Below are 56,718 nucleotides of genomic sequence, written 5' to 3' on the forward strand. Positions count from 1 at the left end.
GAGAATGTAATGCATTTGCATGACGATTTCCAGACCAGAGTATCGATATTCCGCTCGAAGCGCTTTAAGCTCTTGAAAGGATATGAACCAAAGGACCCCTGTGTTGAGTGTTCCCCGATGGAGCGACGACTTGGATTGCGATACGATGGCGCTTTCAACAACCGCAGAATTTTAATTTATTATTGAGCCATGTGCGCTTGCAACCGCCTTGCGCAGGTCTCCAATGGCATCGTTCGAGACCGCCGGAAGCTCCTGGCCTTCAAGTTCCCTAGGCATCTTCCAGCCCGGCTCGACGCCCTCCATGTTCGGCAGTTCATGCGCAATACCCTTGTGGCAGTCGATACAGGTCGCCTTGCCCGTCAAAAGATACCTCGAGTGGATATCTGCGGCGCGTTGTGTCTGCTTGGTGAAGTCCATGGCCACGGCGGAATGGCAATTGCGGCATTCCAGGCTGTCATTCGCCTTCAGGCGCGCCCATTCGTGTTTGGCAAGCTCCAGCCGCTTGTCGAGGAATTTTTCGCGGGTGTTGATCGTGCCGAAAATCTTCCCCCAGACTTCCTTCGAGGCCTGCATCTTGCGGGCGATCTTGTCGGTCCACTGGTGCGGTACATGGCAATCCGGGCAGGAAGCGCGCACGCCGGAGCGGTTGGTGAAGTGCACCGTATTGGTCAGCTCCTGATATACGTTGTCCTTCATTTCGTGACAGGAGGTGCAGAACTTTTCCGTATTGGTCAACTCCAGCGCTGTGTTGAACGCGCCCCAGAACATCACGCCGCCGACGAAGCCGCCGAGTGTCAGGAAGGCGAGGCTGAGTGTTGCCGCCGGCGTCGTCAGAATGGTCCAGACCCAGAGGATGATTGCCTTGATGCGCGCCATCATCACTCGCTTCCCGCGCCGGTGACGCCGAGTTCGCTCATGTCCTTGAACGTACTGCCGACAAGTGGTTTCTTGTCCGCCTGCGGCACATGGCAGGCGGTGCAGAAGTAGCGACGCGGCGAGACGTCGGCGAGCATCTGCCCCTCACGTGTCATGTAGTGGGTGACGCTGATCATCGGCGCACCGGCATCCTGCGAGAACTCTCGCTTGTGACAGGAGAGGCACCGGTTGGCATTGACCGACAGCTGGTAGCCGTCGATCGAATGCGGAATGATTGGCGGCTGCTCGGGATAGGCGCGCATGCGCCTGATATCGTCGACGATCCACTTTGGCAGCGGATCGGCCGGCACTTCCTGCATCTTGTCTCCGTCAGGGCCGGAGAGCTGCGGCACCATCTGCGCCATGGCGCTGGTGGCAATCACGGCAGCGCTGAGCGCGGCCAGCACCCATCCTCTGGGGAGGGTTATGCGACGGGTACGATCTTGACTGCGCATTTCTTGTAATCCGTCTGTTTCGAGATGGGATCGGTGGCGTCGAGCGTGACCTTGTTGATGAGCTGGCTGGCGTCAAACCACGGCACGAAGATCACGCCTGACGGCATACGGTTTCGCCCGCGCGTCTCGACGCGCGAACGGATCTCGCCGCGCCGCGAGATGATGCGGATTTCCGAGCCCTGGTTGAGGCCGCGCTTGCGCGCATCGTCGGCATTCATGAAGCAGCGCGCGCCGGGAAATGCCTTGAAGAGTTCGGGCACGCGCATCGTCATCGAACCGGAGTGCCAGTGCTCGAGCACGCGGCCGGTGACGAGCCAGGTATCGAATTCAGCATCGGGCGATTCCGCAGGCGGTTCGTAGGGCACGGCGATAATCGCCGCCCTGCCATCCTTGTTGCCGTAGAATTTCACCCCCTCGCCGGGCTTCACATAGGGGTCGTAGCCCTCGCGGTAGCGCCAAAGTGTCTCCTTGCCATCGACAACCGGCCAGCGCAGGCCGCGCACCTCGTGATAGGTGTCGTAGGGCGCGAGATCATGACCATGGCCGCGACCGAAGGCGGCATATTCCTCGAACAGGCCCTTCTGGATATAGAAGCCGAAATGTTGGGCCTCGTTGTTGGCGTGCTCAGGCATGACCTCGCTGATCGGGAATTTCGCAACGTCGCTGTCGGCATAGAGCACCTGATAGAGCGTTTTTCCCTTGTAATCGGGGTTCGCGGCCAGGATGTCGGCGGGCCAAACCTCGTCGGTCGTGAAGCGCTTGGAGAATTCCACCATCTGCCAGAGGTCGGAGCGCGCTTCGCCCGGCGCCTGCACCAGCTGGTGCCAGACATGGGTGCGCCGCTCCGCATTGCCGTAGGCCCCCTCCTTCTCCACCCACATGGCGGCGGGCAGGACGAGATCGGCGCTCATTGCCGTAATCGTCGGATAGGCATCCGACACGACGATGAAATTGTCCGGATTGCGATAGCCTTGATAGGTCTCGTTCGAGGTGTTCGGACCGGCCTGGACGTTGTTGTTGACCTGCACCCAGTAGAAATTCAGCTTGCCGTCCTTGAGCATTCGGTCCTGCTGGACGGCGTGATAGCCGGGTTTCTCCGGGATGATGCCGTGCGGGATGCGCCAGATCTCCTCCGCATGTTTTCGGTGTTCCGGATTGGTCACCACCATGTCGGCGGGCAAGCGGTGGGCGAAGGTGCCGACCTCGCGCGCCGTGCCGCAGGCCGAGGGCTGGCCGGTCAGCGAGAACGGGCTGTTGCCGGGCTCGGAAATCTTGCCCGTCAAGAGATGCAGGTTATAGACCATCTGGTTGGCCCAGACGCCGCGCACATGCTGGTTGAAGCCCATGGTCCAGAGAGACATGACCTTACGGTCAGGGTCGGCATAGAGCTCGGCGAGCTGCTTGAGGAAACCGGCCTCGACGCCGGTCATCTCGACCGCCTTTTCCAGCGTGTATTCGGCGACGAAAGCCTTAAAAGCCTCGAAGTCCATCGGTTCCGTCTTGCCGGGATCGGCGGCGTTCGCCGCCTTTACCTCCACCGGATTATCCGGCCTCAGGCCATAGCCGATGTCGGTGACGCCGCGCACGAACTTAGTGTGGCTCTTCACAAAGTCCTCGTTCACCCGCCCAGTCTGGATAATGTGGTTGGCGATGTAGTTGAGGATGACGAGGTCGGTGCCCGGCTTGAAGACCATCGGGATATCAGCCAGATCCATGCTGCGGTGGGTGAAAGTGGAAAGCACCGCCACGCGCACATGGTCGTGGCCGAGCCGCCGGTCAGCGATGCGGGTCCACAGGATCGGATGCATCTCCGCCATGTTCGAGCCCCAGAGCACGAAGGCGTCGGCATGTTCGAAATCGTCATAGCAGCCCATTGGCTCGTCCATGCCGAATGTGCGCATGAAGGCGACAGCGGCGGAAGCCATGCAGTGGCGGGCATTCGGGTCGAGATTGTTCGAGCGGAAGCCGGCGCGCATCAGCTTGGTCGCGGCATAGCCTTCGAAGATCGTCCACTGGCCGGAACCGAACATGCCGAGCGCCGTCGGACCTTTTTCCTTCAGCACCTTCTTGGCCTGCTCGGCCATCACGTCGAAGGCTTCTTCCCAGGTCACCGGCTCGAACTCGCCGTCTTTGGCATATGCACCGTCACGCTTGCGCAGGAGCGGCGTCGTCAGGCGATCAGCGCCGTACATGATCTTGGAGAGGAAATAGCCCTTGATACAATTGAGGCCGCGATTGACCTCAGCCTGCATGTCGCCATGGGTGGCGACGACCTTGCCTTCCTTGACGCCCACCATGACGCCGCAGCCCGTGCCGCAGAACCGGCACGGCGCCTTGTCCCACTTGATTTCGAGCGCGCTCACGCCGCCCGGCACCGGCTGGGCGGCCGCCGGCAGCGCAATGCCGGCCGCCGCCGCAGCGACGCCCGCCGCCTGGGCCTTCAGGATATCACGCCGCGTCAGTTCGCTGCCCATCAGCCTCGTTCCCTTCCATTTCGACATGTTCGAAAACCATGTTTGCCGCGATCACACCGTCGAGAAGCGAGATACGCATCAGCGTATCGCCCAGCACCCCGGTCGACGGTCCCTCGATGACGATGACGATCTTGCCCTTGTCCGCGCCGTGCACCTCGACATTGTCGAAGCCGGCAACGGCCGCCAGCACGCCGTCGAACCCACCGGGCTTGGTGGCGATGACAGCGCTGGAAATGTGATGTTGCCGCCGTTCAGGCATACGCGTCCTCCGCGCTCTGCGGCGCGATCGAAACCGCGCCGACGGGACAGACGGACATACAAGCGCCGCAGCCCGTACAGGCTTCCGCCACCAACTCCGGCACGAAAGGGCCGCCAAGCACCGGACGAAAGCGGATCGCGCCGGTGGGACAGGCGTCCCGGCAGGCCTGACAGTCGACACGCTGGAAGGGCAAACAGGACGTGGCGATGGCGACGACGTGATCGAAGCGGGCCACCGCGTCCTCGGCAAAGACGGGCTCAGGACAGTACTCAGAGCAAGCGCCACAGAAAGCGCACTCGCCTGCAGCAAAATCGAGTACAGGGCGATTGTCGACGAGTCTGACAATGCCGGTCGGACAGTGTTCGACACAGGCACCGCAACCAGTGCAGTCGGCAAGCGCCGCATCCAGCATGCCGGGAGGCCGGATAGAGACGGCCGCGCTCCGCCTGCTGCATCTCAGAAAATCACGCCGGGATAGTGCTTCCTGTCGCATGGCCGCACCCTCAATGGCCAGGCGGGCCGGGTGGCCCGAAGATTATCTGGAAGCCCCATACAAGGAAGCCATACCCCCCAACGATACCAACGGCGAGGATGGGCCAGATGCCGAAGGCCAGGACGAAGAATGTCAGCAATTCGCGGCGCCGACCGGATTTCGGCGCGGGCGGCGGGGGACGACCTGTCAAGACGTCGGACAAGGATGCTTACCTCCGGCGACAATTCATTGCCGCGATACTAGCATCCATCCCGCAGAAAGAAAGAATAATAAACTATACATTTTAAATCACGATTAGATTTGCGCAATGTCAAGTTCGGATATATCGAAGCAGATACGCAGGCGTCGCGAATATGCTCGAAACGTACAGAAACTTTCAGATAAATAATATAATAGGAAAGAATAATTCAGGGAATGCTGAATAATTTTGCGGTAAAATACATTGCGCGTTAGTCTCGGCCGCCATCCGCAAGCACGGCAAGGCCGGCCATGTCACGCACCAAAAGCTTCTGGCGACCACCCTCGACGAGGCCCTGCGATTCCCAGGCGCTCAGGATGCGCGATACGGTGTGCAGCGTCGTGCCCGTCATTTCGGCAATATCCTGTCGTGAGATCGGGAAATCAATGCGCACACCTTCACCTTCCTTGCGGCCGGCCTGCTTGGAGAGCCGGAGCACGGCATGTGCCACACGGCGCTCAACCTCCTGCGTGGACATTTCGCGGATGCGGGTATGTGCTTCTTCCAGCCGCTGGCCGATCGTCTGCATGGCACTGACGGCAAGGCGGGGATTCTGCTCGACAAAATGCGGCCAGAGATCCGTCGGCCAGCCGAGCACGACGCTTTCCGTCGCGGCCTTGGCGGTGCCCGGATAGTCCACGCGCTGCAAGGCCTTGGCGAAGCCGAAGAGATCGCCGGGATGTACGACGCGCACAATGATCTGCTGACCATCCTCGGTCACCTGCATCACCTTGAGGCGCCCATGTAGCAGAAGAAAGAAGTTCGCCGCCAATTCCCCCTGTTCGAAGACCGCATCGCCCTGTGCCACGCGGCGCGCGTTGGCATGGCTCAGCAGCCTGTCGAGATCCTCGTCACTCATCTTGTCGAACAAGGCGAGCGAGCGGACGACGGTCCGGTCAATCTTCACAATCGTGTCCCTTTGCGCACGCCTTTATCGACGTATGCGGCTTCTATCACGCCGACCCAATGACAGAAAGCTCAGAACGCCAATTCCACACCCTATAGCTTGGCAAGAAAAGGCGCGTACCAACGTGTATCCTTGACCAGTCGGAAGCCTACATTGTCCGGCGGCACGCCGACGGCGCAGCCGCCGCCCTTCGGATTGCGTACGAACGAACTCAGCGCCGCGCGATGCTTGCCGCTTGCGACGTAGATGCCGCACGACGAAACGTCGTTCAATAAAGTGCCGGCTTTGTCGAGATTGACGCGTCGGCTACAGGTCGCCGTCCACTCCCAAATGTTGCCGGCAAAATCCGCGAAGCCGTATTCGTTCTCGCCGAAACGTCCGATTGGCTGCGGCACCGGATCGCGCGACGCCTTGCGCGCGGCCTCGCGGTTGTAATCGGCCAGCCAGCGATCGGCCGGATTGGTGCTGTTGATATCGACGCCGAGCGCATCGTCAGGAAACCGCGAGCCAGCGGCAAAAGCGAAATCCTGATCGGTCGGCAACTTCCAGACTTCACCCGTGCGCGCACTCAACCAGGCGGCATAGGCGATGGCGTCGTCGTAACTCACGCCGGTCGCGGGTGTCGTGGCGATATCGACAGGAGCAAAGCTCGGTTCCGCCGCAGGGCAGGCGCCATCGGCCACGCAGCGCCCGTAATCCGCGACCGTCACCTGATACTTCATGATGGTAAGCGCGCGATGCGTGGTGACGTTCTTCACCGGCCCGTCGACGGCAAAGCCGTTGCGAAAGAACTCGCCGCTGTCGCGATAATCAAACTGGCGCGGAGCGATCTCTATCGTCAACGGTTCGTCCAGCAAAGGACCTGTGGGGGCTGCACCGACCAGATCGGCCTTTATCGCGACGGTACTGACGAGGGCGACGAGTATAAGAGCGGGAAGCGCGAGCGATTTCAGGGGATTGTCGGGTTTCGATGTGAGCGCAGCCATATTGGCCTCCTCGCGGCTCGCCCGGACGTTCGTTCGACGTCCGGGATGGGCGCCGATTGGTGTGGGACCGCAGCTTGGCGATCCGGAAGCGCGCCCGCCCAAGGACGGGCGCGCCATTATCGGCTGGCGTTAGACGCCGCTGGGCGGGCTGACCGACGTCATCAGGTCGTCGTTCCAGTCACCGGTGACGGCGAAGTGGCCGGCGGCACCCAGTTCGAAGGCCTCGATGAGGTTGTGGTTCACATAGGCGTAGATGCCGGGCTGCTGGAAAGTATAGTAGGCCGCCCCCGCCGTGCCGCCCGGAATGAACCAGGTCTCCTGGTCGACGTCAGGCGGATTGTGGAACTTGCCGGTCTGCCAGACATAGTCACCATGGCCGCCGATCAGGTGCGGGCGCGTATCACGGTTGGCCTGCGAATGCACGATCAGCACCTTGTCGCCCACCTTGGCCTTCAACGCATTGTCGCCCGTCAGTGCGCCCACGGCGCCATTGAAAACGATGTGACTCGGGGTGAGGGTGCGCATGACCGCCAGCGTATCGTCGTAGGCTTCGCCAACGCTGTCGTACTTCTTGAAGTTGCCGTCCGCATCGCGCGGGACATAGAAGTCCTGCTCACCGACATAATAGACGTGGTCATAGGTCAGTTCCTTGCCGTGACCATCTGTCAGGCCATCGCGCGGCAGAACCATGATCGCGCCGTTCATGCCCGAGGTGACGTGCCACGGCACCATTCCGGGAGGTGCGCAGTGATAGACGAAGACGCCCGCCTTGGTGGCCTTGAAGCGCAGCACGGTGCGTTCGCCGGGGTTGACCACCGTCAGCGCACCGCCACCAAGCGCGCCAGTGGCCGCATGGAAGTCGATATTATGCTGTAGTTCGTTGGTCTCCGGGTTGATCAGCGTCAGCTCGACATAATCGTTCTGATGCACCACCAGCAGCGGTCCGGGAACCGAGCCGTTGAAGGTCATGGCGTGCACTTCCGTGCCCTTGTCGTCGAGGATCATCTTCTTTTCCTCGATCGTCATGGTGAACTCATAGATCTTCGGGCCGCCTTCGGCCTTCTGTGTATGAGCGTGCACGAAGGGCGGCTTGACGAGCTCGACCTTAACGCGCTCCAGCTTGGCGATATCGGCCGCGGTTGCAGCGGCATTCGTTTCGATCGCTGCGCCTTCGGCATGGGCCATCGATGCCACAATGATCGGCGTCAGGACGCCAGCAACCGCGGCACCGCCGAGGATCGTGCGGCGGGTCATCTGAAACTGCTCGGCCATGGAATTTCTCCTTTTTGAAAGGCCGGGGCGATGTGTCTGCCGCCCGGTCCTCTCTGTTCTAGGAGCATTCGCGCCAACCTGTTTGTGATGGGACAAACAGGCTTTTCCGGCCGCTGCGGCATTTTGGCAGATGCTGATTTGCTCTTTGCCATCTCGCAAAGAAAGCACCCGATGGAGGCTCTAGAAACAGCTGACGTTTGAAAAGGAAAGTGACGCCCATGTCTGCAAATCCCTCCGTCAGCCGCCCCGTACCGCGTGGTCTTTTGCGCACTGGCCCCGTGCTCTTCTCCTATGGGTTCCGGCCGTTCTTTCTCGGCGCCGCACTCTGGGCCATCGCGGCAATGGGTCTGTGGATCGCCGCGCTGACAGGCCACATCACAATTGCCGAGACCTATGGCGCGCCGAACTGGCACGCGCATGAAATGCTGTTCGGCTTCGCCTCCGCCGCGCTCGCCGGCTTCCTGCTGACGGCAGTGCCGAACTGGACGGGGCGATTGCCGGTGTCCGGCTGGCCACTGGCGGGCCTTTTTGCGCTCTGGTGCGCGGGACGCGTCGCGCTGCTTGCCTCCGATGCTATCGGTGTTGCAGCGGCCGCCACCATCGATGCGCTCTTCCTGCCGGTTCTACTCGCCATCTGCACACGCGAGGTCGTCGCCGGGCGCAAATGGAAAGACATGAAGGTCCTGGCCGGGTTGCTCGCGTTGTCGCTCGCCAACGCGCTCTATCATGTGGCAGCCATTCATGGGGGACATGACCACATGGCAATCCGGCTCGCCGTCGCCGCCTATGTCGTGCTGGTCATGATCGTCGGCGGGCGCATCATTCCGAGCTTTACGCGCAACTGGCTCAACAAGTTCGGCCGCACCGACTTTCCGGTGCCATACAACACTTATGACATGTTCGCTATCGTCGCAGGCGCCGGCGCGCTCGGCCTCTGGGCCGCATTGCCCGAACATCCTGCAACGGTTGCTGCGGCCGCATTGGCTGCCGTCCTGCAGGGCATTCGCCTGTACCGCTGGCGTGGCTGGACGGTGGCGCCGGACCGTATCCTCTTTGTCCTGCACATCGCCTATATCTTCATTCCGCTCGGCCTCGTGGCTATCACCCTCAGTGCCGCAGGATATCTCGACGAACGCTCGGTGCTGCATCTGCTGTCGGTGGGCGCCATTGCCTGCATGATGCTGGCTGTCATGACGCGGGCGAGCCTTGGCCATACCGGCCGCGCGCTGGTCGCCTCTAAGATCACTGTGGCATCCTATACGGCCCTCATCCTCTGCGCGCTGGTGCGCCCGCTCGCGGAACTCCTGCCGGACTTCACGTCCACCCTCTATGCTGCATCGGGCATGCTGTGGGTCACGGCCTTCGGCCTCTATTGCCTGGAATTTGCGCCGATCCTCACAATGAAGCGACGTAGCCCACGCTGAAATGCACAAGGCCCGGAGAAATCTCCGGGCCTTTCGTTTACGCTGCGTCCAGCATCATATCCGGCGTCCACGGCGGCTCGTAGGTCAGCCGCACCTCGGCATATTCAACACCCGGCACATACCAGATGCAGGCCTGCACCGCCTCCTTGAGGAAGTCCGTCGCCGGGCAAAAACGTGTCGTCGTGGTCATGGTCACGTAGACGACGCCGCCCTCCTCCACCACGATATCGTAGACCAGACCGAGATCGACGATGTTCTTGCCGATTTCAGGGTCGATGATCATGCGCAGCGCCGTGCGGATGTCCTTTGCCAGCGTGACCTTTTCCATCTCGTTCATGGCTGTCACACCTCCCCGATCCGCACGAGAATACGATAGGCCGATCCCGTTTCATCGAAATTGCCAGCCCATTGATGGCCGCGCTTGGTCAGCTCCGAGAAGAGGAACAGCGGTTCTCGCGACAGCACGGCGAAGAGCACCTCGCCCGGCTCCAACGCCTCGGCGGCCGCGAGAATACGTACCATCGGCTCCGGCGGATCGAGATCGGTAAGGTCGAGATGCTCGGACGGATCCGGCCAGGTCTCGGGGCGCTCGGCATCGACGGAGGCCTCGACGGGCGCCGTTTCCTTCTTCGGCATGAACAGAACCTCCCAGTCGCCGCCGTCGATCTCGCGGGCTTCATGGTCGAAGCCGCGCCCTTCCATCACGCGAAACAACGGTTGCGGACGAAACGTCGCCAGCAGCGTCAGCGCCTGTCCGGGGTGCAGGTCTTGAACAGCCTGCATGATCGCCTGGAACGGCTCGCCGCCGCTGCGCAGGATCGGCCGCACGTCGAGCACCTTCGGTGAAATCTCGCACATCACTTATCTCCATGGAAAACAGGTAGAGGCAGAAACAGGCGCGGCCGCGCCATGCCGGCAGGCGCACGCAGTGCGGCCGGCACGATGGACAGTCGGCGCGCACAGATGAATTCGCGGATCAGGCAGAGCGTCGCCAAAAGCTGCACTGCAACCGCGTTCCGAAACAAGCCGGTCGTGCCCGTGGCAAGCGAGAGCGTCGCGACGACAACGGCGCCGTAATAAAGGCGAAACAGGATAAGGGCGTGGCGCTCGTCGACGAGATCCTGCACCCGCGGCACGGGCGCGCGGCCCAGGATGGGACCGTAGGCCTCCAGCCAGGTGAGGAAAGCGATGATCTTGTAGAGTTGGGCAAGGCCGAGCCCGGTGAGCCAGCCGAAAACGAACAGGTAGACGACTGACGCCACCATATCGCCGGTCCTGAAGGTCGGGACGTTGAGAAAGAGAATGGACAAGACGAGCAGGCCAAGCGCTGCGAAACTCGCGCGAATGTTCAGTTCCGCCTGCTTGCGCTTGCGCCCGCGATAGATGTGCAGAACATCGGCGCCGTAAAGCACGACGGCCACAAATGTGAGCAGCAACGCGGCGGCGAAAAGCAGCGTGCTGCCGAAAAACCCTGACAGCACAAAGATCGCCGCCACTGCAACGAGCCCGACCGCAATGCTCGCACCCCACCAGGCAGCGCGGCTCGTCGAACGCTCGACCTCCGGCGCCAGCAGGAACATCGAGAATAGCCGGTAGCTGACACCAACCGCCGTTGCACTCAGCCAGCCACCGAGGCCAAGGGCAGCATGCAGCGCGACGCCATCGGCGACGAGCCGGTCGAGCAACGGACTGTCCGCAAGACCGGATAAAGCTGTCGTAAATGCAGAACCTACGAGGGCCGCACCGACGAGCGCGAAGAGACCGGTGGCAACGAAGCGGGCGGGTAGCGGCAGAGGCCGCGCAGAAAGAAGCGTGAGGGCGAGAATACCGGCAAACAGGCCGAAACCGGCCAGAAGCATCACGCCACCGACGGGCAGCAGAGCGAGCGGCACGTCCAGTGCTCCGGACAGGGCAACGAAGCCGGTCACAAGGCAACCTAGCCCACCGAGAAGCAGCAACAGGGCCGGCGCGGCAAAACGCCCGCCGATGATGGGTCGGGCGATGAGCACCGGCACGAATTGCAGCAACGCACCGGCGATCAGCAGGCTCAGCCATCCTATGGCGATGAGGTGGACGACGACGAGCGTTTCCGGCGCACCGGCATCTGTGAAGGGGTAACCGTAGCCGACGATCATCAGCCCCTGCCCCGCCACAAGCATGATGCAGGCGGCGGCGAAGTAGGACATAGTCCAGCGGGAGAGGGTTGCGCCCGGCATGTCAGTTTCCTTCGCCGCGACCTGTTCAGTGCTCGGAACCGCAGCAGCAATCGCAGCTGCCGCCATCTTCCAGCCGATCGATCTCGACGCGCCAGACTTCCGGACCCTGTTCAAGATAATCCCAGCCGAACTGCCCGGGGAAATTGGTCTCGAGCTGATAGTGTAGCGGCCGCGGATCATGATCGCTGGTGATCAGCATGGATTTGCCGGGCATCAAGGCGCCGAGCACGCCGAAAATACGCGGATGGCGTTCGCGTGGCGGAATGATGCGCACGTCGATCAGGGGCTTGTCCAGGGTCTCAGACATGATTTGGTGTTTCCGTCCCGGCCGTTCCGATACCGTTCCGGAAGGGCACGGCCCCACCCGACCGGAACCACCTGACGCTAACCCCGCGCACCGCCGGGCACTTTGACCCCGCGCAAACAATTGGCGATTTTCAGCCCTCCTGCCGCGCTGCTTGGCTTTTCGCAAAGAAGTGTGTGCCCGCCGCTCCTACCCTTTCCGCAATCGGCACACGGAAAGGAACGCGCCATGCAACAGGCCCTGATCGAGAAATACGGCGAGGCGCGACTGCCGCGCTATACGAGCTATCCGACGGCACCGGCCTTCGTCCCGGTCGTCGGCGCCGGCACCTATGGCGACTGGCTTTCCGGCATCAGGCCGGGCACCGAGGCCTCGCTCTACCTGCACATCCCCTTCTGTCGGTCCATGTGCTGGTATTGCGGCTGCCACACCACCATTACCCAGAAGGACGCGCCGATCCTCGACTATCTCGAAGTGCTGCGACAGGAGATCGAGCTTGTTTCCGAGCGGGTGAAGCGCCGTCTCAGGGTGCAGCATATCCACTTCGGCGGCGGCACGCCGACGATCATGCAACCTCAAGAGTTCATCGATCTCATCAGCCTGCTGTGCACGCGCTTCGGCCTCGTCGCCGGAGGGGAGATCGCGGTGGAAGTCGACCCGCGCACGCTGACGGCGGAGATGGCGGCGGCACTCGGCGAAGCGGGCGTTACCCGTGCGAGCTTGGGCGTACAGAGTTTCGATCCGGTCGTGCAGAAGGCCATCAACCGCATACAGAGCGAGACGCAGACTGCCGAGGCCGTGAGCCGACTGCGTGCGGCCGGCGTCGCCGGCATCAATTTCGACCTCATCTACGGTCTCCCGCACCAGACGGTAAAATCCTGCATCGATACGGCAGAAGCGGCGGTCGCCATGCGGCCGGAACGCTTCGCCGTCTTTGGCTACGCCCATATCCCCTCGTTCAAGAAGCACCAGCGGCTGATCGACGAACACACGCTACCGGACGCCACCGCACGTGCCGCGCAAGCGGAGGCGATCGCCGAAACGCTCGTTGCCTCCGGCTATGTGCGCATCGGCCTCGACCATTATGCGTTGCCGGGGGATGATCTCGCGATCGCCGCAAACCGCGGCCGGCTGCGCCGCAATTTCCAGGGCTACACGACCGATACCTGCGAAACGCTGATCGGCTTCGGCGCCTCGTCCATCGGCCGCACTCCGGATGGTTATGTCCAGAATGAGGTGCCACCCGGCCTCTATGCCCAGCGCATTGCCTCCGGTCGCCTTGCGACCGTCAAGGGCTACAGGCTGACCGCCGAGGACCGGCTGCGTGCCGAGATCATCGAACGGCTGATGTGCGATTTTTCCGCCGACATCACCGCCATCGCCGACCGTCACGGTTTCGACGCGGCACCCCTTTTCGAAGGCAATGCGCGGGTGGCAGCACTCGTCGAAGACGGTGCGGTCGATATCCGCGGCGGCACGGTTACAGTACGGCAGGACCATCGTTTCATCATCCGCGCCGTCGCCGCCGCCTTCGATGCCTATATCGACCAGTCGGCCCGCACCCACAGCAAGGCCGCCTGAAACCAATTATCCAAAAAATGCAAAAGGCCCGCCGTGGTGCGGCACGCCGGGCCTTTCTCGCAGATCCCTTGTCCTCTATCCCACGAGACCGCGATAGATCGCCGGCAGCGCCGAAGGCAGCCGGGCGACATTGCTAACGATGGCATAGCCGTTGCGGCCGAAGATGGCCGGCACATAGGCCTGCGCCTCTCGGTCCACCGTCACCCCGAAGACGCTGAGGCCGGTCCGCCGGGCCTCATTGACGGCACGGCGGCTGTCCTCCAGCGCAAAACGACCTTCGTAGTGATCGACATCGTTCGGCTTGCCATCCGTCAGGATCAGGAGCAGCTTGCGCCGGTTCGGCTGCTCGCGCAGCTTCGCCGCCGCATGGCGGATCGCAGGGCCTATGCGGGTGTAGAAACCCGGCTTCAGCGCCGCGATGCGCGCCTCGACGCCATGGCCCATCGGCTCGCCGAAATCCTTGACCGTCTCGACGCGCACCCAGGAGCGGCGGCGGGACGTGAAGGTAAGGATGGAGTGGCTATCGCCGCAGGCGGCGAGGCCATGGGACAGCACCAGCAGCGCCTCCTTCTCAACGTCGAGCACCCGGCGATTGTCGAACCAGGCATCGGTGGAGAGCGAGACGTCCACCAGGATGGTGACGGCGAGGTCATGCGCCTGCGGCCGGCTCATCAGGTGGATACGGTCGCTGCCCTGCCCGCCGGCGGCGAGATCGCTGCGCGCCCTGACCACCGCATCGAGATCGAGCTCGGCGCCGTCGAGCTGGGCGCGCAGCATTTCATAGCGCGGCCGTAGCACCTCGAACTGCCGGCGCACGCGGCGGATGAGGCTTTTCGTATCGGCATCGGCCTCCGCCACCTCGGCCGTATCCGGCGCTGACGCGGCGAGCACACGGCAGTGGTCCGGTAGATAGGTCGCCGTGCGATAGTCCCATTCGGGATAGGTGAACTCGCCCGTCAGCCGCGTGCGGTCGAGCGCTTCCGGCGGGAGGTCGAGATCGAAGCGGAAGCGGGCGGCGGGACGCCCCTTGCGCTCGCCGAGCGTCATGTCGTCGAGCTCGTCGGCGGCCGCGGAATCGTGGTCGTGGCTGTCGTCGCCGGGGCGATCGACATTGACCATCTCGGCCATCGCCAAAATCTTCTCGAAGCGGTTGAGGATGAACGGGCTGCGCTCGGTCTTGCGATTCTCCGCCTTCTCGCGCAGCGCCACATGGCGCTCCGTTTCCGATGCATCCGGGTTTGCCCCGGAAGCCGGCTGGTCTTCCTCGCCGCGCCCCTCGCCCTCTTCGCGCCACAGCGCATCCGGCCAGAGCGGTACGGGCAGCATCGGCAGATAGCCGGCCGGTGCGCGATGCGGGAAAATCACCGGCAGTGTCCCATCGGCACGCCCGGCGCCTTTGCGCAGCAGGCTGAGAATGCGGTTCTCGACATGGCGCTCGACGGAGGGAAGCGGGCGGTGCTGGCGCGCTTCCAGCATGGCGGACGAAAGCCGATGGTAGCGCCTTGCGAGACCGGGAAACGCCGCGAGTACCGCTTGCGTCGTCGCTTCCGCGCGCCGGAGTATCGCGAGATCACGCAGCAGCGGGTCGCTCTCGGCGACCGGCTCCAGCGGCATCAGGGCCATGGCGGCGGCAAGCCAGACATAGAGATCGCGGTTGAGCGCACGCACCGGGAAAAGATCGATCGCACCGGGCAGCATGACGGTCCCGTGGTCGCGGCCGGGCTGCACCAGCTTCTCCTCGCCAAGCCCCATGCGCTGGCGCAACTTGAGGCGATGCGTCGAGGTGCGCCCGCGCGCCGGCGCGATCTGCACCGCGCCCTCCCCGCCGAATCCACGAAAGCAGACCGCGAGCACCGGGCGGATATCCTCCAGCCGCACCGCCTGATCCGGGTGGCGCGCCCAGCTGCCGGTATTGCCGACAAGCCGGTGCCAGGCCCGGCCGACGGTCTCCTCAAGCTCCAGAAAATCCAGCATGACAGGGCCTCACCGGATCATCGCATCGGCGATTTCGAGAAGGGCGGCACGCACGTCGGGCTCGTCGGTCAACGGCTCGATCATCGCGGCACGCACAGCCTCACGCACGCCCATGCCGCTGTCGATGAGGCAGGCACAATAGACGAGCAGGCGCGTCGAGACGCCCTCTTCGAGGTCATGGCCCTTCAGCGCGCGCAGCCGGTGCGCCAGCGCGACCAGCGGCGCAACACGCGCCTCGTCCAGTCCGCTTTCCGTGGCGACGACGGCGATCTCCGCCGCCTTCGGCAGGAAATCGAACTCGATGGCGACGAAGCGCTGGCGGGTGGAAGGCTTCAGCGCCTTCAAAAGATTTTGGTAGCCGGGATTGTAGGAGACGACGAGCATGAAGCCGGACGGAGCCTCCAGCACCTCGCCGGTGCGCTCCAGCGGCAGGATGCGCCGGTCGTCGGTGAGCGGATGCAGCACAACGGCGACGTCCTTGCGCGCCTCGACGATCTCGTCGAGATAACACACGCCACCCGCGCGCACGGCGCGCGTCAGCGGGCCATCGACCCAGACCGTATCCCCGCCCTTCAGCAGGTAGCGGCCGGTCAGATCGGCGGCCGAGAGATCGTCGTGGCAGGAAACGGTCGAAAGCGGCAGATTGAGCTTTGCCGCCATATGGCTGACGAAGCGGGTCTTGCCGCAACCGGTCGGGCCTTTCAGCAGCAGGGGAAGCTGGCGCACCCAGGCCTTCTCGAACAGCTCACATTCGTTGCCGGAAGATCTGTAGGCGGGGATATCTGCGCGGGCGGCCTTGAGCATGACGGTCATTTCGATCTCCAAGTCTTATAGCGGAAAAGTGCCGGCCCCGTGGGATGACGGGGCCGGCCAGCACTCACTCGGCGGGTTGGACCATCCGGGTAAGGCTGTCGGTACGCTCACGGCCGGGCACCAACACGGCCCAGATGAACATCAGCGCCGAGACGAGCACGACGACACCCGAGCCGAGGCGCACCCAGTAGAACAGCGCCAGTTGGTCCTGCACGTCCATGAAGCTTTCGCCGAGCACGCGCTGCAGGTGGATCTGCACGACGCCCGCGAAGGTGAGCGCGAAGGTCATGACCGACATGGCGGTGCACATGATCCAGAAGCTGATGATCGAGAGCCACTGGTTATAGGGCTGACGGCCACGGATCTCCGGGATGGCATAGGCCATCATGGCAAGGTTCAGCATCACATAAGCGCCGAAGAAGGCGAGGTGTCCGTGGGCGGCCGTCATCTGCGTGCCGTGGCTGTAATAATTCACCGACGACAGCGTGTGCAGGAAGCCCCAGACGCCCGCGCCGAAGAAGGCCATGACCGAGCAGCCGATCGACCAGAGCAGCGCGGCCTTGTTCGGATGGTTGCGGCCGGCCTTCCAGGTCATCACGAAGGTGAAGATGACCATCGTGAAGAAGGGCGCCACCTCCAAAGTCGAGAACAGCGAGCCGATCCACTGCCAGTAGCCAGGTGCGCCGATCCAGTAATAGTGGTGACCGGTGCCGAGGATGCCCGAGAACAGCGCCAGGCCGACGATGACATAGAGCCACTTCTCCACGACCTCGCGGTCGATGCCGTTGAGCTTGATCATCAGGAAGGCGAGCACAGAGGCCATGATCAGCTCCCAGACGCCTTCGACCCAGAGATGAATGACGTACCACCAGTACATCTTGTCGAGCGCGAGGTTCGCTGGGTTGTAGAAGGCGAAGAGGAAGAACAGCGCCAGCCCCCAGAGACCGAAGAGCAGGATGTTGATGACCGTGGTCTTGCGGCCCTTGAGCGCTGTCATGGTGATGTTGAACAGGAACATCAGCACGACCACGACGATACCGACCTTGGCGATGAAGGTCTGCTCGAGGAATTCGCGGCCTTCATGGATGCGGAACATGTAGCCGACGACCGTCAGGCCCGCCGCGACGAAGAACATCCAGAACTGCGCGATCGCGAGCCAGGGGCTGTAAAGCTCTGTCTCGGTCTCCTCGGGGATCATGTAATAGGTGGCGCCCATGAAGCCCATAAGCAGCCAGACGACGAGCGCATTGGTGTGGATCATGCGCACGATGTTGAAGGGTAAGAGTTCGGACAGCGTGTTGGGCAGCACATAGATCGTGCCGGCCACGACGCCGAAGAGCACCTGGGCGAGGAAGAGGCCGAGCGCGCCGTAGAAGTACAGCATCGCGACCTTTTGCGTTTGATATTTCATGTCGTCTCTCCTTAACCGGCGTCGTTCGGCGGCCAGTTCTGGGTCTTGATCTTGCTCGTCCATTCGAGGAAGTCGGCGAGATCGTTGACCTCCTGTTCGGTGAGATTGAACTGCGGCATCTGCCGCCGGCCTTCCGCGCCGCTCGGCTGGGCGGCCATCCAGGCCTTCAGAGCCTCGCGTGCGCCCTCAGGGTCTTCCACGCCGCCATAGCGCTTCCACACATTGCCGAGCTCGGGCGCGAAATAGGCCCCCTCACCCAGCAGCGTATGGCAATTGATACAGGCGTTCTTTTCCCAGACGTGTTTGCCGCGCGCGACGCTGTCGGTCAGCGTCGTCTCGTCGGTGGAGACCGTGCGCATGTAGTAATGCGAATGGGCGGTCAGCCCGACGAAAATCGTGAAGAAGAAGATGGACCCGCCATAGAAGACGTTGCGGGCCCCGGTCTTGGTTAGGCGCTCTGCCATCCCCTGGTCCTTTCCTGGCCAGAACCCGTGGGCCCGGCGTCAAACCCCGCTCTTAAGGTTGCCGGCGATCCCCTCGCCGACGATGCGGGACGCTTCCGTTCTAGCGCGGCGGGAAAAGGCTTCTTTGCGCGCAGGCAAAGAGCGGGACGGTTCGTCAGCCGATGAGCGAAACGGTGACGGCGCGCACGAGCGCCAGCGACAGGAGAACCGCCGGCCAGGCGAGCAGAGCCGACTTCAGCACGCCGCGGCTGGCGCGCAGCTCCATGAAATCGAGCACGATGAACCGCCCCTTGGCATAGGCCATGACGAGAACGGCGGTGATGGGCACAAGCAGCCCGCCCGAAAGGCCGCCGACGAAAGCGCCACCGGCAGCGAGCGTCAGCAGCATGGCGAGGGTGGCGAAAAACTGTTCGCGGTCCTGTCGGGTCATCCGGATATCCTCAGGTGAGATAGACGATGGGGAACATGACGAGCCAGACGAGATCGATCGCGTGCCAGAGCGTCGCGATCATCACGACATTGCCGCGCGCGGGCCGCCAGGCGATGAGAAGGAGGATCGCCGCGCCGAAGACGACATGCAGCAGATGGAAGCCCGTGACGAGGAAATAGAGTTCAGCAAGCCGGCCGAGATCGCCGATACCGGAGCGGATTTCCAGCGTGTATTCGAAAGCCTTCACGGCGGCGAAGGCAAGACCGAGGAGCGCCGCCAGCACGAGGGGGCGACGGACAGCCGTGCCGTCGGCGCCAAGCCGGACAGCCAGCGCGGCCTGCCAGCCGCTCAGAACGAGGATGATCGTATTGGCAGCCGCGAGGCCTGGATGAAGATGGCCGCGGAACGATGCGGCGCCAGCAGGATCCAGCATCGTCATGATCATGAAGGCGATGAGCAGTACGCCGAAGGCGGCGAGCTCGCTCCAGACCAGGATCCACAACAGCAGGCCGTCGCCCTCGCCACCCTGCGCCTTCGTCACCGCCATGCTGAAATCATCCGTCGTCGCCATGCCCCTTTCTAACCGGGCAAGACGAGACCTTCTTTGCGCCGGCACAAAGATCAGCGCGCGCGGACGCGGCAGGATGGCGACAAAGGAAAGGATAGCCTCATGACCGACGCGCAGATCGGCCTTCTCGTCACGACCCCCGTCATCATCGGCTTCGCCCTGATGCTCTACCGCATGGGCGTGCTCCAGGGCGCCGGCACAGTCTCGGCCGTCGGCGCTTCCGTGGTCATCGCCGCCGTACTGTTCTTCGGCCAATAAGGTGGAAGCATGAGCGGACAAAACCTCACCGCCGCCGATATCGCTCGGCTGGAAACCCTGCATAGCGATCTACTCGACTTATGCCTGCGCCTCGAAGACGCCGCCAGCGACCCCACGATGGCCCGAGAGCTGCGAGACCTCGCCGACGCCATCCCGCCGCTCCTGAAATCCGTACACGATCTGGAGGAGCGCCTGCTCTTCCCGGATTTCGACCGACACGCCGGTTCCTGCTTCGCCGCCATGACCATTGAGCGCCTGAAGGCCGAGCACCGCTGCGACCGACTGGCGGCGGAGGAACTGTCGCTCACGCTAAAGGCCGTCGCCGACGGCCGTTGCGGGCTTTCGCCAGACACCGTCGCACGCATGCTCGCCGGTTTTCAGGAAAGCCTGCGCCGCCACCTCTTTTCCGAAAAGATAATCCTCGAAAGCTTGCTTGCCGCAAAGGATGATGAGCGCAAGATTTTTGGTTGAAATGCTGGTCATCCGTCCGCCGTCGTCGCGCTACGCGCCCGCGCCACCCAGGCGGCTCCCTCCTGCTGGTGCAGGAAGCCGTTTGAAAAGCCTATGCCCGAATAAGCCTTCTCCAGTTCTCGAAGAGCCTCTTCCCCTTCGATCCGCCCATCAAGCGTCGCGCGGTAGAGAGCAGCTACCCTAACCATGTCGCAATCCTGTGGGGAAAGCCTGACGCGGGTGAGGCCCGCCTCCGTCAACGCCGCGAGATCATTCAGGAGCACGACGCAACTGTTCGACATGGTCTGGACGCCGTTCAGAACGAGGAACGACTGTCGGTCGAGCGTGCGCAGCGGCAGGCCATCGGGATCTTCGCCGCAGATGAACTGGCAATTGTCCTTGGTCAGCCCTTTCGAGCGGGCATGGGCGCAGCGCGCGGAGATGGCGAGCGGCATGCGGCCGAAGGCGAAGAGTTCGAAGGCAAAGTCCGGCATGGCCTGCAACATCTGCCGGATGGAGACCGCGGGAAGTTCTGGCGGGAGACAGATCACATCGGCACCGCGCGCGGCAAGCACGCGCGCCGTCGCAGCATTGTAGACATTGACCAGCGGGCCGATGGAATGCGGTCGCCCTTTGAGAAGCCCGAGGGCGGAGAGGTCGTTTGCCTCCACCCTTTGGTCGCTGTCGCGAATGAGATCGCGCACGTGCCGGCTCTCGCGCTCCAGGGTCACCATGGCGAGCGTCGAGAGCGTCACCTGCTTGCCGGCTGCTTCCAGGCGCTCGATGACGTCGGCGATATGCGGCTCGCTGAAATGCTGACGCTTGGAACAAACCGTTTCGCCCAGCGTCACGTGATCGATGTCCGCCTCATCGGCGATGCGGAAATAGAAATCCCGCCATTTCGGCCCGTCCCATAGATAATAGATCGGCCCGAGGCTCAGCGCCGCCCGTTTCGTTTCCATTGTTTGTCTCCTATCGCCAGCGCTTATCATAGGCGCCGGAGGTGGTGCGCTGCCCTTCGCTCATCGCCCGCAGCCTGGAAACGAGCGCTGTACGCTCCGTCGGGCTCGCGAGGAGCGCCTTCTTCAACGAGGACACCACCTCGGCGACATAGGCCTTGCCGCGCTGCCGCCCTTCGATCTTCAAGGCACACACGCCGGCCGCCTTCAGCGCATCGATCTCGTCGATCACATCGAGCGAAACCGGGTCCTCGAAGGCATAGCCCTCCATGCCCCCGACATCGAAGCGGCCTTTGCACAGCGTCGGGTAGCCGGAGGCTTCGCCGGGGCCGAAGCGGTTGATCGTATAGGCGCCGAGCTCGGAGACGAGTGCGCCGCCCTCCTCCCGGTATCGCACATGGCTCGCCGGCGAGCACACACCGTTCATGTTGGGCGACTTGCCGGTTGCATAAGAAGAGAGCGAACACCGGCCCTCCGCCATGACGCAAAGGCCGCCGAAAGCAAAGACCTCCACCTCGCAATCGATCTGCCGCGTCAGCCGGGCGATATCCTGCACCGTCAGAATGCGCGGCAGCACCACGCGCTTGGCACCGAAGGCCTCGACGAGGAAGCGGATCGCATCCGGATTGGAGGCGGACGCCTGGACGGAAACATGCAGGCGCTGCTCGGGATATCGTTCCGCTACATAGGCCATCAGCCCGAAATCGGCGATGATCAGGGCATCGGCCCCGATCGTTACGGCATGGTCGGCGGCGGAATACCAGAGCGCCTCGTCGCCCGCGCGCATAAAGGTGTTGAGCGCCACAAAGGTCTGGACGCCCCTGTGACGCGCGAGCGCGGTGGACTGGCGCAGTTCCTCGCGGCTGAAGTTCAGGCCGGGGAAGTTGCGGGCGTTGGTCTCATCGCGAAAGCCGCAATAGATGGCGTCGGCACCGGCCTCTATCGCCTCGCGAAAGGCCGCGGGTGTACCGGCGGGACAGATCAGTTCCATGCCGCGTCCCTCCCCCCAAGCGCCCGTGCACGGATGTGGCGTGCAGCCCCGCTCACCAGCGGCGAAAATGGTCCTGCCAGCGCACCGAGTTCGCGCGGCAGATCGATGGCGCTGTCGTCAAGCGCATTGCGCAGCGCCAGCATCGCCTCCATGTCGCCGGTAATCGAGAGATCGCGCGAAAAGAACAGCGCATCGGCATCGCAACGCCCTTCCATAAGGCCCAACAGCAACCCGAGCGGCCCCTCGATGCGCGCATCCGCCAAAGGCGGCTCGCCACGAAAGACGGACAGCATATGGGCCGCCGGCACGATGCGGAAATGCAAGGGGAGATCAGAAGGCGAGAAGCAATAGCGCGTCTGCTGGAATTCGCCGAGACGGTCGAAAAGATCGGGGTGCCCCTTCAGCACACCGGCAAAGATGGTGCGCGCTACGCGCTCCACCAACCAGAGCGGCGCGATTTCGACGGGTTTTGCAAGGAGGGGAGAGAGATGGGGCATGCAGCTCGCCTTGAGGGGAAGGAACGCATAAAGCCTAGGGAGCCACGGCCCCCAAGTGTTTGCGCCAGCACAAAGACCACGCCGTTTTTCCCCTGCAGAAGCTCGGTATGAAATCTGAGAACTCCGTTTCCCGCCGCTATGACACCCTTCAGGATTTCGTCGCTCTGCTGGAGCAGCGAGGGCGACTGAAGCGCATCCGAGAGCCCATCTCGCTAGTGCACGAGATCACCGAAATCCATCGCCGCGTTCTGGCACAGGAAGGCCCGGCGCTGCTTTTCGAAAAACCGGTTGATGCCGATGGCACTGCCCACACCATCCCGCTCCTTGCCAATCTTTTCGGCACACGCGAGCGGATCGAATGGGGTTTCGGTCTGGAGGCCGGCGGCCTGCCGCAGCTTGCGTCGTTTCTGGCAGACCTGCGCGATCCCAAACCTCCGCGATCGATGCGGGACGCCTGGCAGAAGCTGCCGCATCTTAAAGCGGCGCTTTCGATGAACCCGCGCACCATCACCCGCCCGCCCTGCCAGCACACGATCTGGCAGGGGGGCGCCATCGACCTCGATCGCTTGCCGATACAGACCTGCTGGCCCGGCGAGCCGGCGCCCCTGGTCAGCTGGCCCCTGGTGATCACGCAGGCGCCCTACGATCCCCACGACACCAATGTCGGCATCTACCGCATGCAGAAGCTCGGCAAGAACCGGTTGATCCTGCGCTGGCTGGCACATCGCGGTGGTGCGCGCCATCACCGGCTCTGGCAGGCACATGGCGAAGACATGCCGGTCGCGATCGTCATCGGCGCCGATCCCGCCACCATCCTTTCGGCAGTCATGCCCTTGCCGGATGGTATGAGTGAACTTGCCTTCGCCGGCGTACTTAGCGGCCGGCGGCAGCAGACAGCGACGGGCTTAACGGTACCCATCCCAATTCCCGCAAGCGCGGAGATCGTGTTGGAAGGCTTCGTTTCCGCACACGAAACCGCCGAGGAAGGTCCCTACGGCGATCATACCGGCTACTACAATTCCGTCGAAACCTTCCCGGTCCTGACGCTATCGGCGATCACCATGCGCAAAAACCCGCTGTATCTCTCAACCTATACCGGACGCCCGCCTGACGAGCCCTCGCGGCTCGGTGAGGCGATGAACGACCTCTTCGTGCAGTTGGTGAAACGGCAATTTCCCGAAATCCGCGATCTCTGGCTGCCGCCCGAGGCCTGCTCGTATCGCGCCATGGTCGTTTCGATCGACAAGCGCTATCCGGGCCAGGCACGGCGCGTGATGATGGGGCTGTGGTCCATGTTGCCGCAGTTCAACTACACCAAGCTCGTCATCGCCGTGGATGGCGATATCGATGTCAAAAGCTGGCCTGATGTCATCTGGGCGCTCTCCACGCGCTTCGACGCAAGCCGCGACCTTGTCGTCATCGAGAACACGCCGATCGACTATCTCGACTTCGCCTCGCCCAAATCCGGCCTCGGCGGCAAGCTCGGTCTCGATGCCACCAACAAAATCGGTGCGGAGACCGAGCGCGAATGGGGCCGCCCTCTCGCCATGTCGCCAGAGGTTACCGCACGGGTCGATGGGCTCTGGCAGACGCTGGGCCTCGGAGAGGTGACCGCATGACGACGGAACGCGTCATCGTCGGTATCTCTGGCGCATCGGGTGCGGCACTCGGCGTTCGCATCGTCGAGAGGCTCGCAATACTGCCCGGGATCGAAAGCCATCTGGTGGTCTCGAACGCAGCAAGGCGCACGCTTGCGCTGGAATGCGGCCCCGATACGCTCGATCGGCTTATCGCTCTTGCCCAGCACCACCCGATCGACGATATCGGCGCCTCCCTTGCCAGTGGTTCCTTTCCGGTCCGCGGCATGATCGTCGCACCCTGCTCCATGCAGACGCTGTCTTCCATCGCGACCGGGCGAACCGACACGCTGCTCACGCGCGCAGCGGATGTGCAATTGAAGGAGCGCCGCCGCCTCGTGCTGCTTGCGCGGGAAACGCCGCTGCATCTCGGACACCTGCGCAGCATGGTCGCGGCGACCGAGATGGGGGCCATCATCATGCCGCCCGTCCCGGCCTTCTATCACTGCCCAAGCTCCGTCGCGGAGATCATCGACCACCTCGCCGCCCGCGCCATCGACCTGCTCGCGCTTCCTCACCCTCTTCTGGCAAAGAGCTGGCAGGGCACGCGATAGGAATTCGGCAGCCCCGCACAAGATGCTTGTAGAGATAGCAAGAGGAGCCGGAGAGCAATCGTTCTCCGGCCCTCATTTTCGGTCTTAGATCGTGTTTACAGGCCCATTTTAGCGATGGCCGCGTCCAAGCGTTCGCGGGCCTTCTTCGGAAGCTTGCCGGTCTTGACTGCATCGAGGTTAGCCGGTGCATCGCCGACGACGACAAGACCCACCATGCCCATACCGACATGCGGCGTGCACTTCACACCATACGCGCCGGGCTTGTCGAAAGTGACCTTATAGGTCTCGTTCATCTTGCTCTTGAAGGCTTCCGCCCCTTCGGGGATGAAGTCCTTGATCGTCTCGACGTTGTGGCCCTTGTCGGTGGGTATGAAGGTAACCGTGTCGCCAGGGGCGACCTTCACGAAGGCGGGCTCGAACACCATGGCGCCGTCGGCACCCTTGTTGAGCATGTGCACTTCAAAATCTGCCGCACCGGCGGGAAGGGCGAGCGCGAAAAGGACCGCTGCCGCGCCGACGATGCTCTTTATTATAACACGCACTGGAATTCTCCTTGCTGACGAACGTCAATCGTTCATGTGAAAGGGATAGGCCACGTGAACCCACCATTCTTTGACGTTGATCAAACAACGGCGACAGAATGGTCACCGGCGGCATGATCGGAGCATTGTTCTCGATTGCACGCGGAACGCCACGTTGGGTGGTCAACCACAGTCGCCCTGATTCTGGGGGCGCCAACCAGTTTCGGGACGACCACGACGTTCCTAGGAGTCTTGATTGTCTTTGGCTTGCTATACCTAACTGCACGAGTAGATGCCCTTTGCGCAAATGGAACAGGCTGTTCTGCTAGTGTTAAGATGGCCTTATCTTGGTAGTTCAATCGTGTCTTCAAGCCGCACGAGCTCAAAATCACTGACGAGAATATCAACCCTCACGCGCCATCGTCCGGCAATGGGAACGATGACATCGGCGGCACGCCACACGCCGTCGGCCTGCAAGATGGCTTTCCGGCGCATCGGCTCGATACCCGCCTGCGGATTGGAAAGCGCGAAAGCCACTTCTTTCGGTATGATAGCCGTGAAATCCGGTGCCAGGATGATGGCGGACACCTCGACCGGACCGGCGCGTCCAGGCGTGACGGCAATTTCAGCCATCGCCTTGTCCGAATGGATATGGATCGACACAGGCTGCGCAGCCGCGATCGCCAGCGCGCGGGGCGGCGGCGTGAACCGCCATGTGGCGGCGACAGCAAAAATGGCGAGGGCGATTATGGTCTCGATGATAACAGCGCGGGCAAGCCGCCGTGCCGCGCCCAACTCGCCACGCTCGGCTGGTTTGGTGAAGACCCAGCGATTGGTCGCCACGAGAAAAAACAGGACGACAAGCAGCGCCGTCTTCGCGAGAAGGACATTCCCATAGGCCGTCGAGACGAGCGCATCGAATGTCTGGACCTGTACGATGGCCAGCAGCAGGCCGGCCGCGATCAATGCGGCGACACAGAGCGGGATAAGACGAGAGAACCGGCCAAGCGCCTGCCGCGCGCCATCGCCTCCATGCTGCAAAGCGTAGGCCAGTGGCGGGAGAGAGCCGATCCAGATGGTAATCGTGATCACATGCACGAAGACCGCCGGCCGCATCAGCCATTGCGGCGTCGCCGAACTTGCATGGCCACTCAACACCATCGCCGCGCTTCCGGCGACAACGGCTACAAGCGATGCCGCGCGGCCCGAAAAAATCGTCCTTGAAGAGGTTACCAGCGCCAGAAGGAACGCAAAGGAGAGCACGATTACGGTCAGACCGAAACTCGTCGCGAGCCCCGCGCTCCAGACCGTACGATCAGTAAGATTGGAGAGCGGAGCGCCCAGGGCATCGAGCCCTTGCAAACCCAAGGAGACCACTGTGCCCGACAGGCCGAGCAGCAGAGCCGCCCTTACAACCGGCACCCCATCGACGCCACCGGGGATCAGCCATCGGACGGCGAAAAGGCCGCCGATCCCGAAGAACAGGCCGGCATACATCGCGATGCGGGCAAGCCATAGCGCCGTCCTCACCGGCCAGTCGATCACCTCCCCGTCAGCCTGCGGCGCGCTACTCGGCGCGCCAATCGAAAAGATCGCGGACCCCGCGACGGGATGTCCGTCTTCGGAGACGACGCGCCAGGCAAGCACGTGGGTTCCCGCCGCAAGGTCGCCGGGTGCTGCGATCTCGAGCGTGCGGTCGCGCAGAACGAATGTCTCCAGCGTCTTCGACTGCCCATCGGGCAGGATGAGCCGCAGCACGAGCGGCGACACCGGCTCGCTGAAGGACAGCGACAGGGTTTTCGGCGGCGCATTGACGACGGCGCCGTCAGCCGGCACCGCGCCCGTCAACGAGGCATGCGCCAACGCTGCCACAGCGAGGCAGCACCAGAGGATACCGGTCAGAAAAACCTGGATACAGGATCGGCCAAGATGGTCCCGCACGACAATCTCCGAAGGACAGACGGGGCCGGCGCCCGAAAGCGCCGGCCTTTTCGGGTTCATTGGCCGCCTATGGCTTCAAGCAGCTCCACACCGGGGGCGGGAAGCTCAAGATCGTCCTCAGACTGGCCTGCGGCCGGGATTTCGATCCAGCGCTCGGCCACACCATCCGGGCACTCCTGCACCACGGGGAAGTGCAGCGTTTCACCCGCCTTCAAATCCTTCGTCAGATAGACCCGCAGCACGAATTCGTCATATTCGTCGTCGCCGAGATTGCCGCCGCTCCAGACGATTTCCTTGACGCCTTCGCTGGTCGGCGTGCCGTAGTAGTCGTAGGATTTGGCATAGGCGCCCCTGATCTTTTCAAGCGTCCAGCCGGCCTTCGGCTGCGGCTTCACCGCAATCACGTCTTCGGGGATCTGCACGCGCACCACATTGGTCGGCCTGCCCTCGCAGCCATGTGGCACCTGGAAGATCGCGCGATAGGTCGAACCGACCGGTGCCTCCTTCAGCTGCAATGAAACATGGGCAAGGGCGGCGCTGGAACCGAGCGCAAGGGCGGCAACGGTTGCAAGTGTTCTTTTCAGCATTGTCAGTCTCCAAGAGAGCCGGTCATGCCTGCCGGCACGGTATGATGGAAAAAGTAAACGAGATAGGAGCGCGAGGGCACGCAGCAGGCGGTCCGCTCATGCAGCGATCAGGGCAGGGAAAACCTGCACGACATGCTCGCACGATGGCCTTGCCGGCACTGGCCCGGCGATCAGGCGAGTGTCGGGGGACCGCGCGGATGCCCGGGCAGAGCCTCATGCGCCAAAGGCACGTGGTCGTCATAACCGTCGAAAATCCGTTGTGAGGGTTGTGCAAGCGGATTGAACAGAATGAGGACAGGACGATACGGCGGAACGATGCCTGCTGCCATGCCGCAGGCCAGCGTGCAGCAATCGGGAGCGAGCAAGCGCTCCTGGTTCGGCGTTGACGCCGGTTTCTGCTCGTCGAGATGGGTGATGCAGAGCGGATTGCCAAAGGCATCCACCGCCGAAATGCCGGCCGTGGCAGCCTGGGCCAAGGGGCTTAGAAGAACCTGCAGCGCCATCAGCACGGCGACGGCGAAAGCCACCCATCCGTTCCGGCGATGCTGCATGTATACCGTCATCAAAACCTCTCACACGGAGGCTTACCAAGCACGCCGCATGATTAAAAGGGTCTCGGCCCGCCGAATTGTCGCACTCTTTGCGGTGCAGCAAGCAGCGCCACGATAACTTCTCATGCAAGCGCTCTTTTGTTCGGCCGGGCGCAAAGAGGACGCATGACGATCCTGCAAAATGGAGTTCTTCCCTCCTTCAAAGGATCAAGCATGCAAACACTTTCCCTCGAGACCACCGTGACCACCATTGCTGCCAAACTTCCGGGTGCGGCCGAACTGTTTCGCCGCTCTGCCATCAATTTCTGCTGTGCGGGTGATATTCCTCTGCGCCAAGCGGCCGGACGGGCCGGCCTATCGCCGACAGATCTGCTTGCCGAGCTCGAAGCGCTCCAGCGGAAGGCTGGTCTTGAAGCGCCACAGGAGACCGGGCCGCTCATTGATCATCTTCTGTCGCGTTACCATGAGACCCATCGCCGCGAACTGGCCTTTTTGATCCCGCTCGCCGAGAAGGTAGAACGCGTTCACGGTGACCATCCTGTCGCCCCATCAGGACTGGCTCGCGCACTGGTCGCGCTGAAGGCGGAACTGGAAGACCACATGATGACCGAGGAGCAAATCCTCTTCCCCCTGATGCGGCAGGGGCAAAACACGCGGATTTCCCGCCCGATCGTGCAGATGCGCAATGAACATGCCGATACCGACAGGCTCCTTCAGGATATAGAGCATGCAGCCCATGGCATGGCGCTGCCGGCGGGTGCCTCCGGTTCGTGGACGGCGCTCTATACGGGGCTGCGCAAGCTCACCGATGATCTCGTCTTGCACATGCATCTGGAGAGTACCGTGCTTTTCCCGCGCTTCGAGACGCCTGAAGCCGCCATCGGTGCCTAAGCCCCAGACCGAAAGCGGCATCCGGATTATCCGGGTGTCGCTCCACCACACATTCGTCAGACGAAGGCCATTACGGCCGCATAGCCGACGGCGATCACGACAAAGTCGGCGATCAGCATCGGCATCAGGCTGCCGCCGTTGATTTCCCTGCCACTGATCTGCTCACCGGAAAACACCAGGGGTTTGCACGGTTCTTTCTTATCCATGACAGCCTCTCGTCGGTGCGGGATCGAATGTTTGGTTAGGCGCTGGCTTCCAGACGCGCACCTTCGAAATGTCCGAGCATGGCGTGGATCGTCTCCGGTTCGGACATCAGACAGGCGGCGGTGGCGAGCGCGTCGGCGATGGCGGCGGATGGCGCCGAGACCGAGACGGAACGCCACGGGGATGCCGCGGGCATGCCGGTTGCAGGATCGAGGATATGGCCATCGTGGCCCGCCTGGTCGAAGGTCGTACCGAGTGGGGCAGAAGTGGCGAGCGCGCGCTGGCGCAGCGCCAGGCGTTCGCCCGTCTCCATGCGTACCGGCCAGTTCCCACCGTCCGGCTTACCGCCAAGCGCCCGCAGCTCACCCGTATCGATCAGGATATTGCTCAGCCCCTCCGCCTCCAGCAGAGCTGCGACCCGATCGGCGACATAGCCTTGGCCGATACCATTCAATGTTAGCGCCATGCCGGGCTGCAGGGTGATGGCTGCCGTGTCGAGTTCCACCTTCGCCCATCCGGTCCTGTGGCGGACCGTCTCGACCGCTTGCGCATCGGGCCTCGTACCGGCTGCCGCCGCTTCGGCCCAGAGCGCCCAGAGAGGCTGCACGGTCGGGTCGAACCGTCCGCCGCTCGCGCTGTGGACGGCACCGGCCAGCGACAGGCAGTCGAGCAATTCGAAAGGCGGCGCGGGGAGATGCCCGTCGCGGTTCAGATGAGACAACGCGCTGTGCGGCCGGTAGAGGCTGAGCATATCTTCCAGCCGTTCGATCTCGGCCATGACGCGGGCGGCGATGGCCTCTCCGTCGGGATGGTCGAGACGGATCGAGGCGCGAGCTCCCAGCGCCTGTCCCGTCCATTGATGGGTCGTGCCCTTTGGTGTCGCGCGGGAAGTAACAGGCAAGAGGGCCAGAGCGGCGGAAATCGTGATCAGGCGGCGTCGGGTGATGGGCATGGGTCAGCCTCCGGCTTTGTTGGGCAGGGCACGCAGGCGGCCATCGAAATCCGCGTCGGCGTCGTCCGCTTGGTCCTCTCCGGCCTGGACCGGCGCGAGAACCATGTCATCTGTGATATCGGCGAGCGTCAGCACGCGGCCGCCCTCCGCGAGGACGAAATCCTCGGCGCGCTCCCGGCTGGAAAACGGCACCGCCTCCGGCGCCCCCATACCGCCCGCACGCGCCGAGCCGAGAACGTAGAAAGCCTTGTCGGCGGCTATCCAGTTGCCATCGCCGGGCCGGTCCCAGGTCGCACCTGCTTCGCCCATGTCGTTGACATAGACGGCGAGGATCGGCGCGACCTGCTCGGGGCCGCGCATATAGGCGACGGCATCGCGCACCTGGCTGAAGAACAGCGGCGCAGCGTTGCCTTCGAGGAAAACCTGCGCCTTCGGGCCGGGATGCTCCAGGAGGTTCATCTGGCAATAGTGACCGAGGGTCTCCGGCGTCATGTCCTGCGGCGTCGTGCTTTGGGCCACCTCCTCCTTGCAGGCGGAAAGCAGCGCGAGGGCGGCAACGAACAGGGCCAAACGAAGCGAGATCCTCATGGCGTCACCTTCCGGAAAGCCGTCACGGCAAGCGCGATGGCGGCCAGCGGCCAGACGAAGAGCGAAGCGGCCGATTGCCAGAGCGGAATGGCACCCGCCGCGCCGCCAATGCCGCCTGCCGCCGCAACGGCTTGCGCCGCCGAGAGATTGAAGACCCGAAAGGCGTCGGCGGGATTGGCAAGCAGGGCAACCGGCAGCGCCTGCGTGGTGAAGGCACCGCCGCCATCCGAGACGATCAGCGCAAGCAGCGCGAGGTCGTAGAGTACCACCGCCACGAGCCAGAGCGCGATGGCAAAACCGGCGGCTCCGGAGGGCCGACGCGCCAAAGCCGAGAGCGCATAGCCCGCACCGAGGAAGGTGGCCCCGAGCAGCACGGAGGACCAGATCAGCCGCAACAAGGAGCCAAGCCCCCTAATCGCCTCGGCATCGGACCAGACGGCGACCAACGCCGCCGAGCCGTAACCGAGCGTAACCGCGAGAGAGAGGATCACGAGATGGGCGAGCAGCTTACCGAGCAGGATGTGAAGGCGCGAGACAGGATAGGTGAGCAGCAGCGGCAGCGTGCCGCGCTCCACCTCGCCCGCTACCCCATCAAAGCTCATTAGGAGCGCGAGCAGCGGCACGAGATAGACGGCGAGCGACGTGAGCGAGGCGACCGTCACCGAGAGCCGGTCCACACCCACATCCCCCGTCGGTGCGGCACCGGCGGCAGCGAGCACCAGCGCAAACAGCACCATCATGCCCGTCGCGATGGAGACCCAGCGATTGCGAAAGGCGATGCGGAATTCCGAGATCGCGATGGCGAGGATGCGCTTCATTGCCCGTCCCTCCGGCTGAAATGACTGTAGATATCTTCGAGGCTCGGTGGGATCACATCGAGATCCGCGACGTCGCCCCCGAGCGCGGCTATTCGGGCCAGGAGCGGCAGTTTTTGCGCCTGCGCGCAGGAAAGGCGCAGAAGTCCATCTCCGCTCGCAACGGCCTGGGGAAAGGCCGCCGTAAGAGAAGGTGTACGGTTGGAAGTGGGGCGAACGAGAAGGGAGACGGGCAGTGCCGCGCGGGCCCGCAGATCGGCGAGAGTGCCCTCTGCCACCAGTTCGCCCCCCGAGAGGATAAGGATGCGGTCTGTCCGCGCCTCTACTTCGGTCAGCACGTGGGAAGAAAGCAGGATCGCGGTTCCCTCGGCGGCGAGGCCGTCGAGGAGATCGTAGAAATCGCGCCGCGACACCGGGTCGAGACCCGACGTGGGCTCATCCAGCACGAGGAGACCCGGGCGACCGATCAGCGTCTGCGCGAGGCCGACGCGCTGGCGCATGCCCTTGGAATAGGTGCCGATGCGTCGGTGCCCCGCCTTCTCTAGCCCGACGCGGGCAAGAAGCGCCATGGCTTGCTTCGGGTTCTCCCCACGCAGTGCGAGATAGTGGCGAAGCTGCTCCTCTCCAGTCAAAGCGGGGTGGAAGGCAGCGTTCTCCGGCAGATAGGCCACCTGAGCGCGCGCCGCCGAAGAACCGGGCGCCATGCCGCAAACCGTGACGTCGCCGCTGTCATAGGGGATGAGGCCGAGGACGATCTTCATCAAGGTCGATTTGCCGGCACCGTTGTGGCCAAGCAGCGCCGCGCGTCGCCCCGCTTCCAACGTCAGCGAAACGGCCTTCAGCGCCTTCACCTCGCCGAAGCGCTTAGTGAGCCGAGAGATTGTCAGGTTCGGTGTCATCATAATTTCCTTCGGCCCAGCGACCGGCTGCTTCGGCTTCGTAGCCAAGAATGTCAGGCGGGACGGATATGGTGATGGGACGCATCAGGGGCGCGCTGTCGCGTACGCCTCCGGGCAAGGTTGCGGGAAAGTCCCGCTGGCTCCAGCGTACGAGCTGCACGGCAGGCGAGCCGATGAGCAGGCTCGCGGCCGGCTGCGACCAGAGGATCTGGTCCATCAGGTCGTTGGGACGGTAGAAACTGTCGGCGATACCGTCGCCGTTGAGATCGAAGGCCGGGTGATCGGACCAGAAATTGCCCCTGCCCTCATGGCTCCATTCCATGCTCCGCGTACCGACATATTTCACCTGCTCGCGGTTGGCGATGAAGGCATTGCCGGAGAGCACGTTCTTCTCAGAACCGGCGGTGAAATGGATGCCGATGCCGCAGCCCTCGAAACGGTTGTTCCAGATGAGGTTCTTGTGGGCATTGTAGATGAAGAGGCATTTCTTTGAACCGCCGCGCACCAGATTTCCGGTCACGTCGGCATTGTTGGCATAGTTCAGCATCAGCCCGTGCTCACGATCGCCAAGGCTCAGATTGTTCAGGATCTTCGCCTTGTTGGAGAACATGATGGCGAAGCCGAGATGGTTGCCGACCGAGACGTTGCCTGAAACCTCGGTGTTGCGCGTATACATGAAGTGCACGGCAAAGCGCAGGTCGCGCATGACATTGCCGCGATAGATGCTGTCGGCGCTGGCATTGGAGAATATGCCGTCACGACCGTAGCGGATGACATTGCCCTCGAGCAACGTGCCCGGGCTGTTCCAGACATAAATGCCGTTGCCGCGCTCATTCATGCGGGCGTTGTCTGTGCCGATGATCTCGTTTCCGCTGACGACGGCATTGTGGCCGCCATGCACATCGACGCCATGCATATTGCCGGTGACGAGCAGCTTTTCGATCCGTGCGCGATCAGCCCCCTGGAGAATCTTGACCCCAGAATCGAGGTCCTGATTGATGCGACCAGAGCCGGTGACGGTGAAGCCCGACAGGGCCACATCCTCGGCCGCTATTGTCACGACGCTGCCCAGTCCCTGGCCGTCGACCACCGCGCCGCGCGGCCCCCTGATCGTGAGCGGCCGGTCGATGGTGACGGGGCCGGTATAGGCCCCGTCAGTGAGCACAAGCACATCGCCGGCCGCCGCACCGGCAATGGCCTCTGCGAGACTGCCCGCACCCGGCGCGACAGCACTCTCCGCCGCGGCAAGCGGCGAAGCGAGCAGAAGGCCGATCAGGAGAACGGGCAGCCGCATACCTCAGGCGTCCTTCGGTTCGACGAACATACGGCCGCGCATTTCCATGTGCAGCGCATGGCAGAACCATTGGCAATAGTACCAATAGACACCGGGATTGGCCGCGACGAAGGTGACGGAACTCGTCATCTGCGGTCCGACTTCCATGGCAACACCGTGGTTGCCCATGGTGAAGCCGTGTGTCAGGTCGTCGATCTCGTCGAGATTGGTGACGATCACGGTGACCTCGTCGCCCTCCTTCACGGTGAAGCTTTCCTGGCTGAAGCTCGGTGCGACAGAGGTGAGATAGACCCGCACCTTGTTGCCGTCGCGGATGACCGCGTCCGTCCATTCGTCGATATTGACGCCATCGGCCTCGGCCTGCTTGCGCGTTTCGGCCCAGAGCGGGTCGTTGCGATCCCAGACCGACTTGATGTTCGGCAGTAGGGAGGGCGAGACGGAGATGGCGTCATGCGGTTCGGCGAAGTTCGGGCCGTCATGAACCAGGATCATCTTGTCGCCGGAGATGTCGATGAGCTGGTCGTTCTCCGGCTTCAGCGGGCCAACATTCAGGAAGCGGTCCTTGGAGAACTTGCACAGGCACACCAGCCAGTCATTGGAGGCGTCGAGCGTCTCACCCATCACGGTCTTCAGGTGGCCGGGCTGATACTGGACGTCGAGCTTGTCCTTGATCGGGTTGATCTTCTCACCGGCATAGGCGCGGATGGCCTCGTCGATGTTCCATTTCACCACCTGGCTGTCGAGGAAGAGCGACGTATAGGCGTTGCCGCGTCCGTCGAAGGCGGTGTGCAACGGGCCGAGGCCGAGTTCAGGCTCTGCCACCACGGCGCTGCGCGGCTCGGCATTGTCGTAGAAGATCGCATCGAACTTGGTGACGTCGAGCACGGTGACGGTCGGCGAAAGCTTGCCGGCCACGCACAGGTGCTTCTTGTCCGGCGCCATGTTGCAGCCGTGCGGGTTGTTGGCGATCGGGATGTAGCGCGTGAAAAGCGACTTGGCCTCCTTGCGGCCATCCAGCACCTTGACACCATTGATCTCTTCATACTGGCCGGCGGCGATCGCCTTTTCGATCTCAGCGAGATTGAAGACGACGACATGGTCCATCTCGGACTTGGTCATCTCCTCCAGCGACATGCCCATTTCGGAATTGTAGGACGTCGAGAACGCCCACTTACCCTCATAGTCGGCATCGCAGTTGTCGAGGTTGCCGGAGACCTGCACCTGCCAGGCGACATCCCACTTGTCGGCATCGACGGCCGTGAAGATGTTCACGTAGGTCGAGACGTCAGTCATGGTCGAGCCGTCGTTGACGAGCGGCGCCTCGTCCTCGCCGTTGCAGAACACGTAGTTGGAACGCGGCCATTTCTGCGGACGCATGCCATGGATGCCCTTGGCGTTCGGGATCTCCAGAATGGCGTCGGTCTTCATCACGTCGCAGCGCACGCGCGCGACGCGCGTGTTTGCCTTGTCGTTCATGAAGAGGTAGCGGCCATCATACTTGCCCTCGGTGTAGGACATGTGGACATGGTGGAGGTCGCCGTTGTCGTGAATCTTCTTGCCGTTGGCGGCAAGCTGCTTCTTCGTCTTCTCCGACATCGTGCGCTGGTGGATGCGGATCGATTCATTCGTCTGGCCCCAGCCGGTGGCCGAGCAACGGTTGAACACCGGAACACGCATCAGTTCGCGCATCGAGGGGATGCCGAGAATGCGCATCTCGCCGGACTGGCCCGAGGACCAGAAGCCGTAATAATCGTCCAGCTTGCCGGGCGCGACGGAACCGTCGGCCCCCGTCGCGGCGCGGGCGGGCGTCGCAAGGCCTGCGGCACCAAAGCCGAGCGCGGCGGGCGCCATCGCGCCAGCGAGAACCGCCGAGCCTGCCGTGGCGCTGAACAGCGCACGGCGGCTCAGCCCCTTGTTTTCCTTCGATTCCATGGTCGGGTTCCTTCTTTGGTTAAACTTTGGCTTTGGTTAAACTTTGGCTGCGGGTTGCGGGACCGGGCCGCCGGGGCTCGCCGCGAGCTTGGCGCGCGACTTCATCTTCTTGATCACCACCGGGCATACGGTTTCGGATTGGTAGAGGACCTGGCAGTGCAGGCAGTCGATGCACTCGTTCGGATTGATCTCGCCCGTCTTGTGGATCGCCTGCACCGGACACTGGATCGCGCAGGTCTGGCAGGGGTTTCCGCATTCGTGGTAGCGCTTGAGCCAGTCGAACATGCGCATACGCGCAGGGATCGCGAGTGCGGCGCCGAGCGGGCAGAGGTAGCGGCAATAAAACCGCTCAACGAAGAGCCCGGCAGCCAGCAGCGCAACCGCATAGGCCACGAACGGCCAGGCGCGGATGAACTTCAGGATGATCGCGGTCTTGAAGGGTTCGATCTCGGCGAGATGTTCGGCCTGCTCGACGCTCATCAGTGAGACGCCGAAGAGACCGAGAAAGATCATGTACTTGACCGGCCAAAGGCGCTCGTGCAGGCCCCAGGGTAGCGTCCATTGCGGAATGCGCAGCTTGCGGGCGATCTGGTTGGTCAGCTCTTGCAGGGCACCGAAGGGGCAGAGCCAGCCGCAATAGGCGCCCCGACCCCAGAAAAGTAGTGCGGCGGCAACGGCAAACCAAAGGATAAAGGTCAGCGGATCAAGCAGGAAGGCCTGCCAGCTGAAGCCGTTCACTAGGCTGCCGAACAACGCCATGAGGTTGACGACCGAAAGCTGCGCATTGGCGTACCAGCCGAGAAAGATCAGGGTGAAGGACAGGAAAGACAATACGGAAGATATAGAAGCCCTTGGCGTTCTTGACCGCATAAGTCTGGAAGAAGAACACGCCTGTCAGCACCATCAGCATGGCGGTGAGAACGACGATCTTCAGCTTGGAGTCGCGCCAGATGCGTTTCCAGAGATCTGCCTGCGCGCTCACCTCTTCCTGCGGCGAGGCGACGGCATCCTGCTGCACGGGTGGCGCGATAGCGCGCAGGTATTTCTGCGGCAGCTGGTAGCCGAGATCGAAGGTGTGGAACACCTTCTCGATTGGCCCGACCTCGCGTTGTGCCAAAAGCTGAATGCGGAAGGGCTTGGCCGGATCAAAGCCGAGGCCGGCGGGAATGCGGAACATGTCCATTTCTGAAAATTCCGGCGCGCCAACAAGCGCGATACCGCCGAGCCGGCGATGATCGCGGTCGCGGAACCGCACGGAAACGTCGTCCTGTATAAGCACGATGCGGTCGAAGATGCCGCCGCGCACATAACCCGAGCCCTTGAAGGAGTAGAGGCCGCGTCCTACGACGGCAATGGCGTTCTCACCCTCCTTCAGCCAGCTCCTCAGATTTGCATCCTGGGCTGGACCGAGCAGTGTCTTGCCGATTGCGGGAACCGAAACCAGCGCGGCCTGCATGTCGATGAAGGTGGTCTGCGGCGCTTCGGTGATGGAACGATCGCGCGCGCGTTCGTCGGGATGTTCGGCAAAGGCTGCGTTGACCTGAGCGACATCGAGCGTTAACCGGCGCAGCGTGCCGTCGCCCTCGGCCTCCGCCCAATCGGTAGGACCTGCGGCATCCCGGTCAATCTCAAAGCGCGGCCCAGCCGCGTCCGCTTCCGGCGCGAGCCCTCCGAGACCAAGCGCACGCGCGACCTTCAGTCCAGAGCGGACGATGGAATCGTCGATCACCATCACCGTCACCGTCGCCCCGGAGATGATGTCTACCTCATGTCCCGTGCCACCGGATTTCGCCTCGGCAACGATGTCCAGGCCGGCATAGCTGGCCACCAACGCATTCACCTTCGCTTCGGGTATGCCGATGAGGACGATGGGCTCGGAATGCTTGACCAGCTTGACACCGACAATCCTGGCGTCCGTGCCGATCGCGACGAGCGTATGGATTGGCTTACCGGAATAGCCGGTGGTCCCGACGAAGTCCGATGTCATGAAGACCCAGGCCACCGTCTGGCCGCGCTTCAGCACCGGCGCCACCGCTAGGTCCTCGCGAATCGAACCGAAACCCTCCGCACCGGGCACGAGGTCTGACGCGGCTGCAGCAGGCAGGTACTCCTCCAGAACCGTACGGGCATGGGCGGGCGCCACCAAGCACAGACTGGCACACAGCAAAAGAAGCAGACGTACGGTTTTCATTCCAAGGCATTCCCGCGGATCGTTGCGAGACCATTGGATCGTTAGCTCCGGTCAGTCGTTGACTTGCGTCAAATAAAGAACAACTAACTAGACAGTATCGCTGGGTCTGCGAACGGCCGGAAATTCGACGAATGGTCCTCCTTCTCAGACGGTTCGCGCGGCCGTCGAGCACGGTCGCTCCGCGAAACCTGAAGTCAAACAGGCAGTTTACTGTTCCACCGCCTGAGCGCCTATGATTTCCACCTACGAGCCGCACAGTCGGAAACGAGGAGATGACGAGGGCGTTAACTTCTCCCGGCGTCCCAAATGGAGCCGAAGGGCACCAGCTAGTCGAGGCCGCCATATGCCGTCTGGAGCGTTTCACTCCGGCTTCCGGCATGGCTGGTTCGATTACGCTGGTTAATGATGATTGCAGGCCTCTACCGCCGCAACTTATCGGTGACTTCTCTACGATCAGACCTGTTGTCGCAAGTTCATGTAGAATGCCGCGACGGTCCCAACCTCTGCGACGCCTCTCCAGGCGACATTGTTGGATAGTCCCTCGCGCGAGGAACGTCGAGACGCAACGATTTCAGGTGGTGACGATCGGTTAAAGACAGGCCAGAACGTGAGGTCATATAGCTGGCGCCGTGATGCCTGGGACAACGTCGACAGGAATGTTGTGGCGTTTGAGGTGAGCGATCTCGTCCTCGGCCCGCCCGAAGACAACCGGATCGCCGGGTGACAGCCGTACCACGCACTGGCCGGCCATAGCGAACTTGACGATAGTGTCTCCGATCTCTTTCTGTCGGCAGCTCTCGCCGCCGCATCGTTCTACGGGCATGCGCGTCGCCTCGCGGCGCGCCAACTCGAGCACTTCGCCGGGAACCAGATCGTCAAAGAGGATGATATCGGCCGCCTGCAGCGCTCGCACGGCCTTTAGCGTTAGGAGCTCCGCATCGCCTGGCCCCGCGCCGACAAATGTCACGCGACCGATGGCGGGGGCTTCCGCGAGCCGTTCGGCATCAGCGAGAAGCACCCCGCCTACGCCCTCCTCCGGCGTATCCAGCGTGGAAAAGACCCTGTCGGAGAACCGCTCCCAGAAAACGCGGCGCGGCTGGCCGGGCTTAAGGCGCAGGTTGACCGCCCCGCGCAGCGACTGTGCCAGCGCCGCCCAAGCCTTCAGGCTGCGCGGCAGAAGCGTCTCGATCTTGCGGCGGATCGTCTGTGCCAGGATCGGCGCCGCGCCGTCCGTCGAGATCGCCACGATCACCGGCGAGCGGTTGACGATCGAGCCGAACTGGAACTGGCAGAAGGCCTGCTTGTCGATGACATTGACCGGCACGCCCGCAGCACGGGCGGCGTTGAAGAACGTTTCCGCATCGTCCTCGCAATCGCCGATCGCCAGCACAGCACCAGCCAGATCGGATGGCGTCCAGCACCGGGCATGGCGCGTCAGTCCTGCCGCCGGATGATCCGGTGGGCGAGCGAAGAGCGCCTCGAAGGCCTCGCTGAAGGTTTCCGCATAGACATCAACGCGGGCACCGCAGGCCGCAAGCAGTTCCGCCTTCCACATCGCGGCATCCGTGCCGCCGGCGACGACGACACGTTCACCCTCCAGCGCCCAGAAGACCGGCAGCTTGGCGAGCGGTTCTATGCGCGCTTCATTCCGCGGCGGCTGCGAGACATCCATCGACGATCCCCTTGATCTCGGCGCGGCACGATCCGCAATTGGTTCCGGCATTGAGCGCCTTGCCGACGGCCTCGACGCTGTGGCAACCGCCCCGCACGGCGGCGACGATCTGGTTGACGCCAACGCCGAAGCACGAACAGAGGGTGGCGCCGGGGTCCGGCTTGTCCGCACCCGGCCGGCCGGCGACGAGCGCGAAACGCTTGCGCAGGTTGGCGTGTTCGGCGGTGAGTTGGGCGATCGCCCAGTTGCGGGCGACTGCCACGGGCTCGCACGCTAGGAAGAAGGCGGCGAGAAGCCGAGTCCCGTCGAAGAAGGCGAGCCTGACATCGCCGGTCGGCGCATCCGCATAGCCGAGCGGCTCGACGCCGTCGGGGATGGTGAAGACGCGGCGGCACCAGTCCGCCCAGTGCTGGACCGGCGTGGTGAACGCCAGTTCCAGCCGCCAGCCGCCATCGGCTTTGGCGAGCGCCCAATAGGCCGCATCCGGCTCGACCGGCTTCGCCTGCGAGACGGCGAAGGCATAGTGCCGTGCCTTGAACAGCTTGACCGCGACCGCAACGTTCTTCGAGGCGGGCTGGCCGGAAAAACGGTCGGTGATGGCGGGGACGACGGCATCGATGCGGGCCCTGGCAGCAAACTGATCGTTCCAGTGCATGGGGGCGAAGATGCTGCGCCGCGCTTGGCGTTCGGTGATCAGCGCCCGCACCACGGCGCTGCCCAGCGGGCTCTCGATCTCGACCAGCCCGGCATTGCCGACGCCGATCTCGACGGCATCGCGCGGATGCAGTTCTGCAAAGGGTTCGGCGATGTGGGACGACAGGCGCGCGCTTTTTCCCGTGCGCGTCATGGTGTGCCATTGGTCGCGGATGCGGCCGGTGTTCAGCGTGAAGGGGTAGTCGGGATTGGCGCGGTCGGTTTCGGCGGGCTCGACTGCGACGAAGTGTGCCTTGCCATCCTCATGGTAGAAGCCGCCATCGGCGAAAAAGCGGCTTTCCGTCCTGGCCTGTCCTGCCGGCTGCGGCCATTGGAAGGGTTCAAGCGCATCATAAACATCCTGCCCGACACCAACATGCGCACCGATATCGAAATCACGGCGGCCATCGTTCTCGAAAGCCGAGAGGGCCGCATGTTCGGAAAAGATTTCTGCCGGAGTTTCATAAGCGAAAGCATCGGCAAAGCCCATGCGGCGCGCGACTTCGACTAGTTGCCACCAGTCCGCCCGCGTCGTGCCAGGCGCGGCAAGGAAGGCGCGCTGGCGGGAAATGCGGCGCTCGGAATTGGTGACGGTCCCGCTCTTCTCGCCCCAGCCGAGCGATGGCAGCATAACGTGGGCGTGGCGGGCGGTGTCCGTGTCCTTGATAATGTCGGAGATAACGACAAAGGGACAGGCCTTGATCGCCGCCTCGACGGCAGCGGCATCGGGCATGGAGACGACAGGGTTGGTCGCCATGATCCACAGCGCCTTGATGCGCCCGTCCGCCACCGCCTGAAAGAGATCGACCGCCTTGAGGCCCGGTTTTTCCGCGAGGACGGGCGACGCCCAGAAGCGCTGCACCCGGTCGCGGTCTTCAGCGCTTTCGATGGCCATATGGGCGGCCAGCATGTTCGCGAGACCGCCGACCTCGCGGCCACCCATGGCGTTGGGCTGCCCCGTCAGCGAGAACGGCCCCATGCCCGGCCTGCCGATGCGGCCGGTGGCAAGGTGGCAATTGAGGATGGCGTTGACCTTGTCTGTGCCGGACGAGGACTGGTTGACGCCCTGGCTGTAGCAGGTGACGACCTTCCCGGTCGTCGTGAACAGGCGATAGAATTCGCGAAGCTGCATGGCCGGAAGCCCCGTCCGCTCCAGCACCTCGCCGAAGGAAACGCCCGCCGCCGTCGCGAAGGCTTCGGCAAAGCCCGACGTATGCGCCGCGACATAATTCTGGTCGACGGCGTTGTTCGAGACGAGATGCGAGAATAGGCCGACGAACAATGCCGCATCCGTATCGGGGCGGATCGCCAGATGAAGGTCGGCGATATCGGTCGTCATGGTGCGGCGCGGATCGATGACCACGACCTTCATGCCCGGACGGCGCTCTTTGGCGGCGGCAAGGCGCTGGTAGAGCACGGGGTGGCACCAGGCGAGGTTGGAACCGGTCAGGATGACGAGATCGGCCAGTTCCAGGTCCTCATAGGTCCCCGGCACCGTATCCGAACCAAAAGCCCGGCGATGGCCGGCGACGGAGGAGGACATGCAGAGCCGGGAATTCGTGTCGATATTGGCCGAACCGAAAAACCCCTTCATCAGCTTGTTGGCGACGTAGTAATCCTCCGTCAGCAACTGGCCGGAGACATAGAACGCCACGGAATCGGGGCCGTGCTCGGCAATCGCGGCGGCAAACTTTGCGGCGACGAGATCGAGGGCGCTGTCCCAGGACGCCGGTTCGCCCCTGATCTCGGGATGCAGGATGCGACCATCGAGATCGATCGTCTCGGCAAGCGCCGAGCCCTTTGAGCAGAGCCGCCCGTAGTTCGACGGGTGGTCCGGATCGCCCTTGACGGAAACGGCACCGTCTTCGGCGACCGTCGCGATGACACCGCAGCCGACGCCGCAATAGGGGCAGGTTGTCTTGACCGCCTGTTCCATCCTATTCGGCCGCCACCATCAGGTCTTCGAGCGCGATGAACAGCGCGCCGCCGTCATTCTTTAGCGCGATGGTCTTTACCGCGCCCTCGTCCGCACCGAGCGCCGTGCCGGTTTCCAGCGATATCACCCAATTGTGCAGCGGGCAGGTCACGGCCTTGGCATGAACGATGCCCTGGCTCAGCGGCCCGCCTTTATGCGGGCAATGGTCTTCGATGGCAAAAACCTCGTTTTCTGCGGTGCGAAATACTGCGATCTTGCCCTGCGGAGTTTTCACACAGCGGGCGCCACGCAGCGGGATGTCGGCGATGTTTCCGATGGCAAACCAGTTCATGTCCGACCTCCTATTCCGCTGCCTGTCCGTAGCCGATGGTCGCCATCGGCCGGAATTCATGTTTGTCCTTGCCGGATACGCGCTCCGACCAGGGATCGACCTGGGCGAATTTCTGGGAGAAAACGAAGCGGTCATAATAGGCCTTGCGCTTGTCGGCATCGCCCATGATCTGGCGGCGGATCTCGTCGAGCCCGATGCGTTTCGCCCATTTGTAGATGCGCTCGAGATAACGCGCCTGTTCGCGGTACATCTGCGTCAGCGCCACGATGTGCTCCAGCGCCTCGTCCTCGCTCTTCACGAGGCCGAGTACTTCGGTACCCTTGATGTCGAGGCCCGCGGCACCGGCGAAGTGAATCTCGAACCCAGAATCCACGCAGATCACGCCGATGTCCTTGCAGGTCGCCTCCGCGCAGTTTCGTGGACAGCCGGAGACCGCCATCTTCAGCTTGGCCGGCGTCCAGGAGCCCCACATGAACTTTTCGATGCGGATGCCGAGCCCCGTCGAATCCTGCGTGCCGAAGCGGCACCAGTCGGAGCCGACACAGGTTTTTACGGTGCGCAGGCCTTTCGCATAGGCCTGGCCGGAGATGAAGCCTGCCTTGCCGAGATCGGCCCAGACGGCAGGCAGATCCTCCTTCTCGATGCCGAGCAGGTCGATGCGCTGACCGCCGGTGACCTTCACCAGGGGGATCTCGAACTTGTCGACGACATCGGCGATGGCGCGCAGCTCGCCGGAATTGGTCACGCCACCCCACATGCGCGGCACGACGGAATAGGTGCCGTCCTTCTGGATGTTGGCATGCACACGCTCATTGATGTAGCGCGACTGGTAGTCGTCGGCGTATTCATCCGGCCAGTCACAGACGAGGTAGTAGTTGAGCGCCGGGCGGCATTTGGCGCAGCCGCAGGAGGTCTTCCATTCCAGCTCCTGCATGACCGCCGGAATGGTCTTCAGCCCCTTCGCCTTGATCAGGCGGCGCACGTCGTCATGGCCGAGATCGGTGCAGCCGCACATCGGCTGGACGGCGGCGGGATTGTAACTGTCGCCGAGCGTCAGCGTCATCAGCTGCTCGACGAGGCCGGTGCAGGAGCCACACGAGGCCGACGCCTTGGTGTGGGCACGCACATCGTCCAGCGACGTCAGGCCCTTTTCGGTGATGGTCGAGACGATCCTGCCCTTGCAGACGCCGTTGCAGCCGCAGATTTCCGCATCATCCGGCAAGGCTGCAACGGCCGCCATAGGGTCCAGCGGAGCGCCCCCCTGATAGGCCTGGCCGAAGATCAGCGTCTCGCGCATTTCGGAGATGTCGATCTGCTTCTTCTTCAGATCATTGAACCAGGCGCCATCGGCGGTTTCGCCGTAAAGCACCGTGCCGATGATCCTGTTGCCCTTCAGCACCAGCCGCTTGTAGACGCCGGCTGAGGCATCGCGCAGCACGATCTCCTCGCGATCGTCGCCATCGGCGAAATCGCCCAGCGAGAAGAGTTCGATGCCGGTCACCTTCAGCTTGGTCGGCGTATCCGAATGCACGAAGGCCGCACCCTGTTCGCCGGCAAGATGCGAAGCCGCGACACGCGCCATCTCGTAGAGCGGTGCGACGAGGCCATAGACCATGCCGCCGACCTCGGCGCATTCGCCGAGCGCCCAGATGCTGCCGTCGGAGGTCTGCATGCCGTGGTCGACGACGATGCCGCGGTTGATGGCAAGCCCCGCCTCCCTAGCAAGCCCGACGCTCGGGCGGATGCCGACGGCCATGACGACGAGCGTCGCCGGGATGATGCGGCCATCCTCCAGTTCGATGCCCTCGACCTTGCCGTTGCCGATAATGGCCTTGGTATTGGCCTTGCAGAGGATCTTGATGCCCCGCCCTTCCAGCTCCTTCTGCAGGAGATAGCCGGCGGCCGGATCGAGCTGCCGGTCCATCAGCGTCGGCATGACATGGAGCACCGTCACATCCATACCGCGGCCGGCAAGGCCGGCGGCGGCTTCAAGGCCGAGCAGGCCGCCACCGATGACGACGGCCTTCTCGCGCGACTGCGCGGCGAGCAGCATGGCCTGCACGTCGTCGAGGTCGCGGTAAGTGATGACGCCGGGCAGCTCCTTGCCCGGCACCGGCAGGATAAAGGGCACGGAGCCGGTGGCGATGACCAGCTTGTCGTAGCTCTCGGTCACACCATGGTCCGACGTCACCGTCTTGGCACCGCGGTCGATGGCGACGATGCGGTGGCCCTTGTAGAGCGTGATGCCGTGCTTGATGTACCAGCCGTCGCCGTGAATAATGATCTCTTCGTAGTCCTTCTCGCCGGACAGGACCGGCGAGAGCATGATGCGGTCGTAATTGACGCGCGGCTCGGCGTTGAAGATGGTGACGTCGTAGCGGCCCGGTGCCTTCTCGAGAAGGTGCTCCAGCATGCGCCCCGGCGCCATGCCATTGCCGATGATGACGAGTTTCTCGGTCATGGTCTTTCCTTGTGATTATGCTGCGACGGCGGAGACGGAGGGGCGCTCCATCTGGCGGATGGAGAGATGCATCCAGATCAGCGAGACGGCGACGACGGCAAAGAGCAGCAGGAAGCAGCTCGACCAGAGGCCGCTCGCATCCTTGAGAAGGCCGAAGGCGATGGGCAGGATGAAGCCGCCGAGCCCGCCGACCATGCCGACGACACCGCCGACGGCACCGACGCTATCGGGATAATAGGCCGGAATGTGCTTGTAGACGGCAGCCTTGCCGAGGCTCATGACGAAGCCGAGCACGAAGACCACGACGATGAAGACGGCCGGCGTGATGCCCGAAGGCAGCGACAGGATGAGCGTCGCGACGGCCGAGACGGCGAACATGCCATACATGACGGAGCGTGCGCCCTTGCGGTCTGACAGCACGCCACCAAGCGCCCGAAAGATGCTGCCGGGAATGGAATAGGCGGCGGCGACCATGCCTGCCGTGGCGATGTCGAAGCCATAGACGCCGACGAGGTAACGCGGCAGCCAGAGAGCGAGCGCCACGAAGCCGCCGAAGGCGAAGAAGTAGTAGAGCGAGAAGCGCCAGACCTGGGCCTTCTTCAGCGGCGCGAATTCCTCGCGCAGGCTGCGCTTCGGCCCCTTGCTTTCGCGGCGGCTCTTGAAGGCCGGATCATCGCTCGTGGTGAACCAGAAGAGGCAGGCGGTGAAGATCAGTGCCGCGGCCCAGACTTGCGCAACCATCTGCCAGCCGGCAGCGACGAGAACGAAGGGCGCGACGAATTTCGTCAGCGCCGCTCCGACATTGCCCGCGCCGAAGATACCGAGCACGGTGCCCTGCTTTTCCGCCGGGAAGAACGGCGAGACATAGGCCACGCCGACGGCAAAGGATCCGCCCGCTAGTCCCACGCCGAGGCCGGCAAGCAGCATCTGCGGGAAGGTCGTGGCGTGAGACAGGAGGAGCGTCGACAAGGCAGCGGCTAGCATCGTCAGCGTGTAAACGAGGCGGCCGCCAAAGCGCGGCGTCCACACGCCGAGCAGGATGCGCACCAGCGAGCCGGTCAGGATCGGCGTGCCAACGAGCAGGCCGAACTGGGCTTCCGACAGGCCGAGGTCTTCCTTGATGCGGATGCCGATGATCGCAAAGATCGTCCAGACGGCGAAACAGATGGTGAAGGCGAAGGTGGACATCCAGAGCGCGACAGCGCGTTCACGCGTGGATGTGGGCTGCTTGATCTCAGACATGGCTTCTCCGAGGCCCGACAAGGTCGTGCCGCTCCAATCTCGGGGTTGAAAAACAAAAAGCCACTGGCCAGGCACATGCCCCATGGTTGCCCCATGCGCACGGATCCTGATCAGCGGCTTTGCTGGTGAAGCGCCCGTCGTTGGACGCCGATGTCGTGACCCGAAGGTCTACGCTCTAACAAGCAATCGGTGTGCCAATTTAATCAAGCTATTGATCTTCAATAATAATAATTTCTTCTCGACTCTCGAAGGCCTGGAAGCGCCTCGCTGTTCGTGCATCCACGAAGCCATTTTTTGTGCAGTGCGCATAATTAAGCGCCGCGCACACTCAGCCAACCGTCTGCGACGCGATGTAGGCTTCGACATCATCAGGATCGAAGCGGCCACCGTCGAAGAAGCCGTCGGGACCGAGCGTCAGGACGCCGGAAGATCCGACGGGCGTTGCGACGGTCAAGGCCCCTTCGACCTTAGCGCTGACCGAGGGCATGGCGATACCGAGGTCCTTCAGCGCGGCCCGGTAGATGTCCGGTCGATAGGTCTCCGCCGCAAGGCGCTGGCGCTCCGCCGTATGCCCGATCTGCCGCCAGCGCACCATCTGCGTGTAGAACCAGAGGGCGTGGCTTTTCCAGGGAAAGGTGGCGGCCTTGGCGTTCGGCACGAAGAAATCGCCGATGGTGCGCACCGTCTCGCCACCAACCGGCAGCTTGCCATCGAGGGCGGGAAGCAGCAGGTCCACATCGTGCCCGACATAGGCTGGCTGCGCCAGCAGCGTTGCAAGGGCCGCGTGGTTTTCCGGTCGGGCACACCAGAGCGACGCCTGATACAGCGCAACAAGCAGCGCCGCCATCGCCTCCGGATTGGCCGCGCCCCAGCGTGCATTAACGCCAAGGACCTTTTCCGGGCTCGACCGCCAGATCGCCGCCTTGACGGTGGCCAGATGCCCGCCGCGCCGCAGCACGCCGAACGTGTTCCATGGTTCGCCGGCGCAATAGCCGTCGATCACCCCCTCGGAGAGCGCATCACCCATGTCGGGCGGCGGCAGCACGACGATCTCAATGTCTCGATCCGGGTCGATGCCGCTTGCAGCCAGCCAGTAGCGCAGTTCGTAATTGTGCCCCGAATAGGGATGCACGACACCGAAGCGCAGCGGCGCGCCCGTCCGTACTGCGATGGCTGCGCGGAGCGCCGCGCCATTGGCGCGCGCATCGAGATCGGCCGTCGCACCATGATCCGCCATCGCCTGCCAGAGCGCCGGCGAGACCGTCACCGCATTGCCGCCGAGGCCGAGCGCCATCGGAACGATCATCTCGGGTGCGGGAAGGTTCAGGCCGAGATTGCCGGCGATTGGCATAGGGCCGAGAATATGCGCGACATCGATATGGCGCACCGCAAGACGGTCGCGGATGCTCGCCCAGGAGCGCTCGCGCAGCAAGGTGAGATCGATGCCCTGCGCCTCGGCAAAGCCCATTTCGCGGGCGACGACGAGGAGCGCGCTGTCAAGCAGCGGCACAAAACCGGCGGTGATGGCGTGGCGCGTCGTCATTCCGTTCCTCCGGGGTCGAGCAGGCTGGCCGCCGTGACGAGGCTCTGGGCGATCTCGACGATCTTGCGGTTCTGGTTCATCGCCGTGCGGCGAAGCAGCGCATAGGCCGCCTCTTCGGAGAGCCCGCGCGAGCGCATCAGGAGTCCCTTGGCGCGGTCGATGACCTTGCGGTTTTCCAGTTCCCCGCGCGTCTCTTCCAGCTCCCGGCTGAGACGGGAAAAGGCATTGAAGCGGCTGATCGCCATTTTCAGGATGGGGCGCACCCGCTCCTGCTTCAGCCCGTCGACGATATAGGCCGAGACGCCCGCTTCGACCGCCGCCTCGATGGAGGCCTCGTCGGACTTGTCGACGAACATGGCGATGGGGCGTTTTACGGCGCGCGACAGCTGGAACATGCTTTCCAGCATGTCGCGGTTCGGGTTTTCTAAATCGATTACGATAATATCGGGATTGAGATCGGCGATGCGACGCGCCAAGCCATGCATGACGTCGATCACCGTGACCTGGTCATAACCCGCATCCCGCAGCCCCTCTTCGATGATGGCGGCGCGGATGCGGTTCTCGTCGATAACAAGTACGTTCAATTCATTCGGCTTCATATGGCAACCGCACCGAAACCGCGCTGCTGAATTGCTGCGTCGTCGTTTTGCAATGCAGCATTACCGCAGGGATATCAAGCCACTTTATATATGCAAAGAATGACCGTGGTGAGCTTTCGCGGGGACTAGCGTGAGGTTGATAACGACGCTGGACCGCCTCGCGATCTGCCATTAGACAGCAGCGGCGGAGAGAGCAGCAGCTGCTGCTGTCGAGGGCACGAGTATCCAGGCGGCGCGGTACGGCGATCTCGCGGGAAAGGCCCGAAATGCATCCAGAGTGTACCCCTCCTGCTTACTCTGGTCAGCGCGCGCTGACGAAGTGCCAGGCGCTCAACCGTTTCCCGGCAGCATCGGCCAGCCGACACACTCGTGCCATGAGCGAACCGCCGTTCAAAGACGGCATGCTCCCCGAGTAGGATGACGTTGAACGCCTTACATCGGTTCATGGCCGGCCTGCCCGGTTCTACTGCAACTTCGCCCCACAAATCGCAGGCTTTGTTTGAGTCTGGTCGAACCACATCTTAAAAACAGGGACTTCTGCTCGCCCGTAAAACTCTGAACGCACGCTCTGATATGGGGAGGATGGATGTCCCGAATTTACCCATCGATCAGTCGGGGTCCATCTACGTGACCCATCGAATTTGTTAACCGTACTAGTTTGCGTTGTCGAAGGCATCGATGTGGTATGAATTCACCATAAATTGATGGGCTGAACGATGAATATATGGAATGTGCAGCGCAAGATTCAGCAGTTCATGGCGGTGCAGAGCACGAACCCCGAGCTTTTAAAAGCTCAGTATCGAGCTTTCACCCATCAAATGCCGATGATGTATTTTATTTTGCTTACCAGCACTTGGGCGCTTGCGGTAACGCATTTAGGATTGGCGCCATACTGGCTTACGCTTGGTGTTCCATCACTGTTTACCGTCGGATGCCTATTGAGGGTGTTCTTCTGGCTTCGGACGAGAAATGTCGATCCTTCACCTGAACTCGCGCTTACAGCTTTGCAACGCACCAATCGTCTGGCGGGCGCTATCGCCAGCGCGTTTACACTCTGGTCGTTCGCGCTTGTTCCCTATGGCGACGCTTACACCCGCTCGCACGTCGCATTTTACATGGCGATCACCGTAATATCCTGCATCTTCTGTTTGATGTATTTGCGTTCAGCAGCGTTCATCGTGACAATTGTCGTCAACGGCGCTTTCATCGCATTCTTTGTCTCAACGGCTCAGCCGACATTCGTCGCAATCGCGATCAACATCCTGCTGGTCTGCGCAGGCATGATGTCCATCCTTCTTACGAATTATCGAAACTTCGAGAGCATGGTGGTTTCGAAGCAAAAAAGCGACGCGCTGAGCAACGAGAATTTCCGGCTTGCCAACCTGGACAGCCTTACGGGACTTGGAAACCGCCGCGCATTCTTCGCGGCGTTAGAGGTCAATCTCAGGAGGGCAAGCACTAGCGGAACACGGATGGCTCTCGCGGTTATGGACCTTGATGGCTTCAAGCCTGTCAATGATCTTTACGGTCACTCCGTGGGCGACCGTCTTCTGGTCGACGTTGCCAATCGCTTGTCTGAGACACTGACGGCGAGTACAGCCTTCCGGCTGGGCGGAGATGAGTTTGCAATCATCGCTCCGCTTCCGCCGGAGAATACCGAACTTCTAATCAATGCGAATAATGTCGCTGCGCAGTTGAGGCAACCCTATCAAATGCCAGAAGGTGTCGTCCACATCTCGGCTTCCATGGGGATTGCCGTCTTTCCCGACCTCGCACTGAGCCCAGAGGAGCTTTTCGACCGGGCCGACTACGCGCTTTACCATGCCAAAAAGAGGCACCGCGGCGGCGCGGTCCTTTTTAATACTGACCATAAAGACAAGATCAACCTCGATGCACGAATTGAGAGCGTCCTAAAGCAGGCGAACCTCGAAAGGGAGCTTTCTCTGGTCTTCCAGCCTATCGTTAATGTCAGCGATCACTCCATCCTCGGCTTTGAAGCCTTGGCTCGGTGGGCCAGCCCGACCTTGGGCGAAGTCTCGCCAGCACGTTTCATTCCTGTCGCCGAAAGAGCCGGCATCATCGGCGAATTGACGAAGACCCTTTTAAGGAAGGCACTGGCTGCTGCTACGTGCTGGGATGCACATTTGCGACTCGCATTCAATCTGTCGGCGCACGACTTGAATTCGAACGAAAGCGCTCTCGCGATCCTGAGCGTTGTCGAAAGAAGCGGCTTTGATCCCAAGCGGCTTGATCTCGAAATTACCGAAACGGCTTTCGCCCATGATTTCGCGCAAATTACTCATTCTGTCGAGATGTTGCGGCGCCTTGGGTGCGGCATATCGCTCGACGATTTCGGCACAGGCTATTCAAGCCTCACACGGCTGCACGCGTTGCCGCTAACTAAATTCAAGATCGACCGGAGCTTTGTTGCGAATCTGCACACGAAGCCTGCGAGTTACAAAATCGTGAAGTCGCTTTTAGCACTGAGTGCAGATATGGGCTTGGATTGTGTCATCGAAGGTGTCGAGACCAAAGAGGAGCTTCAAGCTCTCAAAGCGTTGGGCGGCACCAGTGTCCAGGGTTATCTTTTCTCGCCTCCGCTGCCGGAGGATGAGGCACGATATCTGGCTGCGCAACATACGCATCGGTACAGCCAGATCGCAGTTTAATCAGGGGCCAATTAAGCATTGAAGGTGCGGGAACCAGCATTTGTACATGGCACTTCAAATCGTATTTTTGAAAATATCGCACCAGCACAGGGGCACAGGGGCACAGCGCACTTCGCTTGTATCAGTGCAAGTGAAGATGGATAGGGCCTGATGTACGTACAAGCCCGCGAATGACTGCTTTCTCATCGCGCGCCACGGCACGGCCAACGGAGATCTATATTGGTCTAGGCTCAGGACTCATTGATCAGAGCCAGAAGATGACGGCAGCCGCGATGCATATTGCCGAGAAGAAGGTGTGGGCGCATCGGTCGTAGCGTGTTGCGATGCGCCGCCAGTCCTTGAGTTTTGCGAACAGGTTCTCGACCTTGTGGCGCTGGCGGTAGAGAACCCTATCATAGGCGTATGGGACTTTGCGGCTGCGGCTTGACGGGATGCAAGGCGCGATACCTCGTGCTTCGAGTTCGGCGCGGAACCAGGCGCTGTCGTAGCCGCGATCGGCGATGAGATGAGAAGCCGCAGGCAAGGCTTCGAGCACAAGACGCGCGCCCTTGTGGTCGCTCATCTGGCCTTCCGACAGGAGCAGGATGATTGGCCGGCCGTCACCATCGCAGACGGTGTGGAGCTTTGAGTTCAGCCCGCCTTTTGTTCGTCCGATACGATGGGGAACATCCCCTTTTTTAGCAGGCTCCCTGCCGTGCGGTGGGCCTTCAGGTGCGTAGCGTCAATCATGATGCGCTCGGGCTTTGGCCCTTCGCCGGCAAGGCTGGCGAAGATGCGGTCGAACACGCCGAGCCGAGATCGCATCCGGCACGGTGGACCAGGCGTTGAAGGCAAGCCTGAATTTCAATTTCTGAGCAGATTACCGCGCGGGATCGGTATGTGAGCGCTCTGATAAGGCAAAGATCACGCGGTTCTCTTGTGACCTTCCCCAAGTTTTTATTGGGTTTTGACTTCGCTCCAGCGGTTTTCGGGAGATCTCCAGTGCCAAGCGGCTGCACTCGGCGCTTGGCTCTGTGTGGCCAGCAGAATTTGAAAACCAACTCGCCCAGCAGGCGGCTTAGTTCGAAGTGCCTCGGTGGTCCAGCCTGAGGGTTTCACTCAGTTCCGCGTGGAACCAGCAGATCTGAAAGATTCGAGCCGGTGGCTCGATAACCGCGGACTTCAGCTACCTTTAGGACGCCGCTATTTAATGTCCGCTCTTGAAGGGATGTGAACCGGCGGCCCGAGAGATCTAAATGCATAACTATCTAAAACATCGACCAAGCGTTCAACATACTCGGACTTGGCGTCACGATGATCGCCAAGCCGGATGCCCGGCCCTATCTGGAACGGGGGGAACTTATCCGGCTCCTGCCGGCTGGTGGGTCGATGCCGGTCCCATCTCGATCTATGATGCAAACTGAGCCCTGCTCCCCTCAAAGACACGCGTCTTCATCGACTTTGTCGCCGAGGTGTTTCAGCGGGAAAATTATGCAGAACGCTTCGCCGGAAGCCTGGGATGAGGGACAGATGATCGATGCCCTCCTGGAGTATGTGGAACTGGCGAATTGCATCGCGATAAACCAAAGATTGCCTGCCGGTAAGTTTTGCCGAGCAGAATCTTGCAGGAGGAAAATGCGGGAGTAGTGGACAGGGCCGCTGCGAGCGGCCCTAGCCCTGGAGCGTTGACTTTATAGCGTCCAGCCCCCGTCGATTGTAAGGCTCGATCCGGTCATGAAGGACGTGTCGGGACCTGTGAGATAGGACACCATCCCGGCAATCTCCTTGGGATCGGCAACGCGCTTCAACGGGCTGCGGTCAGACAACATCTCAATGGCACCGGCGTTCATGTCAGTGTCCGTCGGACCTGGCTGGATGTTGTTGACGGTGATGCGCCGTGGAGCGAGATCAAGTGCCAAGCCTTTCACCATCGCTGCGACCGCAGCCTTGGAGAACTGGTAGACGCTTGCTCCCGGCATTCCTGTCCGTTCTGCCGTGTTCGACCCGATTGTGATAATGCGGCCGCCATCCTTCATGTGGGGCACTGCGGACTGGATGGACAGGAAAACGCCTCGAATATTGATGTCGATCATCAGATCAAGTTCTTCGAGACTAACCGCATCCACTGTGTTGAGGCGCAAAATCCCTGCATTGACGACGACAGCGTCGAGCGGCCCAAAGACATCTACCGTCTTGGCCACCGCCCCACGAAGGGCGTTAGCATCTGCGCTGTCGGCTTGGATGGCTAGGGCGCGGCGCCCGCTCTTCTCGATCTCGGCAACGAGCGCCTGTGCGCTGTCCGGTCGCGAAACATATGTGAAGGCAACATCGTACCCCTCTTTTGCAAGTCTTTCGACTGCAGCGGCGCCGATGCCACGGGCACCTTGACCTTGCCCCCAAGTTTTATCCAGTTTTAAGTTCGCTCCAGCGGTTTTGGGTTGCTGTATTCGGGGCGGTAGCGGCGGGGTGCGGTGCGGAGCCATTTCGGCTGCGCAGCACCGCATCACGTCGCGGGTTGATTGTCTGAGCGAACTCGGCGGGTGTCAGCCAGCCGAGGCCAGAGTGTGGGCGGTGATCGTTGTAATCGTAGCGCCAGTTTGAAAGCGCTGATCGAGCATGAGCCAGCGACGAGAAGAGAGTCTCATTCAGGAACTCGTCTCGCAGCCGCCCATTGAAGCTTTCGATGAAGGCGTTCTGGATCGGCTTGCCCGGTGCGATGTAGTGCCATTCCACCTTGGTCCGATCCGTCCATTGCAAGATCGCGTTGCTGGTGAACTCGCTACCATTGTCGCTGACGATCATCTTCGGCTTGCCTCGTCCCTCGATGATCCGGTCCAGCTCACGGGCAACCCGCAGACCGGAAAGCGACGTATCGGCGACGAGAGCCAAGCACTCCCTGGTGCAATCGTCGACCACCGTAAGCACCCGGAACCTGCGACCATCGGTGAGCTGATCCGACACGAAGTCCAATGACCAGCGATCGTTGGCGGCAAGCGGGATCAGCATCGGTGCTCGTGTGCCTATCGCTCGTTTCCGACCGCCGCGCTTGCGCACCGTCAGTTTCTCTTCCCGATAGAGCCGGAAGAGCCGCTTGTGGTTCACAAGGTGACCCTCACGCCTGAGCAGCACATGAAGGCGTCGATATCCAAAGCGGCGACGTTCATGCGCCAGCGCCTTCATCCGCTCGCGAAGGTCATAGTCATCGCTGCGCCTGGTTTCGTAACGGATCGTCATCCGGCAAAAGCCGATGGCTTTACACGCCCGCCGTTCGCTCATCTGGTGGTGATCCATCAGATGCGCGACAGCTTTTCGCCTTGCTGCGGGCGTCACCACTTCTTTCCCAAAAGGTCTTTCAAAGCCGCATTGTCCAGCATCGCATCTGCCAGGAGCCGTTTCAGCTTCGTGTTCTCGTCTTCCAGCGTCTTCAATCGCTTGGCTTCGGATACGTCCATGCCGCCGAACTTGGCTTTCCACTTATAGATGCTGGCATCGCTGACGCCGTGCTTGCGGCAAAGCTCCGAGACCGGCGTGCCAGCCTCGTGCTCCTTCAGAATGCCGATGATCTGTTCGTCTGTAAAACGATTGCGCTTCATTCCCTGGTCCTCTCAATGGGCCAGAGCTTACTTCAAAATGGATTATTTCAACGGGGCAAGGTCAACCTCCAAACACGAGGGCGGTCTTGCATTCTTCGATCGTCATTGGAATTTCCTTTCTTGACAGACCTGTCCATAATTAGGCAAATAAAATGCCCCCATCTGTGGAGGCCGCGTTAAGGCTTGAGGCGCTGCGTTGCAAAACGTGCCATCGCCTTCAGATCAGAAGCGTTTGCGCCGCCGCGCGCAGCCACTTGCAGGCCGGTCATCGTCATCTGAATGAATGAAGCAGTTTCTTCAGCGTCAAGAGCCGGATTGATTTCTCCTGAACGTTGGCCGTCCAACACTCTCTCAAATATACGTCGACCGAGCGCAGCACTTGCAGCGCCGCGGCGCGCATTGATTTCAGGGTCGGTCACACCAAACTCGCCGACGGATCCCACCCCCATGCATCCAAGTGTCCGCTCGCAATCGTCTTCCGACACAAGACCGACAAGCAGATCCTCGATGCCCCGTATAGGCGATGCCGGGGCGCTTAGCCTCTTGACGTGGCCAGTGTTCGTCCGTTGCTGATAGGTATCCAGCGCCTCCAGGTAAAGTGTACGCTTATCGCCGAAGGCGCTGTAGAGGCTTTGTCTGCCAATGCCCATCGCCTCACGCAGATCATCGGTGGAGGTCGCCGCAAATCCCTTCGCCCAGAACACCCTAAGTGCTTTCTCTAACGCTGCGTCTCGGTCGAATTCTCTCGGTCTGGCCATACAAACGACGTAACAATTATGGACAGATCAGTCAATAATAAAATTCCCCTTGCAGCAGAGATGCGTCGGGGGCGCTGGCACAACATCCTCCGGCGTTAACAAGTAGTCCCCGAACTTCCTGCCCATGACGAGGCGCCCGGCTGGCTAACTCCTGTGTCTGATCCGAGATCCAAAATTTCGGACAGACCTCACGAACAGGGATTGACTTCTTCCTAATCATAGACATTTAATATCCACGATTAGGAGATGCAACATGAAACTGAGCGAAGGCGTAGAGCAGGCCATCCACTGCACGGCATTCCTGGCGGGTCTGTCGGAAGACGGCGTACTGTCGGCGGCAGCCCTGGCCGAACTCCACGGCGTGTCGACGAGCTATCTGCTGAAGCACCTGCAGGCGCTGTCCGGCGCCGGGATCGTCGCAACGACGCCGGGTCCGAAGGGCGGCTATCGGCTGGCGAAAGCGCCAAAGGACATCAGCCTCCTCGACATCGTCCTCGCGGTCGAAGGACCGGCGCCCGCCTTCCGCTGCGCGGAGATCCGCCAGCGGGGGCCGAACCCATTGCCGCAGCGCTACTTCACCAAACCCTGCCAGATCAACGCCGCGATGCTGAAGGCCGAGAAGGCCTATCGCGCAGAACTCGCCAAGGTGTCTGTCGCGGATCTTCTGGCGGATCTCGTCGCAGCCGACGACGGCGGTATCGCCGCACGAGGATGCGCCTTCCTTGAACTCCACGAACGCAAGACGGGCAATCGCGCCTCGTCATAGGAGAAAGCACCATGACCAAGATGAAGAAGGTCGTCGTCATCGGCGGCACGGGCCTGATTGGCTCAAAGGCAGTGAAACTGCTTCAGGACTCAGGCCACGAGGCCGTCGCCGCAAGCTCCAGCAACGGCATCAATGCCTATACGGGAGAAGGACTGGCCGATGCGCTAGCGGGCGCCGACGCCGTCATCGACGTTTCAAACATGATGTCGTTCGACAAGGCCGTGATCGCCGACTTCTTTGGAACGTCGAGCCGGAACTTGACGAGCGCCGAACGGGCCGCAGGCGTGCGCCATCACGTCGTCCTCTCGATCGTCAATGCCGATCAGCTCTCGGCCAATCCTTACATGGCAGGTAAGCTGGCGCAGGAGGAGGCCGTCGCTACCTCGGGCCAGGCCTTCACGATCGTTCGGGCCACACAATTCCATGAATTCACGGAGACGCTGGTGGACGCGTACTCGGCCGACGGCGCCGTGAAAGTGCCGGATATCGACTTCCAACCGATCGCGGCCAATGACGTCGCCGCTGCTTTGGTGGAAGCCGCGCTCGGCGAGCCGAAGAACGGATTCGTCGATCTTGCCGG

Annotated in this window: 53 protein-coding genes and 3 pseudogenes (1 of these 56 only partly in view); 11 read left to right on the forward strand and 45 right to left on the reverse strand. The window is 62.2% G+C overall.

What is annotated here, in order from left to right; translation table 11 throughout:
• Positions 1-171: 171 nt before the first annotated feature.
• The 9 genes from MKI86_RS21120 to nirK form a co-directional block, all read right to left on the reverse strand.
• Positions 172-876, reverse strand: coding sequence for a cytochrome c3 family protein (locus MKI86_RS21120; protein ID WP_241605228.1), 705 nt, complete (start codon positions 874-876; stop codon positions 172-174).
• 2 nt (positions 877-878) lie between these two features.
• Positions 879-1,370 (reverse strand): nitrate reductase cytochrome c-type subunit, encoded by a 492-nt coding sequence (locus MKI86_RS21125; RefSeq protein ID WP_241605045.1) that lies wholly within the window; start codon positions 1,368-1,370, stop codon positions 879-881.
• A complete protein-coding gene (gene napA / locus MKI86_RS21130) occupies positions 1,340-3,844 on the reverse strand; it encodes a periplasmic nitrate reductase subunit alpha (RefSeq protein WP_241605047.1) in 2,505 nt (834 codons plus the stop codon). The genes MKI86_RS21125 and napA overlap by 31 nt, the downstream gene beginning before the upstream one ends.
• Positions 3,819-4,103: a chaperone NapD gene (locus tag MKI86_RS21135; RefSeq protein ID WP_241605049.1), complete on the reverse strand. Its 285-nt coding sequence runs from the start codon at positions 4,101-4,103 to the stop codon at positions 3,819-3,821. Before MKI86_RS21135 ends, napA begins: the two co-directional genes overlap by 26 nt.
• Positions 4,096-4,596, reverse strand: coding sequence for a ferredoxin-type protein NapF (gene napF / locus MKI86_RS21140; RefSeq protein ID WP_241605051.1), 501 nt, complete (start codon positions 4,594-4,596; stop codon positions 4,096-4,098). The genes MKI86_RS21135 and napF overlap by 8 nt, the downstream gene beginning before the upstream one ends.
• A gap of 10 nt (positions 4,597-4,606) precedes the next feature.
• Positions 4,607-4,786, reverse strand: a complete 180-nt coding sequence (gene napE / locus MKI86_RS21145; RefSeq protein WP_241605230.1) for a periplasmic nitrate reductase, NapE protein — start codon at positions 4,784-4,786, stop codon at positions 4,607-4,609.
• 259 nt (positions 4,787-5,045) lie between these two features.
• Positions 5,046-5,741, reverse strand: a complete 696-nt coding sequence (locus MKI86_RS21150) for a Crp/Fnr family transcriptional regulator (RefSeq protein ID WP_241605053.1) — start codon at positions 5,739-5,741, stop codon at positions 5,046-5,048.
• A 92-nt stretch (positions 5,742-5,833) separates the two neighbouring features.
• A complete protein-coding gene (locus MKI86_RS21155; protein ID WP_241605055.1) occupies positions 5,834-6,727 on the reverse strand; it encodes an SUMF1/EgtB/PvdO family nonheme iron enzyme in 894 nt (297 codons plus the stop codon).
• A gap of 129 nt (positions 6,728-6,856) precedes the next feature.
• The gene (gene nirK / locus MKI86_RS21160; RefSeq protein WP_241605057.1) at positions 6,857-7,999 is read right to left on the reverse strand and encodes a copper-containing nitrite reductase; all 1,143 of its coding nucleotides are present in this window, start codon (positions 7,997-7,999) and stop codon (positions 6,857-6,859) included.
• A 218-nt stretch (positions 8,000-8,217) separates the two neighbouring features.
• Between nirK and MKI86_RS21165 the strand changes: the two genes are divergently transcribed.
• Positions 8,218-9,423 (forward strand): NnrS family protein, encoded by a 1,206-nt coding sequence (locus tag MKI86_RS21165; protein WP_241605059.1) that lies wholly within the window; start codon positions 8,218-8,220, stop codon positions 9,421-9,423.
• 37 nt (positions 9,424-9,460) lie between these two features.
• Here the strand turns inward: MKI86_RS21165 and MKI86_RS21170 are convergent, their stop codons facing one another.
• From MKI86_RS21170 to MKI86_RS21185, 4 genes are read right to left on the reverse strand one after another with little or no spacing between them, the layout of a single operon-like run.
• Entirely contained in the window at positions 9,461-9,760 is a 300-nt protein-coding gene (locus MKI86_RS21170; RefSeq protein WP_241605062.1) for a metal-sulfur cluster assembly factor, read from the reverse strand.
• A 5-nt stretch (positions 9,761-9,765) separates the two neighbouring features.
• Positions 9,766-10,281, reverse strand: a complete 516-nt coding sequence (locus MKI86_RS21175) for a DUF2249 domain-containing protein (RefSeq protein ID WP_241605064.1) — start codon at positions 10,279-10,281, stop codon at positions 9,766-9,768.
• Positions 10,281-11,639, reverse strand: coding sequence for a hypothetical protein (locus tag MKI86_RS21180; protein WP_241605066.1), 1,359 nt, complete (start codon positions 11,637-11,639; stop codon positions 10,281-10,283). Before MKI86_RS21180 ends, MKI86_RS21175 begins: the two co-directional genes overlap by 1 nt.
• Positions 11,640-11,664: 25 nt before the next feature.
• Positions 11,665-11,946, reverse strand: a complete 282-nt coding sequence (locus MKI86_RS21185) for a DUF2249 domain-containing protein (protein WP_241605068.1) — start codon at positions 11,944-11,946, stop codon at positions 11,665-11,667.
• A 225-nt stretch (positions 11,947-12,171) separates the two neighbouring features.
• Between MKI86_RS21185 and hemN the strand changes: the two genes are divergently transcribed.
• Entirely contained in the window at positions 12,172-13,524 is a 1,353-nt protein-coding gene (gene hemN, locus MKI86_RS21190) for an oxygen-independent coproporphyrinogen III oxidase (protein ID WP_241605071.1), read from the forward strand.
• 75 nt (positions 13,525-13,599) lie between these two features.
• On the opposite strand, the gene MKI86_RS21195 is transcribed toward hemN, so the two are convergent.
• The 6 genes from MKI86_RS21195 to MKI86_RS21220 form a co-directional block, all read right to left on the reverse strand.
• Positions 13,600-15,498: a nitric oxide reductase activation protein NorD gene (locus MKI86_RS21195; protein WP_241605073.1), complete on the reverse strand. Its 1,899-nt coding sequence runs from the start codon at positions 15,496-15,498 to the stop codon at positions 13,600-13,602.
• A gap of 9 nt (positions 15,499-15,507) precedes the next feature.
• Complete coding sequence (locus MKI86_RS21200) at positions 15,508-16,311, reverse strand: CbbQ/NirQ/NorQ/GpvN family protein (RefSeq protein WP_241605075.1); 804 nt, start codon at positions 16,309-16,311, stop codon at positions 15,508-15,510.
• Between the two features lie 64 nt (positions 16,312-16,375).
• Positions 16,376-17,722 carry a nitric-oxide reductase large subunit gene (locus tag MKI86_RS21205; RefSeq protein WP_241605077.1) on the reverse strand — a complete coding sequence of 449 codons (1,347 nt, stop codon included), beginning with the start codon at positions 17,720-17,722 and terminating at the stop codon, positions 16,376-16,378.
• Between the two features lie 11 nt (positions 17,723-17,733).
• Positions 17,734-18,186 carry a c-type cytochrome gene (locus MKI86_RS21210; RefSeq protein WP_160862022.1) on the reverse strand — a complete coding sequence of 151 codons (453 nt, stop codon included), beginning with the start codon at positions 18,184-18,186 and terminating at the stop codon, positions 17,734-17,736.
• A 154-nt stretch (positions 18,187-18,340) separates the two neighbouring features.
• Entirely contained in the window at positions 18,341-18,616 is a 276-nt protein-coding gene (locus tag MKI86_RS21215) for a cytochrome C oxidase subunit IV family protein (protein WP_241605079.1), read from the reverse strand.
• A 10-nt stretch (positions 18,617-18,626) separates the two neighbouring features.
• The gene (locus tag MKI86_RS21220) at positions 18,627-19,187 is read right to left on the reverse strand and encodes a cytochrome c oxidase subunit 3 (RefSeq protein ID WP_241605081.1); all 561 of its coding nucleotides are present in this window, start codon (positions 19,185-19,187) and stop codon (positions 18,627-18,629) included.
• Between the two features lie 99 nt (positions 19,188-19,286).
• Between MKI86_RS21220 and MKI86_RS21225 the strand changes: the two genes are divergently transcribed.
• The gene (locus tag MKI86_RS21225) at positions 19,287-19,442 is read left to right on the forward strand and encodes a hypothetical protein (RefSeq protein WP_241605083.1); all 156 of its coding nucleotides are present in this window, start codon (positions 19,287-19,289) and stop codon (positions 19,440-19,442) included.
• A 9-nt stretch (positions 19,443-19,451) separates the two neighbouring features.
• Positions 19,452-19,913 carry a hemerythrin domain-containing protein gene (locus MKI86_RS21230; protein WP_241605085.1) on the forward strand — a complete coding sequence of 154 codons (462 nt, stop codon included), beginning with the start codon at positions 19,452-19,454 and terminating at the stop codon, positions 19,911-19,913.
• Between the two features lie 8 nt (positions 19,914-19,921).
• On the opposite strand, the gene ubiV is transcribed toward MKI86_RS21230, so the two are convergent.
• The 3 genes from ubiV to ubiT are packed head-to-tail and all read right to left on the reverse strand — an operon-like array spanning position 19,922 to position 22,339.
• Positions 19,922-20,854: a ubiquinone anaerobic biosynthesis protein UbiV gene (ubiV, locus tag MKI86_RS21235; RefSeq protein ID WP_241605087.1), complete on the reverse strand. Its 933-nt coding sequence runs from the start codon at positions 20,852-20,854 to the stop codon at positions 19,922-19,924.
• Positions 20,855-20,864: 10 nt separating this feature from the next.
• Positions 20,865-21,842, reverse strand: coding sequence for a ubiquinone anaerobic biosynthesis protein UbiU (gene ubiU, locus MKI86_RS21240; protein WP_241605089.1), 978 nt, complete (start codon positions 21,840-21,842; stop codon positions 20,865-20,867).
• Entirely contained in the window at positions 21,833-22,339 is a 507-nt protein-coding gene (gene ubiT / locus MKI86_RS21245; protein WP_241605092.1) for a ubiquinone anaerobic biosynthesis accessory factor UbiT, read from the reverse strand. The genes ubiU and ubiT overlap by 10 nt, the downstream gene beginning before the upstream one ends.
• Positions 22,340-22,446: 107 nt before the next feature.
• Here ubiT and MKI86_RS21250 point away from each other — a divergent pair, with 107 nt between their 5' ends.
• Together MKI86_RS21250 and MKI86_RS21255 are read left to right on the forward strand one after the other, a co-directional pair.
• On the forward strand, positions 22,447-23,958 hold the full coding sequence (locus tag MKI86_RS21250; RefSeq protein WP_241605094.1) for a UbiD family decarboxylase: 1,512 nt from the start codon (positions 22,447-22,449) through the stop codon (positions 23,956-23,958).
• The gene (locus MKI86_RS21255) at positions 23,955-24,530 is read left to right on the forward strand and encodes a UbiX family flavin prenyltransferase (protein WP_241605095.1); all 576 of its coding nucleotides are present in this window, start codon (positions 23,955-23,957) and stop codon (positions 24,528-24,530) included. Before MKI86_RS21250 ends, MKI86_RS21255 begins: the two co-directional genes overlap by 4 nt.
• 95 nt (positions 24,531-24,625) lie before the next feature.
• On the opposite strand, the gene MKI86_RS21260 is transcribed toward MKI86_RS21255, so the two are convergent.
• The 4 genes from MKI86_RS21260 to MKI86_RS21275 form a co-directional block, all read right to left on the reverse strand.
• On the reverse strand, positions 24,626-25,063 hold the full coding sequence (locus MKI86_RS21260) for a pseudoazurin (protein WP_370880040.1): 438 nt from the start codon (positions 25,061-25,063) through the stop codon (positions 24,626-24,628).
• A gap of 330 nt (positions 25,064-25,393) precedes the next feature.
• Positions 25,394-26,992: a copper resistance CopC/CopD family protein gene (locus tag MKI86_RS21265; protein WP_241605099.1), complete on the reverse strand. Its 1,599-nt coding sequence runs from the start codon at positions 26,990-26,992 to the stop codon at positions 25,394-25,396.
• Between the two features lie 56 nt (positions 26,993-27,048).
• A complete protein-coding gene (locus tag MKI86_RS21270; protein ID WP_241605102.1) occupies positions 27,049-27,579 on the reverse strand; it encodes a YcnI family copper-binding membrane protein in 531 nt (176 codons plus the stop codon).
• Between the two features lie 170 nt (positions 27,580-27,749).
• Positions 27,750-28,142 (reverse strand): hypothetical protein, encoded by a 393-nt coding sequence (locus MKI86_RS21275; protein WP_241605104.1) that lies wholly within the window; start codon positions 28,140-28,142, stop codon positions 27,750-27,752.
• A gap of 201 nt (positions 28,143-28,343) precedes the next feature.
• On the opposite strand from MKI86_RS21275, the gene MKI86_RS21280 reads away from it, so the two are divergent.
• A complete protein-coding gene (locus tag MKI86_RS21280; protein ID WP_241605106.1) occupies positions 28,344-29,021 on the forward strand; it encodes a DUF542 domain-containing protein in 678 nt (225 codons plus the stop codon).
• A gap of 56 nt (positions 29,022-29,077) precedes the next feature.
• Here the strand turns inward: MKI86_RS21280 and MKI86_RS21285 are convergent, their stop codons facing one another.
• The 15 genes and pseudogenes from MKI86_RS21285 to MKI86_RS21355 all read right to left on the reverse strand — a co-directional run bounded on the left by MKI86_RS21285 (position 29,078) and on the right by MKI86_RS21355 (position 48,373).
• The gene (locus MKI86_RS21285) at positions 29,078-29,227 is read right to left on the reverse strand and encodes a hypothetical protein (protein WP_241605108.1); all 150 of its coding nucleotides are present in this window, start codon (positions 29,225-29,227) and stop codon (positions 29,078-29,080) included.
• 35 nt (positions 29,228-29,262) lie between these two features.
• Positions 29,263-30,177: an FAD:protein FMN transferase gene (locus tag MKI86_RS21290; protein ID WP_241605110.1), complete on the reverse strand. Its 915-nt coding sequence runs from the start codon at positions 30,175-30,177 to the stop codon at positions 29,263-29,265.
• Positions 30,178-30,180: 3 nt separating this feature from the next.
• A complete protein-coding gene (locus MKI86_RS21295; RefSeq protein WP_241605112.1) occupies positions 30,181-30,765 on the reverse strand; it encodes a nitrous oxide reductase accessory protein NosL in 585 nt (194 codons plus the stop codon).
• Entirely contained in the window at positions 30,762-31,583 is an 822-nt protein-coding gene (locus MKI86_RS21300; RefSeq protein ID WP_241605114.1) for an ABC transporter permease, read from the reverse strand. Before MKI86_RS21300 ends, MKI86_RS21295 begins: the two co-directional genes overlap by 4 nt.
• Entirely contained in the window at positions 31,580-32,479 is a 900-nt protein-coding gene (locus MKI86_RS21305) for an ABC transporter ATP-binding protein (RefSeq protein ID WP_241605116.1), read from the reverse strand. The genes MKI86_RS21300 and MKI86_RS21305 overlap by 4 nt, the downstream gene beginning before the upstream one ends.
• Complete coding sequence (locus MKI86_RS21310; protein ID WP_241605118.1) at positions 32,445-33,773, reverse strand: nitrous oxide reductase family maturation protein NosD; 1,329 nt, start codon at positions 33,771-33,773, stop codon at positions 32,445-32,447. The genes MKI86_RS21305 and MKI86_RS21310 overlap by 35 nt, the downstream gene beginning before the upstream one ends.
• Before the next feature lie 3 nt (positions 33,774-33,776).
• Positions 33,777-35,705 carry a TAT-dependent nitrous-oxide reductase gene (gene nosZ / locus MKI86_RS21315; protein WP_241605120.1) on the reverse strand — a complete coding sequence of 643 codons (1,929 nt, stop codon included), beginning with the start codon at positions 35,703-35,705 and terminating at the stop codon, positions 33,777-33,779.
• 36 nt (positions 35,706-35,741) lie between these two features.
• Positions 35,742-37,896, reverse strand: a pseudogene (locus MKI86_RS21320) (4Fe-4S binding protein).
• 613 nt (positions 37,897-38,509) lie between these two features.
• Complete coding sequence (locus MKI86_RS21325; protein WP_306424487.1) at positions 38,510-39,568, reverse strand: siroheme synthase family protein; 1,059 nt, start codon at positions 39,566-39,568, stop codon at positions 38,510-38,512.
• Positions 39,540-42,197, reverse strand: a complete 2,658-nt coding sequence (locus MKI86_RS21330) for a nitrate reductase (RefSeq protein WP_241605122.1) — start codon at positions 42,195-42,197, stop codon at positions 39,540-39,542. Before MKI86_RS21330 ends, MKI86_RS21325 begins: the two co-directional genes overlap by 29 nt.
• A 1-nt stretch (position 42,198) precedes the next feature.
• Complete coding sequence (gene nirD / locus MKI86_RS21335) at positions 42,199-42,528, reverse strand: nitrite reductase small subunit NirD (protein ID WP_241605124.1); 330 nt, start codon at positions 42,526-42,528, stop codon at positions 42,199-42,201.
• Positions 42,529-42,538: 10 nt separating this feature from the next.
• Positions 42,539-44,989 carry a nitrite reductase large subunit NirB gene (gene nirB / locus MKI86_RS21340; protein WP_241605126.1) on the reverse strand — a complete coding sequence of 817 codons (2,451 nt, stop codon included), beginning with the start codon at positions 44,987-44,989 and terminating at the stop codon, positions 42,539-42,541.
• Between the two features lie 15 nt (positions 44,990-45,004).
• On the reverse strand, positions 45,005-46,231 hold the full coding sequence (locus MKI86_RS21345; protein WP_117372061.1) for an MFS transporter: 1,227 nt from the start codon (positions 46,229-46,231) through the stop codon (positions 45,005-45,007).
• 328 nt (positions 46,232-46,559) lie between these two features.
• A complete protein-coding gene (locus MKI86_RS21350; protein WP_241605128.1) occupies positions 46,560-47,774 on the reverse strand; it encodes a CmpA/NrtA family ABC transporter substrate-binding protein in 1,215 nt (404 codons plus the stop codon).
• Positions 47,771-48,373, reverse strand: a complete 603-nt coding sequence (locus tag MKI86_RS21355) for an ANTAR domain-containing response regulator (protein ID WP_117372063.1) — start codon at positions 48,371-48,373, stop codon at positions 47,771-47,773. Before MKI86_RS21355 ends, MKI86_RS21350 begins: the two co-directional genes overlap by 4 nt.
• A 716-nt stretch (positions 48,374-49,089) precedes the next feature.
• Here MKI86_RS21355 and MKI86_RS21360 point away from each other — a divergent pair.
• Entirely contained in the window at positions 49,090-51,042 is a 1,953-nt protein-coding gene (locus MKI86_RS21360; protein ID WP_241605130.1) for a putative bifunctional diguanylate cyclase/phosphodiesterase, read from the forward strand.
• Positions 51,043-51,286: 244 nt separating this feature from the next.
• Here MKI86_RS21360 and MKI86_RS21365 read toward each other — a convergent pair.
• Positions 51,287-51,840: pseudogene (locus tag MKI86_RS21365) on the reverse strand (IS5 family transposase); the annotation flags it as partial.
• 474 nt (positions 51,841-52,314) lie between these two features.
• Between MKI86_RS21365 and MKI86_RS21370 the strand changes: the two are divergent.
• Positions 52,315-52,544: pseudogene (locus tag MKI86_RS21370) on the forward strand (LysR family transcriptional regulator); the annotation flags it as partial.
• Between the two features lie 168 nt (positions 52,545-52,712).
• Here MKI86_RS21370 and MKI86_RS21375 read toward each other — a convergent pair.
• The 3 genes from MKI86_RS21375 to MKI86_RS21385 all read right to left on the reverse strand — a co-directional run bounded on the left by MKI86_RS21375 (position 52,713) and on the right by MKI86_RS21385 (position 55,372).
• The gene (locus MKI86_RS21375) at positions 52,713-53,504 is read right to left on the reverse strand and encodes an SDR family NAD(P)-dependent oxidoreductase (RefSeq protein ID WP_241605132.1); all 792 of its coding nucleotides are present in this window, start codon (positions 53,502-53,504) and stop codon (positions 52,713-52,715) included.
• Positions 53,425-54,614 (reverse strand): IS3 family transposase gene (locus MKI86_RS21380; RefSeq protein ID WP_113048895.1). Its coding sequence is split into 2 segments (ribosomal slippage): positions 53,425-54,365 and positions 54,365-54,614, totalling 1,191 coding nucleotides; the frame shifts between segments, so codons are not numbered across the junction. Before MKI86_RS21380 ends, MKI86_RS21375 begins: the two co-directional genes overlap by 80 nt.
• A 176-nt stretch (positions 54,615-54,790) precedes the next feature.
• On the reverse strand, positions 54,791-55,372 hold the full coding sequence (locus tag MKI86_RS21385) for a TetR/AcrR family transcriptional regulator (RefSeq protein WP_109461584.1): 582 nt from the start codon (positions 55,370-55,372) through the stop codon (positions 54,791-54,793).
• Positions 55,373-55,625: 253 nt separating this feature from the next.
• Here MKI86_RS21385 and MKI86_RS21390 point away from each other — a divergent pair, with 253 nt between their 5' ends.
• Both MKI86_RS21390 and MKI86_RS21395 read left to right on the forward strand, forming a co-directional pair.
• Positions 55,626-56,138 carry an RrF2 family transcriptional regulator gene (locus tag MKI86_RS21390; protein WP_241605134.1) on the forward strand — a complete coding sequence of 171 codons (513 nt, stop codon included), beginning with the start codon at positions 55,626-55,628 and terminating at the stop codon, positions 56,136-56,138.
• A gap of 11 nt (positions 56,139-56,149) precedes the next feature.
• Positions 56,150-56,718, forward strand: partial view of an SDR family oxidoreductase gene (locus MKI86_RS21395; RefSeq protein WP_241605136.1) — the 5' portion only. It continues 184 nt past the right edge of the window; 569 of the gene's 753 nt are visible here — the first part of the coding sequence; the start codon lies at positions 56,150-56,152; its stop codon lies off the right edge, out of view.

It is taken from the genome of Shinella sedimenti (genome assembly GCF_022601905.1).
GTDB lineage: Bacteria > Pseudomonadota > Alphaproteobacteria > Rhizobiales > Rhizobiaceae > Shinella > Shinella sedimenti.

Coding starts and splice junctions, on each gene's coding strand:
- MKI86_RS21120 (WP_241605228.1), bottom strand. CDS start 876: ATGGCGCGCATCAAGGCAATCATCCTCTGGGTCTGGACCATTCTGACG.
- MKI86_RS21125 (WP_241605045.1), bottom strand. CDS start 1,370: ATGCGCAGTCAAGATCGTACCCGTCGCATAACCCTCCCCAGAGGATGG.
- napA (WP_241605047.1), bottom strand. CDS start 3,844: ATGGGCAGCGAACTGACGCGGCGTGATATCCTGAAGGCCCAGGCGGCG.
- MKI86_RS21135 (WP_241605049.1), bottom strand. CDS start 4,103: ATGCCTGAACGGCGGCAACATCACATTTCCAGCGCTGTCATCGCCACC.
- napF (WP_241605051.1), bottom strand. CDS start 4,596: ATGCGACAGGAAGCACTATCCCGGCGTGATTTTCTGAGATGCAGCAGG.
- MKI86_RS21155 (WP_241605055.1), bottom strand. CDS start 6,727: ATGGCTGCGCTCACATCGAAACCCGACAATCCCCTGAAATCGCTCGCG.
- nirK (WP_241605057.1), bottom strand. CDS start 7,999: ATGGCCGAGCAGTTTCAGATGACCCGCCGCACGATCCTCGGCGGTGCC.
- MKI86_RS21165 (WP_241605059.1), top strand. CDS start 8,218: ATGTCTGCAAATCCCTCCGTCAGCCGCCCCGTACCGCGTGGTCTTTTG.
- MKI86_RS21170 (WP_241605062.1), bottom strand. CDS start 9,760: ATGAACGAGATGGAAAAGGTCACGCTGGCAAAGGACATCCGCACGGCG.
- MKI86_RS21175 (WP_241605064.1), bottom strand. CDS start 10,281: ATGTGCGAGATTTCACCGAAGGTGCTCGACGTGCGGCCGATCCTGCGC.
- MKI86_RS21180 (WP_241605066.1), bottom strand. CDS start 11,639: ATGCCGGGCGCAACCCTCTCCCGCTGGACTATGTCCTACTTCGCCGCC.
- MKI86_RS21185 (WP_241605068.1), bottom strand. CDS start 11,946: ATGTCTGAGACCCTGGACAAGCCCCTGATCGACGTGCGCATCATTCCG.
- hemN (WP_241605071.1), top strand. CDS start 12,172: ATGCAACAGGCCCTGATCGAGAAATACGGCGAGGCGCGACTGCCGCGC.
- MKI86_RS21195 (WP_241605073.1), bottom strand. CDS start 15,498: ATGCTGGATTTTCTGGAGCTTGAGGAGACCGTCGGCCGGGCCTGGCAC.
- MKI86_RS21200 (WP_241605075.1), bottom strand. CDS start 16,311: ATGACCGTCATGCTCAAGGCCGCCCGCGCAGATATCCCCGCCTACAGA.
- MKI86_RS21205 (WP_241605077.1), bottom strand. CDS start 17,722: ATGAAATATCAAACGCAAAAGGTCGCGATGCTGTACTTCTACGGCGCG.
- MKI86_RS21210 (WP_160862022.1), bottom strand. CDS start 18,186: ATGGCAGAGCGCCTAACCAAGACCGGGGCCCGCAACGTCTTCTATGGC.
- MKI86_RS21215 (WP_241605079.1), bottom strand. CDS start 18,616: ATGACCCGACAGGACCGCGAACAGTTTTTCGCCACCCTCGCCATGCTG.
- MKI86_RS21220 (WP_241605081.1), bottom strand. CDS start 19,187: ATGGCGACGACGGATGATTTCAGCATGGCGGTGACGAAGGCGCAGGGT.
- MKI86_RS21225 (WP_241605083.1), top strand. CDS start 19,287: ATGACCGACGCGCAGATCGGCCTTCTCGTCACGACCCCCGTCATCATC.
- MKI86_RS21230 (WP_241605085.1), top strand. CDS start 19,452: ATGAGCGGACAAAACCTCACCGCCGCCGATATCGCTCGGCTGGAAACC.
- ubiV (WP_241605087.1), bottom strand. CDS start 20,854: ATGGAAACGAAACGGGCGGCGCTGAGCCTCGGGCCGATCTATTATCTA.
- ubiU (WP_241605089.1), bottom strand. CDS start 21,842: ATGGAACTGATCTGTCCCGCCGGTACACCCGCGGCCTTTCGCGAGGCG.
- ubiT (WP_241605092.1), bottom strand. CDS start 22,339: ATGCCCCATCTCTCTCCCCTCCTTGCAAAACCCGTCGAAATCGCGCCG.
- MKI86_RS21250 (WP_241605094.1), top strand. CDS start 22,447: ATGAAATCTGAGAACTCCGTTTCCCGCCGCTATGACACCCTTCAGGAT.
- MKI86_RS21255 (WP_241605095.1), top strand. CDS start 23,955: ATGACGACGGAACGCGTCATCGTCGGTATCTCTGGCGCATCGGGTGCG.
- MKI86_RS21270 (WP_241605102.1), bottom strand. CDS start 27,579: ATGCTGAAAAGAACACTTGCAACCGTTGCCGCCCTTGCGCTCGGTTCC.
- MKI86_RS21275 (WP_241605104.1), bottom strand. CDS start 28,142: ATGACGGTATACATGCAGCATCGCCGGAACGGATGGGTGGCTTTCGCC.
- MKI86_RS21280 (WP_241605106.1), top strand. CDS start 28,344: ATGCAAACACTTTCCCTCGAGACCACCGTGACCACCATTGCTGCCAAA.
- MKI86_RS21285 (WP_241605108.1), bottom strand. CDS start 29,227: ATGGATAAGAAAGAACCGTGCAAACCCCTGGTGTTTTCCGGTGAGCAG.
- MKI86_RS21290 (WP_241605110.1), bottom strand. CDS start 30,177: ATGCCCATCACCCGACGCCGCCTGATCACGATTTCCGCCGCTCTGGCC.
- MKI86_RS21295 (WP_241605112.1), bottom strand. CDS start 30,765: ATGAGGATCTCGCTTCGTTTGGCCCTGTTCGTTGCCGCCCTCGCGCTG.
- MKI86_RS21300 (WP_241605114.1), bottom strand. CDS start 31,583: ATGAAGCGCATCCTCGCCATCGCGATCTCGGAATTCCGCATCGCCTTT.
- MKI86_RS21305 (WP_241605116.1), bottom strand. CDS start 32,479: ATGACACCGAACCTGACAATCTCTCGGCTCACTAAGCGCTTCGGCGAG.
- MKI86_RS21310 (WP_241605118.1), bottom strand. CDS start 33,773: ATGCGGCTGCCCGTTCTCCTGATCGGCCTTCTGCTCGCTTCGCCGCTT.
- nosZ (WP_241605120.1), bottom strand. CDS start 35,705: ATGGAATCGAAGGAAAACAAGGGGCTGAGCCGCCGTGCGCTGTTCAGC.
- MKI86_RS21325 (WP_306424487.1), bottom strand. CDS start 39,568: ATGGATGTCTCGCAGCCGCCGCGGAATGAAGCGCGCATAGAACCGCTC.
- MKI86_RS21330 (WP_241605122.1), bottom strand. CDS start 42,197: ATGGAACAGGCGGTCAAGACAACCTGCCCCTATTGCGGCGTCGGCTGC.
- nirD (WP_241605124.1), bottom strand. CDS start 42,528: ATGAACTGGTTTGCCATCGGAAACATCGCCGACATCCCGCTGCGTGGC.
- nirB (WP_241605126.1), bottom strand. CDS start 44,989: ATGACCGAGAAACTCGTCATCATCGGCAATGGCATGGCGCCGGGGCGC.
- MKI86_RS21345 (WP_117372061.1), bottom strand. CDS start 46,231: ATGTCTGAGATCAAGCAGCCCACATCCACGCGTGAACGCGCTGTCGCG.
- MKI86_RS21350 (WP_241605128.1), bottom strand. CDS start 47,774: ATGACGACGCGCCACGCCATCACCGCCGGTTTTGTGCCGCTGCTTGAC.
- MKI86_RS21355 (WP_117372063.1), bottom strand. CDS start 48,373: ATGAAGCCGAATGAATTGAACGTACTTGTTATCGACGAGAACCGCATC.
- MKI86_RS21360 (WP_241605130.1), top strand. CDS start 49,090: ATGAATATATGGAATGTGCAGCGCAAGATTCAGCAGTTCATGGCGGTG.
- MKI86_RS21375 (WP_241605132.1), bottom strand. CDS start 53,504: ATGGCTCCGCACCGCACCCCGCCGCTACCGCCCCGAATACAGCAACCC.
- MKI86_RS21385 (WP_109461584.1), bottom strand. CDS start 55,372: ATGGCCAGACCGAGAGAATTCGACCGAGACGCAGCGTTAGAGAAAGCA.
- MKI86_RS21390 (WP_241605134.1), top strand. CDS start 55,626: ATGAAACTGAGCGAAGGCGTAGAGCAGGCCATCCACTGCACGGCATTC.